Origin of the sequence: Flavobacterium sp. (genome assembly GCF_035299245.1) — a bacterium.
Taxonomy (GTDB): Bacteria; Bacteroidota; Bacteroidia; order Flavobacteriales; family Flavobacteriaceae; genus Flavobacterium.
In genome coordinates this window covers 115,343-173,013 of sequence record NZ_DATGWY010000019.1, presented here as the reverse complement: position 1 = coordinate 173,013, position 57,671 = coordinate 115,343, and the positions used below count along the sequence as shown (strand labels likewise).

Genomic DNA, 57,671 nt, shown 5'->3' with positions numbered 1-57,671 from the left:
AGGTTCATTATCCGATAAAATAGAAAAGATAGAAAACTCTTCGGTTTCGCGAAGCATTGGCATCTTTTTGTTTTTTCTGAATTGATCCACAATTAGATTGTGAGCAATTCGCATTACCCAAGGTAAAAATTTGCCTTCTTCGTTATAGGATTGTGATTTTAAAGTATTGATTACTTTAATGAATGTGTCTTGAAATACATCGTCTGCTAAATCTCTATCAGCAATTTTTGAATAAATAAAGCCGTAGATTTTAGACTGATGTCTGTTGATTAATACAGCCAAGGCGCTTTCGTCACCAGCCATATAATTCTTTACCAATAAAGCATCTGGGATTTGTAAAGTAGCCATAATATTACCTTTTAGTTTCGGGTTAAAAAAGTGAGATTTTCTCTAAAAAGTAATTTTTATTCTATAGGCGACTCTTAAATTTTGATTAAATTATACCCAAATGTAACATAATATTTTCTTAAAAAACAAATAAAAGCAAAAACTTTAACATTTCTGATGCAATAAATTTGAAAATTACAATCAAAAATTGCTCAAAAACAATTGATTTTAGATGTTATTAAAAACTATAAAAGTGCGTTTACCTTACAATTAATTTTTCTATTCTTTTGGAATCGCCCGAGTAAATAGCTAAAAGATAAATTCCGCTTGATAAACTTCTTACATCAACTGAATTGGTTTCTTCTATTGCGGTCAAGACTAGATTTCCAACTATATCATACAATTCAACTTTATCTATGGTAACCGTTGATGAAAGAGTTAGATAATCGTCTACTGGATTCAAGAATGAGACTTGATTCAACTCGGTTGGGTTGGTTAGTTCTAAAGCACAATTGGATCCAACTACATAAGAAAAATAATTGGTAACCGAAAAACCTCCAGCGTAGGCAAACTTTGTAGCATAATAAATAGTTTGACCAATGGTTTGACCCGTAATCGTATAAGTGAAAATATTACCTGACACATTAGTCATTTGGTATTCGGCAAACGGACTTTGTCTCCACAAAAAAGCCACTACACCTACTTTGTCAGTATCCAACATTTCAAATGTGATTTTGACATTATTTCCGATCGTTTCAAAAGCATAATTGTATCCTATAGAAAATGGTGAGCCTAGCTGTGATGCTGTATTAGTTCCTGAACAACCTGTAACTCCTGTGGTGGTAGCATTAAGTACTATTGGATTAGAGACATAACTGTTCCCTGCTAAATCGCTAGCCGAAACCGAGAAACTATAGTTGGTGTTTGGAGATAAATTCGGAATCACAACCGACTTTTGAACACCCGAAGGGTTGGCTACGTTAATGGTTCCTCCACTGTAAGTGATAGTATAAGAAATGTTACCCGAATTATCGTTGGCATTCAACAACAATTCAATAGAAGAACTAGTAATAGCTCCAACAGCAGCAACAAAATTTGTGGGAGCTTGCGTATCAACTGTAGTATTCTGATAGACTCTAACGTAATCAATTTCCATTGAAGCTTGAGTAAAACTGGAAGGTATTGTTCCTGCAACTCCACCCATAGCAATATTTAGCAATAAGTATTGCTCGGCATTGAAAGGCCAATTACTTGGAGTTTTTACAGCAGGATTATAAGTGTAATACGCTACACCATCTAATAAAAAAGTAATTTGAAAGGGAGACCAATTCATTGAATACACATGATAATCGCTGCCTAGATTATTGGCTAAGGTCCCTCCAATATTAGTAGTATTTCCAAAAGAGGAAGGTGTATGAAGTGCACTTTGGACGTAATTTATGGGTTGGGATTGTGTTATACCGTGTTCCATTATGTCAATTTCTCCACAAGCTGGCCAATTGGTTGTTCCGAAAGCCGAATCAAAAAAACCTCCATCCTCATTAACGTTTTTACCCAACATCCATAAGGCAGGCCATGTTCCTTGATTGGTAGGAACTTTGGCACGAATGTCAACACGCCCGTACAAAAAGGCAAATTTAGAATTCAATCGAGCGGACGTATATTGTTTGGTAATTCCTTGAGAAGTGTACGGCTCTTTTTTGGCTACTATATTTAAGAATCCAGCATTTACAAACGAATTGGTTAGCTGATCAGTGTAATGTTGCACTTCGCCATTGAACCAACTTCCACCTGCGGGCAATTGTGTTTGATGATGCCACTTAGTAGGATTTACTGCTCCATTAGTATCAAACTCGTCCGACCAAACTAAATTGGTATACACAACATCAACTTGAGAAAACCCGAGTTGCGTTGTTAGAATGAACATTAAAAAAATCTGAAATACTCTATTCTCTTTCATAATAAGTTTGATAATAATGGTCTTTACTGTAAGACCATTTTGTTTAAAATTTAAGTTTTTCGTTTTTATCCCACAATCCCCAAAAGGCACCTACATCGCCTTCTGCTCCTACTTTCCACGATTCATCAAAAGAGGAAAAATAGAAAATCTCAATATCGTTTTGAGTGGACCAATTTTGAGTTTCTATAAAATATTTCATAGCATTTTCGTTGGATGCTATTGCACCTTTGAGTGAACCTCCTTCGCTTGGCCAACCCGTTTCGGTAATGATAACACGCTTGCCTTGACCTGCATTTTTGGCCGATTCAAACATGCTTACCATGTGATGAAAAGAGTGTTCGATTGGACAACCTTCCCAATACGGATAACAATTGGTTAAGATGACATCACAAACTTCTGTGATATTGGGTCGATGAGAAAATTCGTAATACGCATCAACATAGCCAACAGGAATATTGGGCAATGCTTCTTTAACACGATTAATATAGTGTATCAATTGTTCTTCCGACAAATCATTTCGGTACATCACTTCATTGCCTACTGCAGCGATATCTACACAACCTTCTTTGGCTAGAGTAATCAGACCTTCAATTTCTCTTTCATTCAATTCTAAATCACTACTTAACCAAGCGCCAACCAGTGTTTTCATGCCGTTTTCGTGTGCAATTCTCGGAATGTGTTCATTTCCTTCAATGCACGAAAATGAGCGAACCCAACCCGAGTAGGGCTTTAGAATTTGTATGCGTCGGTTTACTTGCTCGGCTGTGATGATGTCGCCGGGTTTTTGTCCGTCTTCGTACAAACTGAAACAAATTCCGTGCATTCCATTTTCTAAAGTATCTCTCCACAAATCCGTTAAATCTTTTTTAGTTATTTCAGAAAAATCGATGTTATGATGTACATATTCTTGCGATTTTTGATTTGAATTTTGATTGGGAGAATAATAATGACCTTCTCTATACGACATAACTATTGGTATTAAATTTCAACTTTTCATTTTTGTCCCAAATGCCCCAAGCACTTCCTACTTCGCCTTCTTGGCTTATTTTCCAAGGTTCATCAAAAGAAGAAAAATAGAACACGTCAACAGCATTGTTTTTTGCCCATTCTTGCACGGAAATAAAATACTTCATGGCATTTTCATTGGATGGTTTTGCCTGTTCCACTTGATTGCCCGAACTAGGCCAACCCGTTTCGGTAATGATTACTTTTTTTCCTAGAGCCACTTTTTGAGTTAACTCGACCATTGAATTTAGATAGTTCAATGCAAATTGATTTTCAGAGCCTTCCCAAAAAGGATAACAATTGGCTAAAATTACATCGCACGCATCTACTAAACTAGGGCGATTTAAGAATTGATAATACGCATCAACATAACCAACCGGAATTGAATTAGGCAATGCGTCTTTTACTCTTTTGATGTATTCCAACAATTCAACTTCGGAAAGCTCTTGACGATGCAACACTTCGTTTCCGATGGCTGCAATATCAACTACTCCTTGATTTGACAGATAAATTAATGATTGAATTTCTTTTTCATTTCGCTCTCTATCATTACTAATCCAAACTCCAACAATGGTTTTTAAGCCTTTATTCTTAGCAATTTTAGGAATGGATTCATTTCCTTCTGTACATGAAAAAGATCGAATCCATTGGGTGTGAGAAGCAACAATATCTAATCTACGGTGAATTTGGCTTTCTGTAACTGTATCACCAATTGTTTGACCAACGGTATAAGGACTGAAACACAAACCGTGGATTCCGTTATTGAGAATTTCTGAAAATTGTCCTCTTATTTCATCTTCTGTTTTAGAGCTGAAATCATTTCCCAAAGAGACATTTATGGTGTTTTTGTCTTTAACCAAAGAAAGTAATTTTCCAGAAAGATATGCAGATGATTGGCTTTTGGATTTTCCTTTTCGCCTATCTAAAATATCTCTCACTTCTCTGGCTTTGGCTTCGTCTATATCATAATTTCTCATTACCCAAATGGCACTCAATGTACCAAGAATTGGAACTCCTACAAAGAAAATTCGCAGCCAAAACATAGTTTCATCGGTTTGTGTAGCAGCATTGGACTGAAATGCGACCAAAGAAAGAATTAATCCACTCAATAAACCTGCAACTGCGGTTCCGAATTTTACCATCCACCAATAAATGGCACCTAAACTTCCTTCTCTTCTTTTTCCTGTGTTGAGTTCATCAATATCAATAACATCGGAAGTCATCGACATCATTAAGGTAAACAAACTCCCAATTCCGAAGGAGAAAAATGGTAATGCAAACAAAAATAGGTGCGGTTTTCCGGGAACAAATAATACAAAGAGTAAGATGTAACCTATTACAGAAATTCCTTGAGATAATAAGAAAGCTTTCTTTTTCCCCATTGTTTTTGACATTCTAGCCACGACAGGAATAACCGCAACGGTAGTGATAATTGCACCTACACTTCCAAATAAAGTAGGCCATAATCCGAAACCGTCTTCATTTCCTTTAAATAAATAGTACTTGATGATAAAATATGAAAATGCTGCTGTGGTTTGAAAAGCGTTGAAAATTAAAAACGTAGCAATACAAATTTTTCGAAATGGTTTAATTTCTATTGAAGCTTTCAAACCTTCTTTAATTTCACCAAAACTTCCGAGAATACCTTTTAAATCAATTGGGCTGTAATTTTCGTTAAGCGTAGATTTACTTGGAATAAAAAAAGCAGGAATTGCGGCTAAAATTGCACAACCAATGGCAACATACACAGCCAAAGTTCGGACTGCAACTTCACTGGATGGAAATAAGGTTTGATCTCCCATAATTACCCAAAACCAAGGCGCAACTACCCATGCTAACTGACCAATAAGTTGTGCAGTTGCCATAATATTGGTTCGTTCGTGGAAATCATCACTCATTTCGTAACCCATCGCTACATAAGGAATACTAAAAATGGTCAATCCGGAATAAAAAATCAATGAAACCACTAAAAAATACCAAAAATTGTAGGTAACGCCGTTTTCAACGTACAATTGCCACATTAATGCAAAAGAAATTCCTAAAATAATGGCACCAGCCAATATATATTGTTTTCTTCTACCCCATTTTGATTTGGTATTATCACTCACATAACCCATTATCAAATCAAACAAAGCATCATAAAACTTTGGAATAAAATAAGTTAATCCCAATAAAAATCCGCTAAACCCCAGTTTTTCTACCAAAACAACAGTGAAAATTCCTAAAGCTGCTGGAAACATTTGGTTGGCTAACATTCCTAATCCGAAAGCAATTTTTTGTCCGATAGGAACTTTATTTTGTGGTGATGTTGAACTAGTTTTTGACATAATTAGGAGGTTATTAAATTATTGGTTTAGTTTAGTTTAGTTTAGTTTGTTTTGATTACTATGGTTTGCAATGCTTTTGCATCAATAGAAATAATTGTATTCTTATTATCCAACCGGATTTCGAGTGTTTGTTTAGAATCGGTTGGGTTAAAAACGGCTACTGCAATTGAACCATCAGGGTTTTTAACCGCAGTTGACATAATCTCTTTATGATTAATGGCACACCCAATCTTTATTGCACCTGGACGCATGAATTTACTAAAATGTGCCATCGTATAATACAACGGTGTAAAATACACCTCATCCTTTTCAACATCAACAATTACTGGCGCAGTACACCAATTTTTAAACCAATTGGGTCCGCCTTGACGGTCCAACACCATATTCCAATCGATCCAACCATCCACCCAATTATTCAGACAACCAATGATATCAGTTGCATAACGATTCACCGGAGCGTATTTTGGATGCAGGTGTTTGTCTTTTTCGCTGGCCCAATCCCAACCCCAATCGGTGGCTTCTTTTTTCCAGTACCAAGCATCATCATTCCAATGCGGTACTTCGGCATCAATACAACCTTCAGTTTCAATTAGGTATTTATTGGGTGCTTTTTTGTGTGCGTATTGCAAAGCATCTGGAAAATAATCATAGGTGCTTTCATACCAATGAATGGCAGTTCCAGCAAAATATTTCGATGTAGCCTCGTTTTTGAACATGGCATCCACCCATTCGGGCAAACCCGCTCTATTTTGGTCGTAGCCTAATATTTTAATGTCTTTCCAACCGTCTTTTTCTAATTTTGGACCGAGGTGATTCTGTACGAACAAGGTCATTTCTTCGGGAGAAAAATGAGTGCTTTCCCAGTTGTTTCCGTTGCCATGTGGCTCGTTGATTACGGTAACTCCCCAAATAGTGATCCCTTCTTTTTTATAAGCATCTAAGTACTTGGAAAAGTATAAGGCAAATGCATCGTTGAATTCGGGGACTAATTTTCCACCAACAAATTGTTTATTGTCTTTCATCCAAGGCGGACACGACCAAGGTGATGCAATGATTTTAAAACCTTCTTTCGAAGTCGATTTGGCTTCTAGAATCATTGGAATCAAATCGGAACGATCATCCTCTATTGAGAAATGCTCCATTTGTAAATCATTTTCAACTTTGGCGTACGTATAATTGCTTAATGAAAAATCACAAGAAGCAATATGAGTACGAGTCAGTGAATAATTGGCGCCATTTTCACTAAAATAAGCGTCTAAAATTTTCTTGCGGTTTTCTTTGCTTAGTTTGTTCAGTAAATGTGCCGATGCTTCAGTAAAAGAACCTCCAAAACCCGTTATGGTTTGAAATTGTTCATTTGGATTTAAAGTAATCACGATTGGATTTTCGTTTTCAGAAAATGCAGTAATTTTCTTCAATGCGTTGCCTTGAGCCGAAGTTTCATATACTTCAACATTGAGTTTTTCGGTTACTTTACAACTGTTCAATGAAAATGTCATGATAAAAATTAGTATCAAAAAGGTAAAACGAGTTTGTATGTACTTCAATTGAATCATTGCAATTAATTCTTTAAAATTGCAGTTGGAACTTTCACATCCATCCACAATGACTTTTCGTCTCCTTTATAGGTTTTGGTAATGGGCTTTCCATCACGTGTTAAACCATTGAAAATTCCGTTATCAACCTCTTTCCAAAGCGCAAACTTGGCTTGTGCCTGTAAATTGAAAAGTCCGAAATGATTCTCAGAACCCATCGGATTACCACTGTCTTTCCAATTTTCATCAAAAGCTTCAAAATAGAAACACGCAATATTTTGACTGTTTGACCATTGTCGCATGAGATGGTAAAACTGCGCCGATTTGTATTCGTCGGTAGCTTTTGAACCTTCATTACCATAGTGCTCATTTGACACAGTTGCCCAACCGGTTTCTCCAATATGAACAGGTTTATTAACACCGATTGACTTCATATATTTTACTACACTATTGTATTGTGAAATGGAATAATCGCGAGCTCTGAGCATGGCGGCATCCACTTTTTCTTTTTCTGCTAGTTGCGATTCGCTTTCTTTTATTCCCCAAAAAACTGGATTATAATGTGTATCGTGCATTGGGTAAGTATGCATCGAAATATAATCTACGGCTTTAATTAGTTGATTTAAATCGTCTACATGATATTCACTTCCGCCTCCACCCCAAGAAGCAAAATTGTCCGAACTGGTAATCCAAACATCACTAGGTAACTTGCCATTCTTCTTTAAATTCTGCAGGTGATTCACCCATTTCAAAATGATATTGGGCGTTACATAATAACTGGTTGCCCATTTTACCATCGCTTCGTTTCCTACAGCAATGATTTTTATGATATCAGGATATTGATTGGTCAATCGAACCGCTTCTTCTATTTCAATGGCATTACGTTGGCTTTCTTCATTGTGAATGGGCGGTAATTCGGTCCACGCATTTTTACAATCTATCCATGCGCCCAACATCAGGTACATTTCAAAATTAGCATCCTCTTTTTTTAATTCGGTTATCGCCTTTAAAATTGTGGCTACTTCAGCATAGTGAACATTATAGGTTCGAATGACTTTAATATTCATTGCAAACAGCAGCTTTAAATCGTCTTTTACTTCTGCAATGGTGGGTTGTTTTTCCCTGGTATTGGTTCGATATCCACCATAACAAATGGCTTGATAATTTACATTTCCTAATATTTTTTCGGCGGTCATTGGGTTTGAAACTATAGTTCTTGTACTTTTTGGGTTACATGATATAAAAACTGCAAATATGATGTAAGCGATCCTTTTCATTATCTTAGGTTGTCTTCTGATAAAAACACTTCCACTAGTGCAATTTCACCTGTTCTGTGGAATATTTTTTTACTCTGATTTTCATTCAATTCAAGTGATTCAACCGTTTCATTTGCTCCATTTGTATAGTACAATTCTATTGCATTATGTTGTGCAATTTTATAGATGATTGGCACCTGACAAACCGTAAAAGCCAAACTGTCTTTCTCGAGAGTGATTGTTTTTTTTGATCCATCAACTAAAACAAAATCAGCTATAGTAGTTTCAGACAAAAATTCTTTTTTCAGTAAGAAAGTCGGTTGAAATTGTAATTTTCCGTTCTTCATTTTCACGCCTAATTCGCCAACACGAGTTAGAATGTCTTCTTTAACTTGACCTGTCATTCCGGGTTGTTGAGCGCCTTTGTTGGATGGTGTGTGCGAATACGGATCGGTTGGAAAAGCACCGTATACTTCGGGAGATTTGTGAACACCGATTCCAGCGCCGATGGCATCAAAATGATTGATTAACGCATCAATAACCTCTTGACTTTCATTGGATTTTGTTGCACGATTAATGACTTCTAAAACGGCGACATGCAATTTAGAAACCATGTGCCAATAAATAGAACCTAAACCTTCATAACCGTAAAAAGTACCTGATCTACCGGTGAATGCTTTGTGATTGAATACTTCTTCAAAAATTCCCAATACTAATTCAGTTTCATCGGAAACCAATTGCTTGTATGCTGGGTCATTGCTTATTTCTTTTAAAGCATTTTTTAAAGAATCTGCATTATTAAAATTACCATTGAAATGATAGTTCCCTTTTATATCTTGATTGATTATGAATTGATTGTTGTAATCGACTAATTTTTTCAACAAGTTCGATTTTTCAACATGGCTTTTTGAAATGGTATTTTTTTCTAAAAACTTTGGAAGTTCTTTGTTGGGATATAAAATATAACTGTTTTGATCGACTCTGTACAAACTACTGTTTCGCAAAGCGTCTAAAACTTCGAGCGATTCTTTTCCGCTGAGAAACCCTGAACTTAAAATGGCCACTTGACCTTCGAGCATTTCTGATAAATACGAAACCGAAACACCATCGTTCTCAACCGACATTAAATTATAAGCATGATACAATTTGTCTTCGCGTTGGTTGGCTTTGATGGAATGGTCGATAAAGTCGATACTCACTTCCACAAATTTCTTCAAACCTGCCATTGAATGTGTACGTTTTTTACCCCAAAAACCACTGTTGTAAACCTGATGACGGTATTCAGAAGCCGCTTGACCCAAAGCATCAAGAATTTTCTTTCGATCTTGATTGTTGATGGATTGCGAAAGCAACGGTTGAAAAGCAAGAAGATTTTCTCTAATTGCATGATAAAATTCGACCATTTCGTTAGAAATTTTTATAGTTTCTTGGTCGGAATTATCTAATAATTGTTGAAAGAACTTAAGGAATCGTCTCAAGTAACATAACGTAACCATTGAAACTCCATTTCCTACAAGTGCATTATTGGCATCGTTCCATTCTGGGCGTTGCGTGTTCATCCAAATTCCGGCTTCGGGAATAAAATTGGACATTTTTGCCAATACTGTCGCCAGTATTTTTTCGATAAAGTTTACATGGTAAATTTCGTCGTTGTTGTCGCGTAACAATGCGCCATCAGCTCCATTCTCAAGCCTTCTTTTATTGATTTTGGCATCCCATTCGTGATCAAACAAAATGGTATCTTTTGGATTTTGAAGAATATCTTGGTACGATTTGATGGTATATGGAACCGCCGCGTATACAAAATACTCTTTATCAAAGTACGAATTCAATTTACCCGGTTGGTAATTTTCTATGAATTCTAAAAATTTTAGTAAGTAGATGATTTGGTGATCGCCCCAATAGCCGATGTACGACCACGGATTATCGGGTTCGATGGTTTCCCAATCGAAGCCATCTTTCGTAACACGATACGGATTGTATCCATCAAAAGTGGAAGCGTTGAGAAATTTATGAATCATTCCGTCTATAAATTCGGGATAAGCGTTGGCAAGCGATTCCCAATTCTGGAAAATATCGCGCCAGTTTCCCTGGTAATCAAGGATTTTTGAACCGTCAATTTCGCTTCGGGTGTTGATGGAAAACTTGTTCCATGGGCGACTAGGATCGCCGTGTCTTCTACTGAATTTTAGCGGTAAATATTCGATACTTAATCGAATCAAATCGGCATCATCAATTGTAGCAATTAGTTGATGTAAATTGAAATAATCAAAAGTTGATGGCAGATTGTTTAAAAAAGAAGCGTTGGCTTCGAAAACCGTTTTATTTGCTTTTGAAATGTAATTGGTGAAATCGGCTTTTTCAATTTGATAATTGTGATCAAAGATTCCACCTCGCATGATATTGAAAAGCACATTTGCAAAATGGCGTGTATCTTTTCGTTTGTCGGCGGTAAATTGCAAGCCATCGGCAGTGGCATTGAGAGCAATGAGATTTTGCATGCCCAATTCAATATCCGAAATCACTTTGTTTTCTAAAGTTTCATCATTGCTAATAGCATCAGCCAACTGGATAATTTGTGCTTGATTTTGATTTACGTTGGCAATTATTTTCCAACTTTTAGAAGAATTCTTAGATAATTTCAAATTGGATGAAATAAAGTAAGCTCCTTTTTCTCCTTTAACATCGTTTTCTGGCTTAATTTCAAGTCCTTTTCTGAATGTTGGAACTTGTAATGACGACACCAAATAAATTGGATTATCCAATCCCAAAGACCAAGCAATATTCGCCTTTAGCGCTTCGCTCGGTTCTGCTTTATCTACAATTATTGCGCTGAGTGCAAAAATTCCTAAACCACTTTCTTGGTGTAGTTCGCTTCTTTTGTATGCATCAACTAAATTGCTAGTAGTCGCTTGCAAATCACTGCTTACTCCAAAAGGCAAGATATTCTGAATACCATCTAAAAAAGTAACTGAGTAATCTGAACTTGAATCATTTATAAGTTCGGATGTCTTTACAAAACCAAACAAATTGGAACTGCTCCATTGGTATCGGAATGTCAACTGAAAATCGTGGAGAATTTCCTCAAAAATGATGGTATTTCCGTAGGTGTTTTTATAAAGATTTCTTGAAATAGTGTATGTATCATTGAAACGCTCTGAGAAAGGTTCCCAAAGAAAAGCCTCATTATTAGAATGAACTTTAAAGATTGATTTGCTTCCCGTTATATCGGCAAATTCGGTTATTTTATCATCTGTATAATAGGGAAAAAGAGCGTATTCTGCATTTTTCCTTCCTGCTGTTAAACCTCCGTTGCTGGAGATGAACAACCAATGATTAGAATCACTAACGATACTCATGAAAAAAGGTCTCATTTGATCGTGATTGACGATTTTATAAAACAGTTCTCCATTGATAAAAACAGTATCCATTGCTACGGTTTTGCTTGACATTGAATCTAATATTGTAGGGTTTTGGCTCATAAATTAGGTGTTCGTATTTTTGATATAAATAACTTAACAGACTCTTTTTCAAAAGTCTATTAAGTTATTTTGAATTCATTATGTTAGGGATTTATTTATTGGTAAATTCTAACGTAATCTACTAGCATTGTTTGAGGGAAAGTAGTGTCGCCATTTGGAGAACCAGGTAAATTTCCACCAACGGCCATATTAAGAATGATGTAAAATGGTTTATTGAATACCCATTCACCAGGAACATCTTCAGGTGTTATTTGATTGTAAAGCACATCGTCTATGTAATAATTGATGTAGTTTTCATCCCATTCGATTCCAAAAACATGAAAATCGGTATCAAATCTGCTGTTTGGTAAAGTATAACTTTTGCTGATGGATGCACCTCCTGAATATCCTGGTCCGTGAACCGTTCCAAAAGCAGTTGTTGGATTATTACCTAGGTATTCCATGATGTCAATTTCACCACATTGAGGCCAAATTACAGTATCTGAATCAGCACCCAACATCCAAAATGCTGGCCAAATACCTTTACCCCAAGGCAATTTGATGCGCGCTTCTATTCTACCGTATTTTTGCTCTAATTTCCCTTTGGTGGTAATTCGTGCAGAAGTATACGATGAACCTAAATACAGTTCGTTTAGAGCTGTTATTTTTAGCATTCCATCTTCCACTTTAATATTTTGAGAACGATCGGTGTAGTACTGAAGTTCATTATTTCCCCAACCGTTATTACCTGTTCCAATATTAAAATTCCATTTGCCAGAATCAGGAGCACCTGTTGCATCAAATTCGTCACTCCAGACCAACTGTGTTTTTGTTACAACTGTTTGCTTTTCATCTGTTGAGCATCCTAAAGCTAGAGATAACGCACCAATAAGTACAACGTTTCTAATTATATTTTTTTTCATTTTAAGTTTCTTTATAAGTGTTATAAAAGTGTCTTAATTAGTTATAGAAATAGACATTGTCTACATGAATTACTGAATTATCTCCACCTTCTAAAATAATTTGTGCTAAATGTGATCTACTGGCAAGGTTAGGCATTGCCGAAAAAGGAATATCAATTGAAATCCAGTTTTGTGATACTAAAAAAGGAGCCGTAAATGTGGTTGAATGTCTTGTATCATCACCGCCACTAAATACTCCGTTTGCGCCAAAATCAACTACAATAACTCTAAGTTGTCTTCCGGGTGCAATTGGACCTGGAATGAAAGCATCCATATGGAAATGTGTCATTGCAGTAGCGTTGATTGTAGGATTACTGAATTCCATACCCACAAAATTAAAAATCGAGTAACTTAAAATATTATCTCCTTGAACTGTAAAATCATTGGAAACGGTAGTTTGATAGGGTTGCCAATATCCGTTGTAATAATTCACAGGAACGTTGTTGTAAGCATCTGAGAAAATGGAAATTACATTAGCTTGACTGCGTGTTGGTGTTGGAGCGTGAACAAAAGTACCTGCGCAGTTTATGGTAAGACTACCCGCAGCAGTAGTTCCGTTGAATGTAGCCGTAATCACTGTTGTTCCTGCACTTAATGAAGTTACTAATCCTGTTGGGCTTACAGTTGCCACACTAGGATTGGAAGAAGTGAATGTCATGTACGCCGGACTAACTGCTACTGATTGATTGGTACCATTAGGCATATTGAATGTAACTTTAGCATTTTCAATACTCGAATTTACTCCAACAAAAGTGGTTTCTTGCACATTGCTTCCGTTCATAATTGAAGCTTGACCGTGGGCGATGGTTCCTAATTTTTCAAATTTAATTTCATCAATCCAAAAAGTGTAACCAAATCCGTTGGTACCTTGAGTTCCCGCTGCATAACGAAACATTCCGCGTTCTTGAGTCAATTTTGAAGCATCAGGAATTGGGATGATGATTTTGGTCCAATTAGTACCTAAACTTACGTTGGTGATTGTGGCCATGTATTTGTTTTCGATAAAATCTTCACCAAAACCAAATTCACCGATGTTTACTCCTTGCGACGCTTTGGCCCAAAAAGTCAATGCATCGTAGCCTGATAAATCGCGTCCAGCACCATCAACTCTGAAAATAGCTCCTGCATAAGCTCCTTCTGGATCTACAGCATTGGGAACATCAATTCTGATGGAAGCATTACTATTGTATCCTTCTTCTTCATCTACAGAGAATGCTGTAAATTTTGAATCACCATAAGGAAGATAAAAATTACTTCCCATAGCAATTGGAGTATCTAAAAAGACTTCTGCCGTTTTAGGAAAAGTTGATAATGAAGCGTCATCCGACAATTCTCTTTCACAACTAATATTGGCAATCAAAACCAACCCTAGGAAAAGAGTGTTTCTTAAATAATTAAATGTTCTATTTTTCATCTTTAATTTTTTTTAAATTATTTTCCAATATTTATATGAATGTAAGTTCTTATTTCCCATTCTGATCCTTTACCGAATCCTACTGGAGATAGAATTGGTTCTGTTGCAAATTCTGTTGCTGTTTGGTTTGGAGAATATCTTGGAGAATACTGGTCAAGCGAGCGCCAAATTCCCATAATTCCGATTCGTGTATCAGGTAAAATAAACCAGCTTGGTTTTCCAACCGAAGTTGAAATATCAAGTGACGATTGAAGTGGATAGGTTAAGTTGAAATCTCTATGGTAATCAAATGGTCCCCAATCGTTTAATTTTAACGAAGATACTACTTTTACTTTTCTGTAAATCATTCTTAAATCACCACCCATTCTATTGATGGTTCTTTGTGAATCACCATTCGCTTGACCGTTACCAAAATAAATATTAGCAATCATACCAAAATTAGGATTCAATTTTGAAACAATTCTAGTATTGGATTCCCACAAATCTTGAGCTGGTGCCGATGATGCAAAAGCAAAAGCAGTACGATTACTTAAAAATCCGATGGCAGCATCTTGAGTGGTTGGTAAGTTACGATATACAAAACCTGTACTGAATGCGAATTTGGCATCTTCTACCATATCGTTGTTCCATTCGTACATCCAAGTTCCTGGAGTTGGATCGTAGGTTAAAAGTAATTCACCTCCAATCGTCTCTCTATTACCTCTTACTACAAAAGGATCGTCTTGGATATTACGCAATCTTCCTGGCGCTGCTACACCATTTGGCATTGCTTCAACGAGAGGTTTTTGCCACAAGAAGTTAGGAGCAATTTGTAGGTTAGTAGAAACATTATAAGTAAAACCAGCCAAGAAGTTCATTTGATTTCCACTTCCAGTGTCTTTCAATCTCCAACCTGTAAAAGTTTGCACGTTATCTGCACCGCCATTGGCAACTAATCCCATAATAGCACCTTGAGTATACACATTGAATTTACCTTTGGTAAAGGTTAATTTAGCTTTTCCACCCCAATTATCCTCCGATTTTACTTTATCATCGTATACAGTATAATTGTCTGGAGTAGTTTCTACAGCATATTGGAAAACTCTACCGTTTAAAGGTTGTCCTCCCCAAATACCACCAAACTCAACGCCTAGGTTTCCTACTTTTGTTTTAAAGTGGATGGTAGCTCTACGTGTTTTTGGAAGTGGAATTGCAATAGATGTTAAAGCTGCTGAAGCGTTTGCGATGTCTTCGTGGTATACTGCAGTTGCATCAAAAGCACCAATTTTTCTAGAATATTTAAGTAAATAAGCTGGGTTTGCTCCCCACCATAATTGTGGTCCGAAAGCTGCTTTTAAACCGTTCAAACTTCTTTTACCATCTACTTCAAAACCAAGAGTTTCTCCGTTGTAAATATCTAAATTAGGACCGTAATTGGCTTCTGGATATAATGCGAAGAAATCGCCTTCGTAACCCCAATGATAATGACCTGTTCTGTAGAAACCTCGTACTTCAAAATCTTTGGCAGTCCAAGAATAAGAAGCATTGTACACTTGAACTCTATTTATATCGTTCATTAAAACGGTTCCATCATTGGTAACTACTGTTTGTGCTCTACCTCTATTTTCGTAAAAAATTTCATTGATTGGATTTTCGGCAACACGACCTAATATGTTTACATTAACATTGGCTTTCATGTTAGATGTTGGATTTCCCTCAACACCAACGTAGTAGGATTCCATGTGATCAAAACCTAATTTGTTTGGATACGCATTTGTGCTTGGATCATCAACCGAAGGAGTTGTGATTAAAGTTCCGCCCGTATTGAATGTAGTAAACTCAGCTCTTAAATTGCTTATTTTTAAAATTCCGCCATCATTACTTTCAAGAGCGGCTTTATCTGCTCTAGCGCGTAATGACGCATCCATTATTTGTGTTTTGTCAAAATGATTGGCTACAGAAGCTAAAGTTGTTCCTTCTGCATACGGATTGAACTGATGTAAATCTTTCAACACATAATAAGCTGCACGTGGGTACAATTGGTAAAATCCTTTTGGATTAGTTGGCCCCTTGGCACAAATTCCGAACCACTCTTCATTCATGTTGTTTTCGCCTTCAGTAAAATCTTTTTGATATCCACCGTTAGACCACGAAGCATTACTATCGTGTACTTCTAAATTTTTGGTTTGACCGAATTTCCACCATCCATCACTGAATTGAAACGTAAAACCTCCTAAAGAGTTTCCAGCTTTGCCAAGACCTGCAGCATTTTCATAAATTTCTTTCCAATTTCCTTTTAAGTAAAAAGCTTGTGAATTTTGATCTTCTTGGTTGGTAAGAACACTAAAAGCATCCGAACCAAACTCAGACAATAGTACTGGTTTGCCGTATTCTTTTTTTACACGATCGTATAAATCGCCAAACGAAACACCACGGTAAACATTAGAAGCAAAAATATCGACGTCTTTACATTCTTTAGCAATGATGTCTAAGAAAAGTAAATCACCATTACAAATGGCTATTGGATGTGAAGAATCAATTCCTTTCATGGCAACAACAGCTTCGTTGAATAGTTTGTACATTGAGCGAGCTCTTGCTGTCGATTTTCTATCTTCCATTGGAATGTTTTCTGTTTCAGCACCATCCCAAAAAAGTCCGTAATTATTTTCGTTACCCAAAAGGAATAATAATAAACCTTTGGTATCTTTATAATCGGTTGCCATCTGCTTTACTTCTTTAAGTAGAAGTTCTTGTGTTTTGGCATTGGAATACTCTGTATTTGGAGTCCAAACTCCATCTAAGGTTAAGCCATATCGACCAAAAGAATGATTTAACATGGTATAGATTCCGTAGTTATTATATACGTACTCAATCCATTGTTTTGGCATACCAGCATATACTCTTATGGTATTAACACCCATATTTTTTAACAATCCCATTTCTTCATCTAAAGCTTGTTTGATGAACGCATCGGATTGAGTCCATAGACTATAGGAATAATTAGTTCCAATCGGATAATAATCCCAATTCATTCCGTTGATCATAAAGTCTTTTCCGTTGACTTTAAGTTTCATTTGAGAATTATTGTTTTCAACGACCACTTTATCAGCTTGCGAAAAAACAAGATGGGAATGACACCAAAAAATTAGCAAAAGAAAAATTTTTTTAATTGACATATTCAAGATTTAAAGATTAGTTAAAATTGAGGCAACATAATTACCTCATTTATGATTTCATAAAAATAGACACTAAAAATTATATTATTATCAAAAAGAACCTCAACAAAAAACATACATCTCATCATTTTTGCATTTTTTACAATAACATGATGGTAAAAACAAAAAAAATAGTTGTAAAAACAATCAATTAGTAACGATTTAATCTAAATTTTTACAGCAATTGATGTAGTGATGTATAGGTAAATTACTTCAAAAAATCAGTCAATTACAACGAAAGTATGTACTCAACAAGACCTGTTTCGTGAGGTAAATCCATTTTCTTACGCAAGCGGTAGCGTTTTATTTCTACACTCCGTACTGAAATATTCAAAAGTGGCGCAATTTCCTTAGAAGATAAATTCAAACGCAGATAAGCACAAAGTCGGAGATCATTAGGCGTTAAAGATGGATGAGCCTGTTTTACTTTCTTTAAAAAATCTTTATCAGCAGTATCAAAAGCCTCTTTGAATACATTCCACGAATTATCATCTGAGATGCTCTTATTGATGTTGGTTATAACTGAGAGAATACTTCTTGAACTTGGCTCTTCAGAAGTTTTCTTCAAATCTTCTTTAATTAATGAGAGTAGCTCGTCTTTCTTAATTAAACTCATAGTAGAGACTGCCAGTTCTCTACTCTTGGCATCTACATCTTGAGAAAGTTGTTCGTTCCTCAATTTCATCAGTTGCTGTTCGTTTTCTAATTCTTTAATTTCAAGCAATAAATTGTTCTCTTCAATTAGTTTTTGTTTTTGTTTAAAATAATATTTTTCGTAGGCTTTGTTGATGTAATAAGCTAAAAGACAAATCAGTAAAAAATAAAAGATGAGAGCAAAATTGGTTAAATACCAAGGTTTCTTAATTGTAAACGAATAAACCGCGGCATTTTCTGGTTGCGAATTGGCTACTTTTGACCGCACTTTGAACGTATAATTTCCTGGAGGTAGATTTTTAAAATTGATGGTCGATTTCGAACTCCATTCACTCCATTCCTCTTGAAATCCTTCCAAAAGGTATTGGTATTCGGCATTGATGTATTTGTTGAATTCCGGAACAGTATAGCTGAAGGTAACATTGTTTTCATCGTACTTGAATTCGCCTGGTTCAAGAATTGAAAAACTGGTCAACTTCTCATTGTGCTTATTGATACTGATGTTGGTAATGGAAACGCTGTGATTTCTGAAACCTAAATCGTTGATATTGATCGTGTAATAACCATCGGTAGTACCAATAAGATAAACCGAATTTGAAAGTTGAGTAATATTTTCGTATCCTAACATCGAATTGGTAAGCGATGAAGGAATGGAAATGGCATTTTTCTTTAAATCAGAACTCAGTTTATTCAGTGTAAAATAATTGATGTAACTCTTTGAAAAAAGCCATAATTTATTGGAGTTATCCAGAATAAGCTTACCTGAAGTATATTCTTCATTTTCAAAAATAGTGCTCAACGAAGCGTCTTTTTGAAATTGGTTGGTCTTGGCATTGAGTTTAAAGATTCCATCTTTTGAAGCATAGTAAATGGAATTATTGAATTTAGTTATACTGGCATTTTTCCCTTTTTTTGGTTGAGAATAGGCAAATAAATTAACACCTTTGGTTAATTTAGAATCCAATTGAAAACGAAAAATTCCTTTGTACTCATGACTCACAAAAACCTGATTATTTGAGGTAATTTCAAAATATTTTGAAGAATAATCAAAACCGTCGATTTTATTTTTAAAAATCCATTGATTATTCACTTTCTCTAATACTGAAATCCCGTAATAATTACCTTGAAGTATTGCGTTTTTGTTATTGGGTACTTGTTCAAACTTCCAAGTTCCTGATTTGGAATAAATAAGTTTTGAAGTATCGTTTTCAACCACATAAGTACCCGAATCATGTCCGCAAAATAGAGTTCCATCGTACGAGAAAAGCGACCAAACCTGTCCTTTTGTTCCATTGATGAATTTAAATTCTCCGCCATTTGGATATTCTTTATAAAACAATCCTTGATTGGTTCCTATGAACAATTTACCTTTATGCAAAATTGAGGCATAAACCGTTCCTAACATTCCAGTATCATCCGAATAACTTTTTATTGGGGATTGCAAATTGATGCAATTGATACCATTATCTAAACCAATCCATAAGTTTTTATCAAAATCTTCTTCAAGAGATAATGCTGTATTGTTGCTCAAACCTTTGCTTTGGGTAATGTGGTATTTCACTTTTCCTTCTTTAGTTAAAATGAATACACCATTAGAAATTGTTCCAACAGCAAAGCTACCATCACTCATCATTTGACTACTGTAGACACTACTCGCCGCAATATCGCTATCGGCTTCGGTACTTAACTTAAGTAAATTTCCGTTGGACAACTTATAAAAACCATTGAACTGAGTGTGAATTATCAAGCCTTCATCACTAGCGAAAACATTTACTATTTTTTTATCCTTTAATAATGAATTACTCACAAGGAGTTTGTTTTTACCATTTTCAATTTCGAATAATCCGTAATTAACCGTTTGATAATAAATAGAATTAGACGTTTTGAACGATTTAAAAATATTGCTTTCAGGAACAATGATTTTGAATTTATTTGACTTAGTGTCGTAAATATAAATCCTGTTGAGTGATTGAAAAATAACCCATTGATCATAATTGATGATGTTCCAAAATTGCTCATCAACTAATATTTTTGTTTTGATTTTATTACTTAATGATGTGTATTTGAGAGTGCCGTCATTTTGTCTGGACCAATATCCAAATTCCATGTAACAACCTGTATATATTCTATTCCCAATAACTTTTACAGAGCGTACAATTGTTTCATTGGGTGACTTATAAAGGTTCCAAGAAGAGCCATTAAATTCTAATAATCCTTCATTGTTGGCAAAATAGATGTAGTGATTCTTGTCTTGAGAAATCATCCAGTTTTGATTCCCAGCATTATAGACGGAAGAGTTGTACTTTACAATAGGTGGCAACTCTTGTGAATAGGAATTAAAAAAATATAGAACCGATACAAAAAATAGTATTTTATTCTTCAAAGTAGTATATTAGTTAAAGTTGACTGAATACTGTAAAAATATATAAAAAAAGGGATTTAACTTAAAAAGTTGTCCATTAATTTTAATTGCTATGTGGGTAAAAAAAAGCATCAATAACAAACTGATTTTTAATCTCTATTATTAATTTTAAAACAAAAACGCTTCAAACTTAGAGAAACGTTTTTGCTTTTTAATGAACTGGAATTGTTTTATTTAACAATCATTTTTTTAGTTATAATCTCTTGATTACCTGAAACCAGACTAAACAAAAACATTCCTTGTCCTATTTCACTAGCCTGAACTATTATTTGTCCTTTTTGGTTAACCAAATTTATTTCTTTAATTAATTTTCCTGTCATATCAAAAATAGCCAAGCTGGCTTGAGTATTTCTTGGTAAAGTATAATTGATTGCTGTTTGGTTCTCAAATGGATTGGGTACGTTTTGCTCTAATGAAAATTTGGTTTCATCATCGGCCGAATTAGTTCCTTTATCAGAAGACTTGTTATTTCTTAATTCTTCAACCGTTTGTTCAAGTGAAGCCACTTTTTGGTTTAATTCTTTAATTCCAGTGGTTAATAATGATATTATTCCCAAATAGTTTACTGTTTTGTAATCATAATAATCTATAACTTCTCCTTCTTTATTAAAGGTTGGAGATTTAACTGGGATAATCAATTGAGGGAAAACTTTTTCAATATTTTGAGCCAAAAATCCGTGTTGCAATCCTTCTGGTAGATTAATTTTATCATTAGGTGCAAAATTGTAATTAACTGGGTCTAGTTGCATTAATTTTTCTAAAATTTGTTCTTCTTTTTTGATGTCTTTTTTCAGTTTTTCATCTGATGGATTTGAAAATGAACCATTAACCACAACTTTTCCATCAAATAAACCCGCATGCCAATTGGTATTAGTTGTGGGTGAGATACCATAAATTGCAGCACCAAAACTTCCCGCATTACTAATTGTGCCTCGAACAGCGACATTGTTAGAAGCATCTTTTGCTGTAGAATTAATTCCTGTTGAAGAAGAAGATCCCGATACAGTGGTAGAAATTCCTTGACTATTGACTGCGCCTGATAAATTCATATTAATACCAAAGTTGGCATACGAACTTCCAGTATAATCTATGTTTATAGCTTCTTTAATATAAGTATTGGTATTGAACTGCATTTTAATTCCGGTTATTGTGTTGCTAGAACTGTAGGTAGTTCGTAGAAACAACCCTGTATTAGTTTTGTAATCAATACCTACTTTGGTTCCTGTAAATAAGGCATCTCCAAAGTACGTATTCCCATCATTCGTCATGGTTGCGACCAAAGTAGAAAGAGTTGATGTAAAACTGTTAGCAGCTCTAAACTCAAAATTACCCAAACCTGTACCAGAACCTATCCATTGAAGTCTCGGGTTCAAATCGGCTAAATCCTGATAGCCTAAAGTCAGCGCTTTATTGGGTAATTGAAAACGCATACCATAAACAGTTTGAGTTCCTGTGTTGAGTCGGCCAAAAGAAAACCAACGACTTGATGTAAAATCAAATGCAGTACCATTGTCTAACTGAGTAACTAGTCCTGGATTGAATCGAAAAATCTCTCCGCCACTAAATTGTTGTCCAATTGGAGTTGTGATGGAAGATTGAACTGCTGAAAAAGATTGGTTTTGTGCAAAACCAAAAGAAGCAACTAGTAGTGCTAAAACAGTTGTAATTTTTTTCATTTTAAAAAGATTTTTATTGTTAATATTATCTAAATGTGCATTTTTAAAATACTAACAATAAGACACTTAACTTATATTTATTATTTGTTTAACCTCAAATTTTGTTTTTACTAATTCAATATTCCGACACAGTCCAATAGAATGAGTGATAAAGTATTCTTTTATATTAATCACTTTTAGTAAGATTCAACAAACTATAATTACAACAATGATTTACAATTAATTACAGTCCTTGGAATTTATTTTTAATTTTTATCAAGCTAGAATTATTTATCGAGAAAAAATGAAATAAAAAAGGCTGCCCAAAAGACAGCCTTTAGTATCACAAATCAAATTACTCTTTGATGAATTTTGTAGAAGAAATTACTCCGTTGATATTTGTTTTAACAACGTATATTCCTGTTTGAAGACTTGCAACATCCAAGGTAACTAATTCATTACTTGGACTTACAGAAATTACTTCTTGACCTAATAAATTGAATACAGATACTTTTTCAATCGCTTCTTCTGCATCAATTGTTAACAAGGTTGATGCTGGATTAGGGTACATTTTAATGTTTGAAGCTTCAAAACTAGAATTACCTAAAGATATAGTATTTTTATGCAAATACAAATTATCGTAATAAACTGTTCCTAAATCTGAAGTAATTACAAATTGCACCAAGTCATTTCTACCTGCACCATTTATTGGAAGAAAACTAGATAGAGGTAAATCAATTGATATCCAAGTTCCTGGATTTGTACTTGGTAGAATATTTGAATTATTAGCTGAATATTCTATAGCATTAACTTCGCCTCCTGTACCATTCCAGTTTGAAAACTTGAAATTAAAACTTTTATCTTGTGTAGCCGTTGCAGTCCATATATCCAAATGGAAATGAGTAAAAGCTGTAGCATCAAATCTTCCATTTAAAAATGTAACTCCTTCACATCCTAAACCTGTAACTAAATTAGTATCATTTCCAGCTATAGAAACCAATGTTGTGTTTCCAGGACACCATGAATTATTAAAAGTATTATCTTCTCCTGTATAACCCATCGCTGTGATTGGAGTATAGGCATTACTGAAAATAGATTTAACATCATCAACAGGTCTTGCTGGCGGAGTTGGAGCAGCTGTAGCTGGCTCTGGAATAACAGGAGGAGTACCTAATGGACCTCTAATATTATCTACATAAAAAGTACGTTCTGGTGTTGGGATAGTTGGATTAAAAAAGCCTACAGCACCTGGAGCCCAGTAGGTATGAATTACAAATCCGCTATAAGTACCATTGGCTGGAGCTGCTTGTCCATCTAATGCAGTATTAAATGTAAATGAAACCGTTTCCCAAGTACTTCCACCCGGATGTGAAGCCGATGCAGCAACTACGTTTGGACCACCAACACCGCCAGTAACTTTAACCAAAAATGTTATTGGCTCTGCAGAAAAAACATCCATTGTCATTGTTTTGGTATCCGTCAAATCTACTAAATCAGTCAAATTCAGATTAATTCCTTGCCATGGCTCACCTGTAGGATTTCCAACTATTTTTAATACTTGTGAAGTATTTGAACCTGTACCAGCCTCTAATACTGGTGCAGGTCCGTTTCCGAAAGGACCACCGTTTACACCTCCAGTTTCTGATGTCTCAAAACCTAAAAGTAAGTCTAATTGTGGAGGTGTAGTTGGAACTAGTTCCAAGGTTACATTATCGATAAAAAGATCAACATTACTTAAACCACCTTCAAAACCGAGTTTCATTGCACCAAAAGTTTGACCTACTACAAAAGTTGCTTCATAGTTTGTCATAGTAGAAGTTAAGTTAAAGTCTTGTTGATGGATTGCAACAAATCCACCACCATCTTCACCAAAATACAATTTCAACTGACGAGCACTTGCTCCTCTAGCATCAAAAGTAATTTTATAGGTCTGCCCAGCAGTAAGTGCTGCAATTTGAGTAGATGTTAATACTTGATTAAGCTGCACATGCCAAGTTGCACCACCAGCACCCACAATACTTACAACATTTGCTTCATTATTTGTTGCGTTAATTGTAGCACTTACTCCAGCAAAATCGGCCAGATATGTAGTCCAAGAGCTTAAACCACCACTAAAGTCTCCGTTTGAAACAATATTCTGCGAAAAGGATACTGAACAAAACAGGATTGATAAAAAGAAAGTAATTTTTTTCATAATTTGTAGATTATTAATTTTTAGTAAAGTTAACTTTAATGTAATCTAATACAATTTTTGTGCGACTATATAAAAACTATACAACAGAATTTTAAGCAAAAAAACTCTAAACACGAGACTTTATGGGGCTTTGGAGTCTAATAGAAGTAAAATAAAAGTAAACAAAATCACTATATCGTTGTAGTAATGTATAGGTAAAATTATAATAATACAAAGATTTATAGTTCAAAAAGAATGAAAAAAACAATTGAAATGGACTTTATTTTTTATATTCTTAAAAAAAGATTCTTATTTTAAGAATATAAAATTTATGTTTTCAGTAACAATAAGTGTATACTATAATTAATAGCTTAAGCTAATTGCAATTTTATTACAGTAATTTTAAAGTAGTCAACTTTTAAGCTTCTTCTTATATAGAATTGGCTAGTTTATTTTGGTGTAATAAAAGAATATTTTAATTTTTCAGTACTTAATGTCCAGTTATCAGTCCTAAATGGAACAACTGGAAATCCTTCATTATTAAAAAGATTGCATGCTGACGCATCTCCAATCCACCCAAATCGAACCGCAACTGGGTTTGCAACCTCATCAGAAGAGACAACTACTCTACCATTTACAATTTTGGCTTTGGCTTTATAAAAAACCTGATCATCTCCAGCAATTTCAAAGCCTAAAACTGAATTGGCATTGTCGTTAGTCTTTAACCCAGAACCTAAATTTTCAAATGTGATTACTGCTTTTTCATTCTCTGTTTTAAATGATGAAAATGTTGGACCTGTACAAATCTGTTTTTTGTTGTATAAATTATTTAGAGCGTTGGCTGCCAATCGGTTTCCGACCTCTTTTTTATTTCTTGGATGAATATCGTTTGGATTTCCCACATCAGTAGTAACAACCATTGCGGTATTTTTGAGCGACAAGGTTTTTGCTTGTGCTTCGCGAAGTTCGGCCCAATCACAACCTTCGTTGCTATTTCCATTGGTTTTGAATGTAGCCAATTGAACAAAATAAAACGGAAAATCAGTTGCCCACTTAGTTCTCCAATCATTGATTAATAATGGAAATGCTTTTTGGTATTGATACGCTCTTGAAGCATTGCTTTCGCCTTGATACCAAAGAACTCCATTGAATGCAAACGGAATCAAAGGATGAATCATGGCGTTGTAACAAAGCGAAGGAAACTCATTTTCATTGACACTATTTCTAATACTTTCTACTTGGAATTTCCATGTACCGCTTAATGAAATTTCGCTTATTCCAATACGTAATTTTAGCGCATCGGAGTTGCCATAAATTCCACCTCCGCCACCAGTATCAACAATTCTGATGGCAATTACATTATCGCCTTCTTTCAGAATTGAATTTGGAACAGAATAATTTCTTTTTACATCCCAACCGTCGGTTTTACCGACCTGCGTCCCATTCACGTAAGTAATATCATTATCGTCAATTGCTGGGATTTCAATAAAAATTGTATTATTGAGTTGTTCTTTGCTGATTGAAAAATGCTTGCGAATCCACACAATTCCGTCAAAATTACCCAAACTCTGTTCTTCCCAAGCTTTCGGTTGGTAAAGTTCTGGCCAATGGGAATCATCAAAACTCATTTCTTTAAAAAAGGACACTTTTTCTGCAGAAAATGGTGATTTTTGAATGGTTTCAATTCGGCTTTGAGCGATTTCCATTTTGATTTTTAAGAGCGCATCCAAATCTATTTTTGACATTTCACTGATCATTTCTTTAAACTCGTCACTACTTTCAAAACCTTCACGACTGATCCACGTTTCGATGTTGGTTCCGCCCCAAGAGGCATTAATTATTCCTATGGGAACATTCACTTCATTTTGTAATTTTTGTGCAAAGAAATAGCCAATACCTGTAAAATTAGCAACTGTTTTGGGCGAACAAATTTCCCAGCCTTTTGATAGGAAATTAGCATTGGGATAGGAATTGATTTGACGGTCAATTTTGATGTGTCGAATGGCTGGATAATTGGCTTTTGGAATTTCAATTTCGGGATTGTCCGACTGACCGACTGACCATTCCATATTGGATTGTCCGCTGCAAATCCAAACTTCACCAACTAAAACATTATTGATTTGAATGGTATTTTTTCCTGTAATTTTTAATGTGAATGGACCGCCAGCATTTTCATTCTGTAATCGAACCATCCATTTTCCGTTTTTGTCAGCTTTGGTAGTTTGAGTTTGATTGTGGAATTGCACCGTGATTTTTTCATTGGCATCGGCCGAACCCCAGACAGGAATTTGTACGTTGCGTTGCAGCACCATATTATCAGAAAAAATGGATGCAATGGTGACTTTTGCTTCTATAGAAAAGCATTTTAGAACAACTACCAAAAGAAAAAAGTTGGCTTTCCTCATTTATTTTATCAGTTCAAATTGACTTTGCAAACGAATATCCGAAGAGGATGAGCCTATCATTAAGCCAAATTCTCCTGGTTCTGCTGTCCATTTTAAATCACTATTATAAAACGACAATTTTTCTTTATCAATAATAAATGTAATAGTTTTAGACTCGCCTGCTTCCAGTTTAATCTTTTGAAAATCTTTAAGTTCTTTTACCGGTCGAACCACCGACGCGTATCGGTCATGAAGGTACAATTGAACTACTTCTTCACCAGCAATTTTTCCTGTATTTGTAAGTTTTAATGAAATTTCGATGGTTTCAGACGACTTCATTTTGGTTTTTGACAATTTCAAATCCGAATAACCAAATGTAGTATAACTCAAACCGTGTCCGAATGAAAATTGCGGTGTGTTTGGCAAATCAATGTAAGACGACTTGTACATTTTATCTTCATTTATCGAAGGTCGCCCTGTATTAAAATAATTGTAATAGATTGGTATTTGTCCTTCATCTCTTGGGAAAGTCATGGGCAATTTACCCGACGGATTGTAATCGCCAAAAAGCACATCTGCAATAGCATTTCCAGCTTCAGTTCCGAGCCACCACGTATAGAGAATTGTTGGCATGTTATCGGCAGTCCAATTGAAGACTAAAGGTCTTCCTGCGTTCATTAAAATAACAATGGGTTTGCCTGTTTTTTGAAGTTCTTTAACCAATTCTTCTTGAACACCAGGTAAGTGAATGTTGCTTCTACTTTTGGCTTCACCGCTCATATTGTGACGCTCGCCAATGCTTAAAATCACCACATCCGATTGATTAGCAACGTCAATGGCTTCTTGAAAACCTGCTTTACTTTCGTCTAAAACACCACAACCTTTGGCATAAAGAAGTTTGGTGTTTTTACCCACTTTATTTTGTAAACCTTCCCATTGCGAAACGATATAAGTAGAATCAATTTCTTTTAAATCGATGGACCAAAACCCGTGATTGTCTCTTTTGGATTTCACCATTGGACCAATAAAAGCGATTGTTTTGGTCTCTTTTGAAAGAGGTAAGACATTTTTCTCATTCTTTAATAGAACGATACTTTTTGCTGCCACTTCTCTGGCAATTTTGCTGTGCTCGGGATTAGAAAGCGCTTCATTTTGCCGTTCTTGATTGGAATAACGATACGGATCATCAAACAACCCTAATTCAAATTTCTTGCGAAGAATTCGTCGAACAGCATCGTCAATAGTTGTCATTGGAACTCTATTATCTTTTACCAATTGTGCCAAATTGTTGCGGTAGGCGTTACTTTCCATATCCATATCACTTCCAGCTGTAATGGCAGCATAAGCAGCTTCTTTATCGTCTTTAGAATAGCCGTGCGTAACCATTTCGCCAATCGAACCCCAATCGGAAACTACAAAGCCTTTGAAGTTCCATTTCCCTTTTAAAATGTCACGTTGGATGTATTTATTTCCCGTTGCCGGAATTCCGTTGATGTCGTTGAAGGAATTCATAAAAGTAGCGGCACCAGCATCAACTGCGGCTTTGAATGGAGGCAAATAGGTTTCCCACAACATTCGATTACTCATATCAACTGAGTTGTATTCTCTTCCGCCTACAGCGGCGCCATAAGCCGCAAAATGCTTAGCACACGCCATTACCGAATTCAAATCGCCTAACTTTTTACCTTGAAATCCTTTTACACGAGCAAAAGCAATTTTAGAACCTAAATACGTATCTTCTCCTGCGCCTTCCATTACTCTTCCCCAACGCGGGTCGCGACCGATGTCAACCATAGGAGCGAAAGTCCAATGAATACCACTAGCGGAAGCTTCAACGGCTGCAATTCGAGCGCTCAATTCGATGGCTTGCAAATCCCAACTTGCGGCTTCTGCGAGCGGAATTGGAAATGTAGTTTTGTAACCGTGAATCACGTCCAAACCAAAAAGCAGTGGAATTTTCAATCGGGATTGCATGGCTAATTCTTGGTACTTGCGCGTTCTTTCGGCGCCATTTACATTGAGCATTGAACCCAACAAACCACTTTTGATTTCGTTTTGCTTATTCGGGTTTACCACTAAAGGTCCAGTTGGATTCGCATCATTTGTGTATTGATTGAGCTGACCAATTTTTTCTTCTAAAGTCATTTTCTTCAATAATTCTTCTACTTTTTGATCGATGGTCTTTTGCTGTGAAAATCCGATGAAAAATGAGAGAAGAAATAAGAATAAGGTAGTTTTTTTCAACATAAAGACATTATTTGGTTTGACTTTTAAATTCGAAATAGTTAAGATTAAAATCGCCTTCTACAAAGTAAATTCTAATTTTTTGAATTCCTTTTTGAAGTTGAACATTTTTTAAAGTGACCGTTTTCCATTCATTTCCTGAACCTGAAAAAGGAAGTGCAATTGGTTCAGAAATTGGGTTTCCTTTTTCGTCTGCCAAATAGAGTTTTCCAGTTGCCTTTTCGTTAGAGTATCGAATCGCAACTTCATACTTATTTGATTTTACAACTTCAACCGTATATTGTAGCCATTCGTCTTTTTCGATAAAACCAACAGCAAATCCGTTAGTTTTATTGTCATTACACTGAATGATATCGACCGCATCATTGCGCATTTGATGGCCTTTATTCCATTCGGTTGATTTTCCTGATGATACCCAATAATTGGCTGTGTCATTGTCTGAATAAGCAAATCCGTGAGTTCCTAAATCAAAATGAGTTGCGAAAACAATTCCGGGTAAACTCACTTTTTTGAAAGGATTAGTTTCTGTTGATTGAATTTGTCTGAACATAGCGTCAATCACATCTCTTTTAACAATTACATTTTCCATTTTGTAATTTTCAGCCATTTTCATCAAGATTGTAAAGGCTTCTTCTGAAGATGGTTTTTCAGTTCCTTTCTCCCAATAATTCAATAATTTATCATAACCTGATGTTTTTACCACCGATGTTACACCTGCGATATTGTCAATTTTTTTCATTGGCCAAAAAGCCCAACCGATATTATTTTTTTCAATCAAACTGATGACATCTCTAAACCAAACATTAGAATTTTCGCCACTTTCGCCCAACCAAATAGGCACATTGTGTTCTTTTCTATAATCGAGCATTTGCTGAATACTGCCTTGATCGTTATAGTTCCAATACTTGTGAAAACTCAGTGCCATATTTTCATCCCAAAGAGGAAAAATACCTTTGTAATTATTTCCCCAGCAATTTCCTTCGATAATGATGAGATGCTTTTGATCGACTTCGCGAATGGCTTTGGTGATTTCCATTTGCAATGTACGAAGTGGTGCATTTAAAGTCTCATCGCAACCATTTTTATTGGTTCCTGAGAAATTCCAATTGGGTTCGTTGATGATGTCATAACCGCCAATCCAAGGCTCATTTTTGTATCGTAAAGCTATTTTCTTCCAAAAAGCAATCATTTTATCCTGATTGGCTTTATTTTCCCAAAGCGATGGTTTTGTTTCGTCGTAATCAGAAATATTGGCATCTTTTCCTTGTCCGCCCGGTGCCGCATGTAAATCGAGAATGAGGTACATTTTATTCGCTGCACACCAATTCAGAAGCGAATCCGTCATGGAAAAACCTTCTTCCAACCATGTATTTTCTCCTGCAACTCTTTCTTGCTCGATTGGTAACGTATACAAATTATAGTGCATGGGCAGTCGAACGGAATTGAATCCCCATGCCGCAAGCGAATCAATGTCTCTTTTCGTTATTCCGTTAGTTTTGTATGCTTTGTAGAATTTGGCCGTATTTTCTTCACCAATTAATTCTGTTATTTTTTTGCGAATGACGTGTTGTGGTCCGGCAAAATCACCTGTCTTGAGCATGTATCCTTCTTGAACCATCCATCCACCAAGACCTAAGCCACGCAATAAAACGGGATTTCCATTAGCATCTACAATGTTCTGTCCGTCTCTATGAAGAAATTCTTGTGCCGACAAAATACTTGACCAACACAAAAAAAACAGTAGTACGGCAGTTCCGAAGAATGCTTTCTTAGAAAATACTTTCATAAATTATTTGTCTGAGTATTAGTAAATCAACGTTTGAATGGAATGTGGTAAAATAGTAATTTCGGTTGCATTTGTTCCGATGCATAAGTTGTACATGATTTTTTGATTACTTTGATTCAAAACTACGGTTACGACTTTACCATCCGGATTTAAAAATGAGGTTGTTAACAACTGACTTCTGCTGGAAACACTGCTGATTCTTTTGGCTCCTTTGTTAATGAATTTCGAGAAATGTCCGATAACATAATACGATGGTGTATAAATTAATTCACCTGTATTAGTATCTCCGTGAATGGGTGAAAAACAAAAATTTTGCTGATGATTGGGACCGCCGTTTTGATCTAAAAGAATGTTCCAATCGGTCCAAGCTACTGTTCCGTTATTGAAATCATTAATCATGGATTTACCGTAACGTTCTCCATTTGCCCACAATTGATACTTTTTGGAGTCGAATTTTTCGATGCACCCTTCTGTAAAAATGAGATTTTTAGATGGATACATTTCGTTTACCGAACCGATGTTTTCAAACATTTGGTTACTCCCATTCCAAGTTTCGTACCAATGAAAACCGATTCCCCAAACGTATTTACTCGCGGCAGGATCGGATAAAATGGTGTTAACACGTTGCGCAATCAAGTCGCGATTGTGATCCCAAACCGTAATTTTTTTATCTCCTAAACCTGCTTTTACCAGAGTTGGTCCGAGGTAATTCTTAAGGAAATCCCTTTCTTCTTCTGCTGTGTAGATACACGATTCCCAACGCTGTCTCGCCATGGGTTCATTTTGAACCGTCAAACCCCAAACAGGTAAACCTTCTTTTTGTAGCGCATTGATGTATTTTACATAGTAATTGGCCCACGACTGATAAAATTCGGGCAATAATTTACCGCCCAAAAGCATGTTATTATTGTCTTTCATAAAAGCGGGTGGCGACCATGGACTGATGTAAAAATTGGCGTTCTTACCGATGGTTTCCATTGCTTTTTTGATCAGTGGAATCTTGTATTTTTTATCTACTTCAATTGAAAATGTTTTTAAGGCTTTGTCGCCTTCTTCAACGTAAGTGTAACTTCCTGAACTAAAATCACAACTGTTCATATTGGTTCGAACCACATTGTATCCAATGCCTTTGTCTTTACTGAAATAAGCCTCAATAAATTCTTTCTGCTTTTCGGCAGATAATTTCGCGTAGATTTCGGCACTCGCATCGGTTATAGCTCCGCCTATCCCCAGAAATGTTTGAAATTTTTTATCGGGATTAACAAAAACACAAACTTGAGTTTCTAAAGGTTGCTTCATTTCTGAAAACGATAAAAGACCTTCTGATTTTGATAATTTTAGATTAGTGCTATCGGCAGTAGTGTAAATAGTTACTGATTTATTTTTGGCAGAATAAGCAACTGGTGTTGAAGTTTTCTTTTGAGAGAAAGCAACTATAGTTGAACATAGAAATAGGCTTAAAACTATTCTTCTCATAAATTAATTTTTAAACATTAAAAAACAAAAGTTGCTACAGAACCTCCGTCAAGATTAGTGGTAAACCATTTACCATTGTATTTTACATTGAATATTTCAGATGATGCACCGTCATTTTCGACAATCAGAACAATTTTACCTGCTGGTGTTTTAAAGGCAACATTATTCAAATTTCCAGCCTGATTGGAAGCGATTCGAACCGAACCAGCAGGAACAAATTTTGAAGCATGAGCAATGATGTAATAGGCAACATTCCGTTCGAAGTTTTCACTACTCACCACAGTCAAAGCACCTTTACACATGGTACAACCTCCGGGTGTGTGTGGCCCAAAAGAAGCATTGTTGGCCAAATTCCACTCTAAAGCATTTTTACTCCAATTGCGCATTGAACCAATGATAACATTTTTAAGATGCCATTTTAAATCACCTCCAAAGTCTCCGGTTGAGGAAGTCCATTGCTCAGTGAAATAGACATTTTTGTTTGGATAAGCGCTATGAACTGATGATAAAGCAGAAATATCACCTGCATACAAATGGAAAGCAGAACCATCAACAAACGGGTTGGCACCGGCATCAGATAAAACCGTAATTGGATATTGAGGTTGATCGCAATTGTGGTCGTAAGCGACTATTTTGGTCGTTATTCCGTTGCTTTGAAACGCTGGTCCCAAATGATTTTTGATGAAATCAGCTTGTTCTAAAGCGCTCATGTACATGCTTGGATTATTTCCAGGATGTAAAGGTTCGTTTTGAGGTGTAATGGCGTCAATAGCAATTCCTTGCGCATTCATTTGCTGAATGTATTTTACAAAATACTGTGCATAAACGCTGTAATATTGAGGTAATAAACTACCACCTATTGAACTTCCGTTGGTTTTCATCCAAGTGGGTGGCGACCATGGAGTTGCCATAATTTTGATGTTTGGATTGATCAATAAAATCTCTTTCAGAAGAAGAATCAATTGGTTGTCTGGAGCTAAACTGAAATTGGTCAGATTGACATCGGTTTGTCCGGCTGGAAGATCGTTGTAGGAGAAAACGGTTCCGTTCAAATCGGATGCACCAATACTGATTCTAAGGTAGTTAACCGAAATTGAAGTTACAGAGGATCCAAAAAGTTCTTGAAGTAATTGTTGCTTTTTGGTCGGAATCAACTGATTAATTACTTCGGCGCTTCCGCCCGTTAAAGTGTAACCAAAACCATCAATGGATTGATAGGTTTGAGTTGCGTTCACCTCAATATTAGCATACATATTGTAATTGGTATTGAATGCAAGTATAGTATTTTGCTTTTCTAATTTCACGCTTCCGTCGGCTTTGGTCAACCAAAAATCAACTTCATTGATAGTGGGTTGAGGCGAAGGTTGTGGACTCGATGATGAATCCGAAGAATTAGAGCAACTCAGCAATCCTCCTAATAAGGAAGCGAGCATGTATATTTTAAAACTTATTTTGTGTGTCATTTTGTAAAAGATATTTCAACGAAAACAGGAAAATGGTCGGAAGGATATTTTAAATCAATTGAATCGCTTAATGTGGCGTATTTCATGACTTTAATACTGCCGTTTTTTGATATAAAAATATAATCAATCCGTTTTGTTACTGGTTCGTTGTGTTTGAAACCATTAAAAGTACCTATCGGACCAAATGGCTTTTGTTGAGAAACATCTCGACTATCGAGCATCTCTTTTTTTAAATTGATAATGCGTTGATCTGTTGGCTCTGAGTTAAAATCGCCCATAAAAACAACAGGGAAATTTTTAGTATTCAGTACTTTTATTTTGGTAAGAATCAATTCGATTCCTTTATTTCTGGCTACTTCACCCATGTGATCTAGATGAGTATTGAATACCCAAAACTGTTTTTTTGATTTTTTGTCTTTAAATAAAGCGTAAGTGCACACTCTGTGACAAGCTGCATCCCAACCCATCGAAATGGTATCTGGAGTTTCAGAGAGCCAAAAAGTGCTTTCTTGTAGTACATCAAATTGTTCTTTTTTGAAATAGATTGTCGATGCTTCACCTTTTCCAACTCCTTCTCGTCCGATTCCAACAGAGTTGTAGGCTATAAGTGAATTAGAAATATCAGTGACTTGATTAGGTTTTGCTTCTTGTACACCAAAAATATCAGGGTTATAAAATTGAATTTGCGAGAGGAAGAAATCCTTTCGGTGTGTCCAATCGTTTTCACCATCGGATTCGATGTCCAGACGAATGTTATAAGACATTAATTTTAACGACTGAGCATTCATTTGAAGTCCCGAAAAAAACAGAATCAGTAGTAATAACAACTTTTTTTGTAGCATCTTTTTTTTTTTTAATTATTATCCATCAAAGCTTCTACTAACTCTTTAATAGAAGCAATCAATGGACAAACTAACTTAAACAAAAAATATTATTGATACACTCTTACATAATCTACTTCCATAGAAGCAGCAGTAAAATTAGGGTCAACGGCTCCACCAAAATTTCCTCCCATAGCACAATTGAATATGAAGAAGAAATTGCTATTGAATGGAACGCCACTGTTATTTCCAAAAGTGTAATACAATTGGTCGTCTACATAAAATCGTATTGTCTCAGCAGACCAATCAACAGAATACACATGAAATTGCGTTGTTACATTCGTAATTATTACAGTTCCCGAATCGGCATTACCGCCTGAATGTCCAGGATGGTGCAAAGTACCATGTATTTTGTTCAAATCGTTTCCGATGTGTTCCATGATGTCAATTTCACCACAAGCTGGCCATCCTACAGAAGAAATGTTATCACCAAGCATCCATAATGCAGGCCAAGTTCCGCCACCAGCTGGTAATTTCGCTCTGATATCAATTCTTCCGTATTTAAAAGAATATTTATCTTTAGTAATAATTCGGGCAGAAGTATAATTACTTCCGTTGTATACTTCTTTTTTGAGGTTTATTTTTAAAACTCCACCTTGAACAATAACATTTTCAGGTCGAGATGTGTAGTATTGTAATTCGTTATTTCCCCAACCGCCAGCGCCAGTTTCATATACCCATTTTGAGCTACTTGGCGCTCCATCGGTATTGAATTCGTCTGACCAAACCAGAGTTGGTGCTTTGTAAACCGTAATTGATTTATTGCCCGAAATGAATCGGGTTCCGTTGTATGCCGAAACATAAATTGTGTAGGAATTTGTTCCTAATTGATTGAAGGTATAACTAAAAACACCTGTTGTTGAGTTAATTGTTTGACCTTCGATCAAAATTCTATACGAAGTGGCATCGTTTGCAGAAACTACAAAATTTACTTCGCCAGAACCGTTCCCATTCACATTGACAGCATCAGCGCCAACAATTGTGTGATTGATAACTAAATTTGAAGGAGTTACTCCTTGAGATTCACCATCATCACTGCCACCACAAGCCGTTAATAATTGAACTATAAGTACAACTATTAAATTGTATTGAATCATCTTTTTCAAAGTAATTTTTGTTACGTTTTTCATATATTCTTTTTAAGAAAAGCACAGAGCAGCAATTACTCTGTGCTTTGTAATTATTTTTAAGGAGCTGGTTTTAATTTTAAGTACCAGAAATTTCCTTGGTTAACTCCTCTACTGCGTAAGTAAAGATAAGTTGGAGTACATTCAATTATTTCGTAAGTATTGCTGCATGAACCGTATCCAATGAAACCATCGTTACCATCAACAGTAATTTTGTAACCTGTTGTTGAAGCAATTTCAGATGGAAGTCCGGCTGGGAAAGAAGAAGCAGAATTACCAAAAGCAATATCTTTTGTTGGTTGCGTCCAAGGATGACACGCTTCACCAGCTCCAGAAACACCTAGATTGTTTTCCGCTGCATTTCTATTCATAAAAATACCATCCGGAGAACTAACAGCTAGGTTGTAAGTGTTTGATGGAGTTACTGTAAACGTATACGTAGCTGTATAAAAACAGTTACAACACGCTACTTTCTCATCAATAGCTGCACTCCACCATATTGTAGAAGGATCATCCCATGGTCCGATTCTTAAGTGAGCTGGAACGCTTTTATCAACAACCCATGCTTTTGAAGAGCCATTGGTAAGATTTTGAACAATGGTTGGATCCATATTGAAGTCACTTCTTACAGTGATATCCTTAGTAACAACTGTCGAAGTTCCTCCTGCTCCATAAGCAACAGCAGTAATTCTGTATGCAATTACACCCGGATCTTCAAAGCGTTTTGTAACACTTCCTGAAGGCAGAGAAGTTAATGTTGGAGAAGTATTATCTTCTACTTTGTTGTATCCGATTTTGTAGGCAATAGCATTATTAGCCGATAATGTAATTTTCACATCACCAGAACCATTCCCATTAGGATTAGCTGCATTTTGACCAACAATTTCGGTGGTAATTACTAAATTAGTTGGAGCATTCAAATCGCCCAACTCATACTTTTCTTCTTCACAACCCAATAAGAAAAAGGCTGATGCGGCAAGAAGAGCAAAAATATATTTTATATTTTTTTTCATAATTGATTTATTAATTTGATTGAGTTACATTATCAATATAAATTACTTCACCTGTTCCGGAAGCAACGTCATTATAACGGAATACTAATTGTCTGAATTCGGTTCCTGCAGGAATTCCAAAAACTCCGAAATCAAATACCAATTCTTCCCATTGGTTGGCAACTGTTGAAGCCACCTGAAGAACTTTATTGGAAACTCCATTAGTTCCTTGTTCGATTTCTACATTCAGTTTTTTACCTACTTCGGTAGAATAGACCATTACTTTAATTTTACTTCCATTATCAATGTTTATCGGAGTTCCGTTTGGAGTAGATAATGGTGTCCAAGTACCACTCCACACTTCTGCTCCGTTATTTTTAGTATACCTCCAAACAGTTGAACTTGTATTGATTCCGCCTGGGAATGGATTTGCCACTTTAGCAACATCAACTCCGCCAAATGTACCACCAATTGTATAATTTTGGTAGGGATCTTCGTAGGTGATTGGAAGTGAGTAAGGGTTGAAAACTACGACTTGTTGAGTGAGTTCAGATGTTGCTACACCGCCACTCAAAGCAACAACTTTTAAGTTGTAAGTGCCCGCAGAAGCATAAGTGTGAGCTGGTAACGTTTGTCCTACCGCCATTGGAGTACCAATCTCACCTGTAACGTCTCCAAAATACACCAAGAACGAATTAGCATAATCAGCAGTCGCCGAAACAGTAAGGTTGTAACCATTTAATGATTTGTTTATCGCTAAATTTTCAGGTGCTCTGTACGTTAATTGCAATGGATATTCATTGGATGTTTGATTTCCTGCAATATCTGTTGATACAATAGTAACCGTGTAAGAACCTTCTGGATAATTATGTGATGTGGATTGACCTGGTGCTAAAGTTACAGGACCAGTTGTACCGTGACCATAGGAAACTGTAAAACTAGTTACACCTTCTCCTATTGGAGTGATTTTTACTAATCCTGAGTTGTCGTCACTGATGTCAAAAATTCTATTAGTATTACTTGATGCAACACTATTCAAAGAATTTAAATCATCGTTTAAACTATCAGGAGTACTACAGCTAGCAACCACTAGAACCAATAGGCCGCTAAAAATTAATTTTATTTTTTTCATAATTTAATTATTAATTATAATTAGGATTTTGAACTAATAATGTGTTTTGGAGTTCAGTATAAGGTATTGGGAAAATTTCGTGTTTACCAGATACAAATCCTCTGCTAGCTAATTTTGATGCTGCATCGCCCCAACGAACTAAATCAAAGAAACGGTGTCCTTCACCAGCCAATTCTTTTCTTCTTTCCAATTTGATGGCATCCATTGAAACTGGAACGGGAGCTAATCCAACTCTTGCTCTTACCGCATCTAACAATGCTTGAGCTCTTGAACCTGTGCCTCCTAAAGCTTCTGCTTCTAAAAGGTAAGTATCAGCCAATCGGATAACATAAGTATCTTGTTTGTAATTTAAAACAGCATCTCCTTGACCAGTAGTAACATCCGATTGTTTAGGCAAGAATTTAGCTAAGAAATAACCCGTATCTTCATAACCCGCAATATAATCCGCTTGACCCGCTAATTTTAAGGCTCTTAAATCGAATATTGTTGAAGAGAAACGTGGATCACCATTCATTACGTTGTATAAATCTTGAGTAATTACGTTAAAACTCCATCCTGAAGGAAGATCTGGTGCTGACGAACCTGTTGGTCTTGAGTAACCTCTAGGTCCAACCATTACATTTACGGTATTTCCTTCATCTCTACCGCTACCCCAAATTCCCCAATACGAATTTCCTGCACTAGTATGAGCTACTTCAAGAATAGATTCTGAGTTGAATTTGTTTGCGGGAACCCAAAGATCACTAAAATTAGAAAGCAATTGATATCCGTATTGACTTGTACCGCCTGGAGTTCCATTAACATCAGCCAATTGAGCAGCTGCTAATGCATTTTTACCATCGTATAAATATACTTTGCCTAGTAGTGCTTTTGCAGCACCTTTTGTAAGACGTGCTAATTCAGAATTAGGTAATGTTGCTGGTAAATCATTTATCGAAGCTAATAAATCGGCTTCGATTTGAGCGTACACATCACTTGGATTTGCTTGTGGTTGAGAGTACATGTTTCCTGGTGTTAATTGTTCCAATATTAATGGAACATTTTTAAACATACGCACCAAGTTAAAATAGTATAATGCTCTCAACGTTTTAGCTTCAGCCATATATCTCAATTTCAAATTACCGTCCATTGGAACATCGGGCAATCTACTAATTAAAATATTAGCTCTGGTAATTCCTTGATAATGATCACTCCAAAAACTTGCTGGAATGGTTGTACCACTTTGAGTGTAATTAGAGAAACTTTGAATTCCAATTCCATCCGTTGCACCACCACCGCCAGCTACGTGATCATCAGATCCAGCATTCATCATGGTTATCATATTTTCAAAACCACCTGAATTTTTTCTCAAAATATCATATACGGCAATTAAACCAGCATAAGCTTCCTCTTGATTCGAATAATAATTCGCAGAAAGCACCTGACCTTCTGGAGTCAACTCCAAATAGTCTTTGTTGCACGATACAATTGTAGATACTACAATGCCTGCAAGTACTAAAAATTTAATTTTTACATTTTTCATAATCATTTTTTTAAAATTGTAAATTAGCTCCAAACATTAATGTACGTGCTTGAGGATAAAATCCTTTATCGATTCCCAATACAGTACCACCAATTTCAGGATCATAACCTGTATATTTTGTTAATGTTACTAAATTTTCTCCTGTAACATAAAGTCTCACTTTATTAGCTCCAATTTTATTTACCATCGTAGTTGGTAAAGAATATCCTAACTGAACTACTTTCAAACGAAGGTAATCTCCTTTTTCAAGATAGAAATCGGACATATTTCCGAAGTTACCATTAGTATCATTATTGGTAAGTCTAGGATAATCATTTGAAGTACCTTCACCATGCCAACGACCTAGCGCTTCGGTTTGGTAATTTGCATTTCCAACATCCAAACGACGTAAGCCTTGGAAAATTTTGTTACCCGCCGCACCTTGTGCAAATACCATAATATCAAAACCTTTGTAATCAGCATTAAGTGTTAAACCAAAAGTGTATTTTGGCAGTGGGCTTCCTAAAAATGTTTTGTCGTTGTTATTGATTGTACCATCACCATTAACATCTACCCAACGGAAGTCTCCAGGAACAGCATTAGGTTGAATTAAACCACCAGAAGCATTTGTATAAGCGTTAACTTCTGCTTGATTTTGGAAAATCCCTGCAGTTTGGAAACCATAAAATGAGTTATAAGCTTCTCCTACTTGAGTTCTTGTAATTCCACCCATTGATTGGAAACCGGCAGCGTCATCGGTTATAAAATCAACTCCTGCACCAATATCAGTTACTTCATTTTTAAGAGTTGAGAAAACTCCTGTAGCAGAGAAATTGACACCTCCTATTTTTTTACGGTATCCTAATTCAACTTCTAAACCAGAGTTTTCCATACTTGCTACGTTAGCAAATGGATTTTGATTCACCCCAACATATCCAGGAATTCTTAAACGCTGTATAATATCGGTTGTTTCTTTTTTATAATACTCCATGGTTAGAGTAACATCATTAAATAATTTAGCATCAAAACCAAAATTCGTTTGAGCTGTTTCCTCCCAGTGCAATTCTGGGTTATCAATTGTAACTGGCGCATACCCTGTTCCGATTTGATTAGCGGTACCAAAAGTATAATTGGAACCTCCATCAACAAGAGAAAGGTACATAAAATCAGACAATGGACCAACGTTACCGTTTACCCCATAACCTCCTCTAATTTTTAATGTATTGACAACAGAATTGTCTTTCCAGAAATCTTCTTTGGAAACTACCCAACCCAATGACATTGAAGGGAATGTACCGTATTTATTATCGGGTCCAAAACGAGAAGAACCGTCTCTTCTGATGATTCCTGTAAACAAGTATTTTTCTTTGAAGTCATAGTTAAGACGTGCAAAAATAGAAGTCAATCTGTGCTCAATCATATCAACAGAATAACCTGTTTTGTCGGCTGCAGGCACTTCATAATTAAATGATGCATCTTGATAATCATTGGTTGGTAAGTTAGCGTGAGTCACACCTGAGTAGTAACCATTAGATCCAAGTACGTTTACCTCTTGACCTAATAATACCGTAAAATTATGGTTTCCTATTTCTCTAGTGTAGGTCAACACATTATCAATAATCCAATCTAATGCTGTATTGGTGTTTCTTGTTATGCTACTTTTGTTTCCATTATTGAAAGAAGCGTTCAAGTAAAATTTAGGGGAGAAATATTCATTACCCCAAAACGATTTTTTTCCACCTGCTGAAGATTTAAATTTCAGGCCTTTCATTATGTTGGCTTCAATAAAAAAGTTTCCAACAAAATCATCCGACCATCCAAAGTTCCCTCTTTGAATTTTGGTAAAAGCAACAGGGTTTGCAATCTCTTGTCCAACAAAAGACGAAATTCCATAAGGATTTCCATTCTCATCTCTCACCACATAATAGGTTGAACTACTTGGATTATTAAAGTTATTATAAGGAGCAGAATTGGCAACAATCGGATCCGTTACAATCAAAGGAGTTGTTGGATCAAGCATAATAGCTGAAGATAATACTCCTCCAAACTCTGTGTTTAAACTTCCAATACCAATTTGTTTTTGATGTGTGTAACCAAACGATTGACCTATAGAGAAAACGTCAGAAATTTTGTGATTAGAATTAAGTCGGAAATTCTTCTTGTTGTAGTTTGAAACTTCAGTAGCTACAATACCTTCTTGATCTTGCATACCAAAAGAAACATAAAAATTAGAATTTTCACTTCCACCACTAAAACTCAACTCATGATTGTAGCGTTGAGCTCCAGAATTAAAAACTTCTTTTTGCCAATCGGTTCCAACACCTAATACTGATAAATCAGGGAAAATCAAATTACCGCCAGCAGCAACCGATTTTTCATTCATAATCGCACCATATTCTGTGGCATTTAAAACACTAAGTGTTTTTTCTGGAGAAGAAACTCCAGTAAAACCATTATAATTTACACTTATTTTACCTTTCTTACCTTTCTTAGTTGTAATCAAAACAACTCCAGAAGCTGCTCTTGTACCATAAATTGCTGCCGAAGCCGCATCTTTTAGCACTTCAATAGATTCAATATCCGATTGATTTAAATACCCTAAGGCTCCTGAATCTACTACAACTCCATCTATAACCCATAGCGGATTATTTGCTCCTCCAAAAGTTGTGATTCCACGTACTCTAATAGTAGACGAAGAACCTGGTGCTCCCGAATTGGATGCAATGGTAACTCCGGAAACTCTACCTTGTAGTGATTGTTCAACTCTTCCGTTGGGAACCTTTTCTAAATCTTTTGCAGATACTTTAGATATAGCTCCTGTTGTAACACTTTTCTTTTGGGTACCATAACCTACATTGATTACAACTTCTTCAAGAGTGTTACTCTCTTCACTAAGAGATACATTAATTGGTCCTTCCGTAATAGCAACCTCTTTTGTTGTATAACCTAAAAAGGAAACAACTAAAGTAGTCGCATTTGAAGAAACATTAAATGTGAATTTTCCATCAATATCGGTTGAAGTACCTGCAGAAGATCCTTTTTCTACCACATTAGCTCCTGGTAGAGGAAGACCATTCGAAGTTACTGTTCCCGACACTTTTTTCTGAGCTTGTGCAGATACAATAAAGATGAAAAACATTGAAATTAAGAACAGATTGTCCCTAAATCTTTTCGAAAATAGCTTTAAATTCATAAGCGATTAATATTTAGTTTGGTTAATTTTTTAAAAGGGAGCAAAAATTACTCTCTTAATAAGTTGTTAAATTATCAAATAAATAAAAATCAAATTCACAATCAACCTTAACAAAATATTTACATATCTAAATTTTAAGGTGTCTAAAATGAGAATATGGTAAAAGTGGCATAAATAACCAATTCTTTATATTTCACAAAGAAATTGATAGTATAAAAATAAGCTAACGAAAAGGTTTTTGTTAAGGTAATGCTAAGGTATTTTAGCCAATTTTGTAAAGTTAAACACTCAAAATATAATCAACCAAACCATCATTATGCATCAAATTGAGTTTTTTACGCAAACGATGTCGTTTAATCTCCATACTTCGTATCGAAATATTGAGCATCGGTGCAATCTCTTTTGAGGTTAAATTAAGACGTAAATAGGCACACAGTTTCAAATCACTCGGACTCAAATTAGGATGTTTGGCTTTAATTCTTTTCAAAAAGTCTTTGTCAACACTATCAAAAGCTTCTTTAAACACATTCCATGAGTCGTCTTCAGTAATGTTTTTATTGATTGTAGAAATCACTGATTTGATGCTTTTTGTACCGTTCTCATCAGACGATTTCTTCAAGTCATCTTTTATAATGGTCAATAACTCGTTCTTCTTGATCAAACTCATAGTAGAAACTGCCAATTCTCTGCTTTTGGCATCTACATCTTGAGAAAGCTGTTCGTTTCTTAATTTCATTAACTGTTGTTCATTCTCTAAAGCAGCTATTTCTAGTAATAAATTATTCTCTTCAATTAATTTTTCCTTTTGTTTGTTGTAATAATTCAGATAAGCTTTATTGATGTAATACGCCAATACTATAAAAAGGAGAAAATAAATAATTAGAGCTAAATTGGTAGAGTACCATGGTTTATTAATAGTAAAAGTATAAACCGCAACATTTTCCGAAATTGAATTGGCAATTTTCGCTCTTACCTTAAACGTATAATCTCCTGGCTCAAGCTTTTTAAAACTGACACTGGATTTTGAATTCCATTCGCTCCAATTATCGTGAACACCATCGAGTATGTATTGGTATTTTACATCTATAAAACGATTGTATTGCGGAATGGTATAATTGAACACTATATTATTTTCATCCGATTGTAATTCTCCTTCCGAATCAATTGGAATACTAAATGTAGGCTCGCTGAATTTATTCACACTAATATCGGTGATGATAACAGGCTGACTTTTTACCTTGAAAAAGGCAAGATTGATGATAAAATAGCCATCTGTTTTTCCTATTAAATATTCGTTGTCTGAAATTTTAGTGATATTTTCAAAACTCAACATAGCGTTAGTGATTGAAAACGGAATCGGAATTTTATGAATTTTCAACTCCGAATCGAAATTCCCTATCGTAAAATAATAAATGTAATTGCGTGTAAAAAGCCACATTTTATTGGATTCATCTACATTTAATTTTCCTGATATGTATTCATTATTATCAAAAAGCTTGCTTAAATTCGGGTCTTTTTCAAATACTTTGGTTTTTGAATTCAATTTATAGATGCCTTGTTTTCCTGCAAAGTAGATACTGTTGTTGTACTTCACTAAACTAAAGTGCTTTCCTTTGGTGGGCGATTTGAGAATACTGAACTTATTTGCAATCGTAAAATCATTATTCATGACAACTTTCAATATTCCTTTGTATTCATGTCCCACATAGATTTCGTTATCATCCGAAATTTCAAAATACCTAGAAGAAATATCAAATCCTTTTATTTTTCCTTTGAAAACCCATTCTCCTCCCACTTTTTCAAGAACCGATAGTCCGTTATAATTTCCTTGAATTATCTTAGAATTGTTTTTGGGCACTACATTGAACATCCATGTTCCAGATTGTTTGTAAAGTGATCGAGCTGTAGTTCCTTCTACTAAAAAAGTTCCCATATTATGGCCACAAAAAAGCTTACCGTCGTGTTTAAACAACTGCCAAACCTGACCTTTTGTTCCGTTGATGAACGTGTAGCGATTATTGGTTTTGGCATCTTTATAAAACAATCCTTGATTGGTTCCGAGATAAATCTTTCCATCAAACTTAACCGAAGCATAAACTGTTCCCAAATAGCCTTCATCATCTTTATAGCTTTTAATAGGTGATTGCAAATTGATGCAGTCAATTCCGTTATCCAATCCCAACCATAAATTGTGATTGGCGTCTTCGCTCATTGATAAAACGGTATTATTACTCAATCCACCATTGTTGTGGGTAATATGGTATCGTGTTTTACCGTTCTTATCCAATAAAAACAATCCGTTCGAAATGGTTCCTATAGCAAATCCACCATCTGATAATTGCAAGGCACAAAAAACCGAATTGGATTGTAAATCGGCATTCGACTCAAAAAAGAAAGGTGACAATTGTTTGGATGACAACTTGAAAACACCTGCTGTTTCCGTTTGTAGTAATAATCCGTCGTTATGTTTAAAAATCTCAACAATTCTATTGCCTTTGATTCGTTCATCGTTGCAAACCAAAACACTTTTACCGTTAACTATTTCAAACAAACCTTCGCCAATTGATTGATAAAAGATGGAGTTATTCACTCGATAGCACTTGAATATGTATTTCTTTACATCTGAAAATTGAAAGGTATTGTCTTTCAGATTGTAGATATAAATTCGATTGAACGATTGAAACAAAACCCAATGATCAAAAGCAATGATGTTCCAAAAATGCTCGTCTTCAATTAATTTATTTTTGATTTTCTGACTTAATGAAAAATACTGTAAAGCACCGTTTCGTTGCCGTTGCCAATACCCAAACTCCATGTAACATCCAGTATAAACTTTATCACCTAATACCTTTACAGAACGAATTATACTTTCGTTATTAGAAGGATACAACGACCAACTCGATCCATTGAATTCCAATAATCCCTCATTATTAGCAAAATAGGCAAACTGATTTTTATCGTGCGCAATCATCCAACTCTGATTTCCAGCATTATAAACGTCTGAACTGTATTTTACAATGGGAGGCAACTCTTGTGCTTGTGTTGCGAAAGAAAGAAAGTAAAACAGTAAAACGAATCGAAAAATAATGGATTGTGACATTACTTAAAAAGTGTGGTTTAGGTTGTAAAGGAAAGTTTAATCTTGTGCTAAATTAAGTAAACAAAAAATAGTATTCAAAAAAATCAGTAGTATAAATTAGGAAACTTTTATATTACTAACAGTATACTATTTCTCATTTCAGAAATCATTATCTTTGCGAAAATTTGCTTTTTGCTATGATTCCAAAAGACATTTCCGTACTCGAACCCAAAAAGAACATTCTCATCAAAGGCGCTCAGATTCACAACCTGAAAAACCTCGATGTTGCCATTCCACGAAACAAATTAGTTGTCATCACCGGACTTTCAGGTTCTGGAAAATCGTCGTTGGCGTTTGACACTTTGTACGCCGAAGGGCAACGTCGTTATGTAGAAAGTTTGTCGAGTTATGCACGCCAGTTTTTAGGCCGTTTGGATAAACCCAAAGTCGATTACATCAAAGGAATTGCTCCTGCGATTGCCATCGAACAAAAAGTAAACACCACAAACGCTCGTTCTACTGTAGGAACTTCAACTGAAATTTACGATTACCTCAAATTGCTTTTTGCCCGAATTGGAAAAACGTATTCGCCTGTTTCGGGAAAAGAAGTCAAAAAAGATACCGTTACCGATGTAATGTCTGATGTAAAAACATTTGAATTGGACAGCAAATGGTTGCTTCTTGCTCCGATTCATCTGGAAGAAGGCAGAAAGTTAGAAGACAAACTAAAAGTGCTTCTACAACAAGGTTTTGCTCGTATTTTGGTGAACGACGAAATGGTGCGTTTGGATACCATCGATCAGCATTCATTAGACAACAAAGACATCCTTCTGATCATCGATCGTATCGTGGTTAAAGAAGAGGAAGAATTCTACAATCGTTTGGCTGATGCGGTTCAAACTGCTTTCTTTGAAGGTAAAGGCGAATGTTATCTGCAAGAATTAGACACCAAAAAACGATACAGTTACAATACTAATTTTACTTTAGACGGAATCAATTTCCTCGAACCTAATGTACATTTATTCAGTTTTAACAATCCGTACGGTGCATGTCCGACTTGTGAAGGTTACGGAAACATCATCGGAATTGACGAAGAATTAGTGATTCCCAACACCGCGCTTTCCATATACGAAAATGCCATTTATCCTTGGCGTGGTGAAAGCATGAGTTGGTACAATGACCAATTAGTAAATAGCGCTTACAAATTCGACTTTCCTATTCACAAACCTTTTTACGAACTCACCGATGCTCAAAAGGATTTAGTTTGGAAAGGCAATCAGTATTTTACCGGTTTGAATGATTTCTTTAAAGAATTGGAAGAAAAAAACTATAAAATTCAAAATCGCGTAATGCTGTCGCGCTATCGTGGCAAAACAAAATGCACTACGTGTAAAGGAAAACGTCTTCGACAAGAAACGAATAATATCAAAGTAGGAGGAAAAACCATTTCTGAAATTGTTGATTTACCGATTAAAAACCTCATTACTTTTTTTAATGATTTGAAGTTATCGGAATACGATTTGAAAGTAGCGAAGCGCCTTTTAATTGAAATCAACAACCGATTGGCTTTTTTAAGCGATGTTGGTTTGGATTATCTGACATTGAACCGTAACTCGGCTTCACTTTCGGGCGGTGAATCACAACGCATTAATTTGGCCACCTCATTGGGAAGTAGTTTGGTAGGATCGATGTACATTTTAGACGAACCGAGTATTGGTTTGCATCCAAAAGATACCGAACGCTTAATTAAAGTACTGAAAGAACTGCGCGATTTGGGCAATACCGTAATTGTGGTTGAACATGATGAAGACATCATGAAATCCGCCGATATGATTATTGATATTGGTCCGGAAGCGGGAACTTTTGGCGGAAAATTAGTCGCGCAAGGCACGTTTGATGAAATCTTAAAAAGCGATTCACTAACTGCTAAGTATTTGAATGGCGAAATGGAAATTGCGGTTCCGAAAAAGCGTCGAGTTTCTAAGAACTATATCGAAGTGAAAGGCGCGCGTGAAAACAACTTAAAAAACATTGATGTGGCTTTTCCGTTGGAAAGTTTGACCGTAATTACTGGTGTTTCGGGAAGCGGAAAAAGTACGTTAGTCAAAAAGATATTATTTCCTGCTTTGCAAAAGAAAATTGAAGGAATTGGCGAAAAAGCAGGTCAGTTTTCTGAATTAGCCGGAAGTTATGCCCACATCAAACACATAGAATACGTCGACCAGAATCCGATTGGAAGAAGTTCGCGCTCGAATCCGGTTACGTACATCAAAGCCTACGACGATATTAGAGATTTGTTTGCTAAAGAAAAACTATCCAAAATTCGGGGTTATCAACCCAAACATTTTTCGTTTAATGTAGATGGCGGACGCTGCGAAACCTGTAAAGGTGATGGTTCAATAAACGTAGAAATGGTGTTCATGGCCGATGTTGAATTACCTTGTGAAACCTGTGGTGGCAAACGATTCAAAAAAGAAATTCTTGAAGTGCGTTTTGAAGAAAAAAACATCGATGATATTTTAACCATGACCATAGACGATGCTGTAGCGTTCTTTTCGAAGCACAAACAAACCAAAATCACTCAGAAATTACAACCGTTACAAGATGTAGGCTTGGGTTATGTTCAGTTGGGACAATCGTCATCAACCCTTTCGGGTGGAGAAGCGCAACGTATTAAATTGGCTTCCTTTTTAGTCAAAGGAACCACCAAAGACAAGGCGTTGTTTGTATTTGACGAACCCACAACAGGTTTGCATTTTCACGATATTAAAAAATTATTAGCCTCATTTGAAGCTTTGATTGAAAAAGGACATTCCATTATCGTAATTGAGCACAATTTGGATTTAATCAAATGTGCCGATTACATCATTGATTTGGGTCCGGAAGGCGGAGAAAACGGTGGACAATTACTCGCAGTGGGAACGCCAGAAGAAATTGTAAAAAACAAAAAATCTGTTACAGCGAAGTATTTGAAGGAGAAATTGTAAGGTTACAAAAATTCACGACACTCATTCTTTAGCCCCGATAGCAACGAAAATAAAAAAAGCGTTCCGAGTTTGAACGCTTTTTTTATTGTAGTGAATAGCGGGAACATGGATGGCAAGAAAGCCCAAGCCGTTTGCTTCTACTCAATCACCACTTTTTTAGAAACTTTTTTTCCATTGGTTTCTAAAATAGCCATGTAAATTCCTTTTGACAATTGACTCACGTTTACTGGTTCAAGCAAATTAGTGTTTTCAAAGCTTTGTGAAATCACTGTTTTTCCTTGAATATCAACTAAGGTAAAAGTATAATTGGCTTCGGTAATTACACCTTTATTAATGTATAATGTATCGTGCGCCGGATTGGGAAAGAAACTCACTTGCAAATCGGCATTGTAGTCAGCGTTATTCAATGTAGTACTTGCTACCGCAAAATGCATAGTCGCACCAATCGCAGCTTTAGCAACATTATAATTGTAAACTGGATCCATGTTAACTAACAAATCGGTCGCGGTGTGACGATGCGACGTTTCGTTGGTTTCAAAAAAACCAGTGATGATTTCGTTATTATCTTCAAAAGTCATGTAATCCGAAGCATACGCATACGATAAATAAGTATTTAATGGCGAATATAATTGAGTACACGTAATCAATTCTTGCGTTTTGGTATTGGAAGCCGCATTGTTCGAAGTTGGGGTTCCCAAATCTCGTTCGCAGGTAATGGTATCGTTGGTCAAACCGGCAACACCGCCCACTTCGTCTAAGTTAAAAACCAAACGAATATTCATTTTCGGATTGGTAGCATTGACAACACTATCTACGTAATGCTGACTTCCGCGCAAACCATCTTCTTCACCACTAAAATTAATGAACTTGATGGAATATTCAGTTGGAATGTCTTTCAATAAACGGGCAATTTCTAAAATTGCAGCTACTCCACTTCCATTATCGTTGGTTCCTGTACCCACAATCGAATCGTAATGTCCGCAAACAATTACATACGTATTGGGATAAGTAGTTCCTACTTTGGTAACCACTAAATTTTTACACGTAAATCCCGAATAGCTATAAGAATCTTCTACCATTTGAGAAGCCGTGTAACCATAACTTAGATATTCAGCTTTCAACCAGTTGAGAGTGTTTTGCAAAGCAGCTGTACCGCGACGCTTTACTCCTAGCGATTCAAATTGGGTTAAATTGGCAGTAATATTCTCTTGCGAACATTGGTCTACTACATCTTGGTAGGCTTGAATAAAAGTTTGACTGTAATTGACTGTACTGAACAATGAAAACAGTCCAATTATAAAAGTGTTTTTTACGAATTTCATAATGAAATAATTCAACGATTTGGATATTGACAACAAAAGTAACAAAATTTTACAGACTACAAACTTAATTTTTTCAATAGCAAACAATACCACAATCAAATTTAAATCATTACAATTCAGCTAGTTAAAAATCATTAACAAATCGTTGACAACTCATTTACGGTGCTTTGGCACACAACTTGAAATAGACTAAACATCAGAACAATTTTCTGATCGAAAAAGCTGAAAATCGAAAGAGTAAGCACAACTCCGAATCGTCGGATAAAACGAAAAGATTATGAAAAAAATTACCCTTTTAGTAGCAAGTGTTTTACTGGTAGTAAACGTTGCGAATGCACAAAGAAATGACCGATTTAGCTTTGATGAGCCAATCTCGTTTACAGAAAGAGGAATTGAATTCTTTGTTTTTCCAAATGGCGACTTTGATTTCAACACACGTCCAAGCGACAGTCACGGCGAGTTTTATTTTAGAGGAGCTGGAAAAAAAGGAGCAGATATTCAAAATAGAGGCGCAAGCTCAAGAGGTCCAATCAACTACGGTGTTTTAATTGAGCACGATAGTTTTGGTAGAGTTCGTAGAGTGGGAAATACTTTCATCAACTACGACTTCAACGATAGAGTAACCAGAATTGGTACAGTGTACATGAAATACAACCGTTTTGCTCTAGCTCAAGTAGGTGGATTACGCATCATCTACGACCGAAGAGGCGACATTGTAGACATGGTAGGTAGCGTAAAAGGACACAGAAATAACGGTTTTACAACTACGTATTACGGTCCAACAGTGTACCACAACAACGTGAACAACACGTATACGTACAACTCAGATGATTACTACTATTACAGAGCCGATGGAACTCGCGCTAAAATAGAAGATAAAGAAGATAAATAATTGGTTGGTTAGATTTGTTTGTTTGATGAATCCTGCAGAATCTGGGAAGAGGAAGCAGGATTTTTCTTTTGATTTAATTTGCCACAGATTCACAGATTAAAAAATTAATCTAAAAACATTTTGCGAAGATGGATGCAGTCCATCAGTAAGCTATTGTTTTATCACTGATTCGCTGATTATTTATAAATTAAGAAACAAATCTGTGAATCTGTGGCGGAATTTTATTTTTTAGTCATTCCAGCTTTGCGTATCTTTTCAATTATTGTTGTAACTACACTATTAAAATCCTCAGAAATGTTCAATTTGTAATTTACCCAAACGTACAAAGCAGTAATTAACGTCGATTTTAAAACAATATTTGTAATCGGGTGAAATGGAAAATCCCAGTAATAAAAAGCAAAAAAGAACACCGCAAAAACTACTAAAGAAGTGATGGTTTTCATCGTAAACGGAAATAACTTCATTTTGATTACCACAAACAACAATTTGGCTAAACTGTAAAACGTAATCGAAATCAAAGTGGCAATTGCCGCGCCATTGATACCGTATTTGGGAATGAGTAACATATTAAGTGTAATCGCCATAAAAGCCAATAACAATCCCAAAAACAACACCATTCTGTAGTATTTCGAGTTGAAAATAATGGCGTTGTTATTACCCAAAATCAAATCAAAATACTTTGAAAAACCAATTGTAAACACCACAAAAACGCCACCGCGATAATTTTCGGGCAGCAACAAATACAGCTGATTAATATTGAGTAAAATTCCGAGAAACACCAAACCACCAACAATTTGCAAGGTGATGGAAGTTTTTTTGTACAATTCGTTTAATTCATCGTGTTTGCCTTCGGTCATTAATTTGGCGGTTATTGGATACGTAATTTGGTGCATCGCTCGACTCGGAACCGAAATAACGGTTGCTATAAAAATCGCCACCGAATAATAGGCTATATTTTCAATTTTGATGTATTGTCCGATCATGTTTTTGTCAATATCCAACAGCATATTGGCAATACTACCTGAAAGAATAATGAATATCGAATAAGTAAAAACTTGTTTTGTATTACTCGGAAATTGGAATGAAAACGAGACTTTTTTGACTTTCATTGCATAGAAAAACATCACCAAAGTGGTAGCCAAATAAATTCCCATCAACGTATTGATAAAAGCCAAAGGCGACATCCAACCAAAATAAACGGCAAACAGAAAAATAGTGATGAAAACACGCAAAACAACTTCTTTGACAAAACTACCGAATACCGATTGCATGTGCACTTTCACCCAAGCATAGAAAATCTCAAAATAACCCATACACAAACCGATGACGGGAATTTGCCACACAAAATCGTGTATGATTGGGTTTTCTCTTGATAAAAAGCCAGCGATGTATTCGTAGGTTAACGTTCCTAAAAGCACCATCGGAATCAGAAACAAAAACGGCAATAAAAGCACGAACGACAAAAATTGTCCTTTTTCTTTTTCAGTTGGATAGTGTGAAAAGAATTTTACCAACGTATTGTGAACACCAAACGCCATCAACGGCATGATTACATTCGCCGAAGACAAAATATAACCCGTCAATCCGTAATAGGTTTCACCCAAAAAATGCGGATACATAAACAACGTATTCGCCGCACCAATCACAAAACCAATGTAAGTGATAACAGTATTTTTGATGGATTGGTTGATTACGATGCCCATTTTGAAGTTGGAAGTTAGAAGTTGGAAGTTAGAAGTCTGGCAAGTTGCTCTGTTAGTTTCTTTCTTGAATATTGCTGCAATCCAACTGGGAAAACGTTTAATTTTTTCTCCAAATACAACTCAAAATATGACATAATTGTTTTTTTCAATTTATCTTTTTCATCGTATGTAAAGAAAAACCCTGTATTAGTTGAAGTAATAATTTCGGCAAAATCAGAATCTTTGGGTCCGATGGCCAAAATGGGTCGTTCGGAAACTAAATATTCAAACACTTTTCCTGGAATGATGCTTTTGGTTTCGGGTGAGTTAATTTCAACCAATAATAAAACTTGTGATTTTCGCTGATGTTCCAGTGCTTCTTGATGCGAAACATACCCTAAATTAGCAACATAATCATTCAACTTAAAGTCGGCGATAGAATCCAAAATCTCCTGACTCACTTTTCCGATCAATTTCAGTTGAAAATGAGTTGCAAAATCAGCATTTTCAATGGTCAATTCACTCAAAACCTCCCACAACAACTTCGGATTTCGATCGGACAGAAACGAACCAATATGCGCTAAGGTAAACTTCGTATCTAAAGTTTGTTTGGCTACTGTTTCAACATCATAACCATTAGTAATCACTTCAATCGGTTTCGAAGTAATTAATTTGAATTCTTCTTTGGTCGTTTTGCTGGTAACAATGATGGTATCGGCAGAATTTAAAACTTGATGTTCTAATTTTTTGTGCTTTTTTTCAGCATAAGAAGACAACTTTAATGCTTTGTGATAGCCAATGGTGGTCCATGGATCTCGAAAATCGGCCAACCAAGTCACGTTGAGTTCTTTTTTCAATTTCAAGCCAATCAAATGCAAACTATGCGGTGGACCCGAAGTAACTATTGTATCTATTTGATGCTCTTGAATGTATTTTTTTAAGTAACGAACCGATGGTTTCACCCACAAAAAACGCGCATCGGGAATGAAAACATTTCCTCTAATCCAAAGTAAAAAACGTTGTAAAGTAGTTTGTTTTTTGACAGCTGGAATGATTCCGGAACTTATTTTTTGGGTCGAAGTTGCAGAAAAAAAAGAAGCCAATTGATACGGCTCGAAAATTTTATTTTTCAGAATAATCGCGTTGTCTGAAACGTCTTTTTGCAAACCTTCATCCATAATCGGATAGGTTGGATTTTCAGGAATATATACTATTGGCTGAAAACCGAAATCAGGCAAATACTTAACAAATTTGAGCCAACGTTGCACTCCTGGTCCGCCAGCTGGAGGCCAATAATAGGTGATAATAAGAAGTTTTTTTTTATCTTCAGACATTATCTTTAGGCTATTTGCTATCCTTAACTTTTGGCGATAACTGTTCTTGATCTTTTCTCAAAAAATAAGCTCCAGCACCAATTAAAACTAACATCAACAAGGAGCTAATTAATGCAATTGTACTTCCCGTTTTTACCACTTGAGGTTCGAATTTAAATTCGATATTGTGCTTACCTGCCGGAACTTCCAAACCACGTAAAGCATAATTTACACGAAGAATTTTAGCCTCTTTTCCGTCAATAGTTGCTTTCCAACCGTTTTTGTAATACATTTCAGAAAATACAGCAAAACCATTGTTTTTATTGTTTGAAACGTATTGCAAATGATTCGGTTTGTAACTTTTAAGTTGAATGGTAGCTGTACTGTCTACGGTAAACTTCTTGTCTGATTTAGGCATTGCTTTATAAATTCCATCAGTATTTGGAGAATAAACCGCTACATTTTTTGTATCTAATTTATCCAAAGCCTTCATTTCAGCATCAGCATTGGCAACAGGTTTTAATTCGCTGACGAACCATGCATTGCCATTAGCATCAGTATTTTTAACTGGAAATTCTTGTCCTTGTTCATCAACTTGAATAAGATATTTTACATTGAGCATGTTCAAGACACCAATATTGTTTTTTACAATTTGGTAATCAAACAATTCTTGCATTCGTTTAGGTCGTACTGCAGAATAACCGCCAATTGATTTGTGAAAATAAGAGGCTTTTCCGTTTAAATAGCCTTCAATATCCAAGACACGATAAACAGATTTATCACCCAAAATTTGTTGATCGGCTTGAGATGCTTCAAAAGGAATGTCTACTTGTCTGGCACTGACAAAATCGTCTTTGTTTACGTATTTTTTATCTACAAAAAACAAATCAGACACCATTAAAAGTCCGATTAAAATAACGGCGATATTGGCTTGTAATTTGTTTTTTACGTACATGAACATCAAACCAAACACAAGTACAACAAAAAACCCTGAGCGCAATAAATCGGCAGCATACAAACTTCTTCTGTCTTGCTTTAACGCTTCAATAAAATTCACTCCAAATGATTTATCTTCACTTTGGCTGAACATTTGCAGCAATTGTCCGTCCATTTGTCCTTCAAATTCAAACGAACTTCTGATTAAAAATAATCCGATTAAGATTCCAAAAACAGTAGCCGATGCTTTCCACAAACTTGACCATTGTTTTTCTTTATCAGTAGTAAAAAAAGAGTGTAATCCCATAATGGCGAGTACAGGAATACACAATTCCAATATCACCTGTATGGAAGAAACGGCTCTAAATTTATCGTACAACGGTACATAATCAATGAAGAAATCAGTTAATGTGTTGAAATTTTTTCCCCAAGACAATACTAAAGAAAGAATGGCTCCAGCTAAAAAAGCATATTTAATTTTTCGTTTGTCGTGGTACATTCCCAATACAAACAAAAAGAATACTACAATTCCGATGTATGCTGGCGCTGCTACAATGGGTTGTTGACCCCAATAAGTAATTCCGTAGCTTTGGGTAAATTGTAACGCCTCTTCTGGTGATGCTCCGTATTCCTGCATGTAGTTGTAAACACTTGAGTCTTCGTTTAAGGCCTCACTATTTCCACCACCAAAAAGTCGCGGTGCGATCAGGTTAAAACTTTCTCCAATACCATAACTGTACTCAGTAATGTATTCTCTATCTAGAGCAGAATCACTTGTTTTTTTGGTTCCATCGGAGTTAAACGTCAAATCGCTTTTACTTCGAATACTAAAATCGGTAAACTCTTTGGTAGCCAATAAACTAGTTGCATTGGCTCCGACTGCTAAAATTACTGCACCAACAAAAACTAATGCTATTCTTGAAATGGATTTAACATCGTTTTCTTTGATTAATTTATACCCATAATAGATTCCGATAAACAACAATAAAAACAACAGATAATACGTCATTTGAAAGTGATTAGCATTAATTTCTAACGCGGTAGCCACCATGGTAAGTAATCCTCCTACTATGTATCTTTTTTTGAAAACCAACAGCACTCCAGCAACCACCATTGGCATATAAGCAATGGCGTGTGCTTTGGCATTATGCCCCACTCCAAGAATAACAATCAAATAAGTGGACAACCCGAAAGCCAAAGCGCCAAAAAAGGCTTTGAGCGAATCTACTTTCAATACTAACAACAACAGATAAAATCCTAAAAAATATAAAAACAAATAATCTGCCGGACGAGGTAAAAAGCGTAACGCATCGTCTAAATGACCTATAAAATCATTTGGGTATTTGGCTCCGAGTTGGTACGTTGGCATTCCACCAAAAGCAGAATTTGTCCAATACGGTTCAGCATTTTCAGTTGCTCTAAAATCATTTTGTTCTTTGGCCATTGCCGTGTACTGAACGATATCGGATTGGAGTATTTTTTTTCCTTGAAGAACAGGATAAAAATAGATAATGGAACAAATTACGAAACCAAATACGGCTGCAAGATGAGGATAGAACTTATTGAGTTGCTTCATTTTTTTTGTTTGAATTTATACTGAAAATAGAAGTATCATTTAATCTACTTCTTCATAATCGATGTACTCACCAACGATTTTTTTCTCTTTTGGTTTTTCAGAAGTAGACGAATTGGGATTATCGCTATTGTCGAACTGATTTTGATGTTGCTGATTGAATTGCTCTTGTGCTTTTTCGACCATTTTTCGCATCATAACAGGAAGAAATAGACGAGCCAAAAACTTCAAAATATAATATATGGCGATGATCCATAAAATCGTTCTAACAAAACTAGGAAAAGATGCTTCTTGCATTATAAAACTATTTTCGTCAAAAATACTAAATTCTGATATTTAAAATTAGTTTCGCTTCTTAAATAAATAATAAAAAATAGTACATTTGGAAAACCAATCTAAAAAAGTCAAATTCGAGTTTATGAATTTCAAAAAAATAGCCTCAACAGCACTGTTTTTCTTATCCATTACTTGTTTAAGTCAACATACTGATGTAATCAATTCTAACAGACCCAGCGAATCGATGTCGGCTTTTGCTGTTGGTAAAAATGTGATCCAAATTGAATCGGGAGTGAATTACATCAACGACAAACACACCCTATTAGAATACCAGTCAAGTGGGATGTTCATGGATTTTACAGCTCGATATGGTTTGCTTTTTGAACAATTAGAAGCCATTGCTGAAATCAGCTATCAAATGGATAAATACCAATTGGAAGACAATGAAGCTTTTAAAAGAAGCGGAATGCGTTCAATGAATATGGGATTAAAATACCTTGTTTATGATCCCTACAAAAACCGAAAAGAAGAAATTAATCTATACAGTTGGAGAGCCAATCATAAGTTTAAGTGGAATCAGTTCATTCCAGCCGTTTCAGTTTATGGCGGACTCAATTTAAACTTTTCCAATCCGTTTTTATTACGGGATGAAAAACCATCTAACTTTAGTCCGAAAGCCATGATAATGACGCAGAATATTTTCGGAAATGGATTTGTTTTGATTACCAATGTTTTTATGGACAAAATCACCACCGAATACAGTCAGTTTGGGTATTTAATCACATTAACCAAGGGAATTAATGATAATTGGTCGGTATTTTTTGAAAACAAAGGAATCAAAAGTGATTATTATTCGGATGGAATTTTCTCAACTGGAGCAGCGTATTTATTGGGTAATAATTTACAAGTTGATTTTACTATGAGTAAAAACTTTAAAGACACGCCTTCCTTATTTTATGGCGGATTTGGAGTTTCGTGGCGTTCGGACATTAACTATAAAGAAGTTCGAATTAAAATTGAAAAAGACAAAAGTAAAATGGACAAGAAGGTGGAGAAAAAAGATAAAAAGAATAAAAAGAAACGTGTG

33 protein-coding genes (2 of these 33 running past the window's edge) are annotated in these 57,671 nt (G+C 35.6%); 3 read left to right on the top strand and 30 right to left on the bottom strand.

Annotated features, from left to right (window positions below):
* The 25 genes from VK161_RS13340 to VK161_RS13220 all read right to left on the bottom strand — a co-directional run.
* Positions 1-348, bottom strand: the 5' portion of a protein-coding gene (locus VK161_RS13340; RefSeq protein ID WP_324215284.1) for an RNA polymerase sigma factor. It extends 237 nt beyond the left edge of the window; the window shows 348 of its 585 coding nt (coding positions 1-348); its start codon is at positions 346-348; its stop codon lies beyond the left edge, outside the window.
* A 238-nt stretch (positions 349-586) separates the two neighbouring features.
* Positions 587-2,287 carry a family 16 glycosylhydrolase gene (locus VK161_RS13335; protein ID WP_324215283.1) on the bottom strand — a complete coding sequence of 567 codons (1,701 nt, stop codon included), beginning with the start codon at positions 2,285-2,287 and terminating at the stop codon, positions 587-589.
* A 43-nt stretch (positions 2,288-2,330) separates the two neighbouring features.
* Positions 2,331-3,254: a glycosyl hydrolase family 17 protein gene (locus VK161_RS13330; RefSeq protein WP_324215282.1), complete on the bottom strand. Its 924-nt coding sequence runs from the start codon at positions 3,252-3,254 to the stop codon at positions 2,331-2,333.
* On the bottom strand, positions 3,244-5,619 hold the full coding sequence (locus VK161_RS13325; RefSeq protein ID WP_324215281.1) for an MFS transporter: 2,376 nt from the start codon (positions 5,617-5,619) through the stop codon (positions 3,244-3,246). The genes VK161_RS13330 and VK161_RS13325 overlap by 11 nt, the downstream gene beginning before the upstream one ends.
* 41 nt (positions 5,620-5,660) lie before the next feature.
* Entirely contained in the window at positions 5,661-7,118 is a 1,458-nt protein-coding gene (locus tag VK161_RS13320; RefSeq protein WP_324215280.1) for a glycoside hydrolase family 30 protein, read from the bottom strand.
* Between the two features lie 62 nt (positions 7,119-7,180).
* Complete coding sequence (locus VK161_RS13315; protein WP_414655430.1) at positions 7,181-8,431, bottom strand: glycosyl hydrolase family 17; 1,251 nt, start codon at positions 8,429-8,431, stop codon at positions 7,181-7,183.
* Complete coding sequence (locus tag VK161_RS13310; protein WP_324215278.1) at positions 8,431-11,862, bottom strand: hypothetical protein; 3,432 nt, start codon at positions 11,860-11,862, stop codon at positions 8,431-8,433. The genes VK161_RS13315 and VK161_RS13310 overlap by 1 nt, the downstream gene beginning before the upstream one ends.
* 125 nt (positions 11,863-11,987) lie before the next feature.
* Positions 11,988-12,794, bottom strand: coding sequence for a glycoside hydrolase family 16 protein (locus VK161_RS13305; protein WP_324215277.1), 807 nt, complete (start codon positions 12,792-12,794; stop codon positions 11,988-11,990).
* Between the two features lie 37 nt (positions 12,795-12,831).
* On the bottom strand, positions 12,832-14,247 hold the full coding sequence (locus tag VK161_RS13300) for an Ig-like domain-containing protein (RefSeq protein WP_324215276.1): 1,416 nt from the start codon (positions 14,245-14,247) through the stop codon (positions 12,832-12,834).
* Between the two features lie 17 nt (positions 14,248-14,264).
* A complete protein-coding gene (locus VK161_RS13295) occupies positions 14,265-17,402 on the bottom strand; it encodes a glycosidase (protein ID WP_414655429.1) in 3,138 nt (1,045 codons plus the stop codon).
* Positions 17,403-17,670: 268 nt separating this feature from the next.
* Positions 17,671-20,478 carry a helix-turn-helix and ligand-binding sensor domain-containing protein gene (locus VK161_RS13290; protein ID WP_324215274.1) on the bottom strand — a complete coding sequence of 936 codons (2,808 nt, stop codon included), beginning with the start codon at positions 20,476-20,478 and terminating at the stop codon, positions 17,671-17,673.
* A gap of 209 nt (positions 20,479-20,687) precedes the next feature.
* A complete protein-coding gene (locus VK161_RS13285) occupies positions 20,688-22,193 on the bottom strand; it encodes a tail fiber domain-containing protein (RefSeq protein ID WP_324215273.1) in 1,506 nt (501 codons plus the stop codon).
* Between the two features lie 334 nt (positions 22,194-22,527).
* On the bottom strand, positions 22,528-24,366 hold the full coding sequence (locus tag VK161_RS13280) for a carbohydrate binding domain-containing protein (RefSeq protein ID WP_324215272.1): 1,839 nt from the start codon (positions 24,364-24,366) through the stop codon (positions 22,528-22,530).
* Between the two features lie 428 nt (positions 24,367-24,794).
* Positions 24,795-26,750 carry a sialate O-acetylesterase gene (locus tag VK161_RS13275; RefSeq protein WP_324215271.1) on the bottom strand — a complete coding sequence of 652 codons (1,956 nt, stop codon included), beginning with the start codon at positions 26,748-26,750 and terminating at the stop codon, positions 24,795-24,797.
* Positions 26,751-28,976: a beta-glucosidase BglX gene (gene bglX / locus VK161_RS13270; RefSeq protein WP_324215270.1), complete on the bottom strand. Its 2,226-nt coding sequence runs from the start codon at positions 28,974-28,976 to the stop codon at positions 26,751-26,753.
* A 7-nt stretch (positions 28,977-28,983) separates the two neighbouring features.
* Entirely contained in the window at positions 28,984-30,759 is a 1,776-nt protein-coding gene (locus VK161_RS13265) for a cellulase family glycosylhydrolase (protein ID WP_324215269.1), read from the bottom strand.
* A gap of 18 nt (positions 30,760-30,777) precedes the next feature.
* Complete coding sequence (locus tag VK161_RS13260; protein WP_324215268.1) at positions 30,778-32,235, bottom strand: glycoside hydrolase family 30 protein; 1,458 nt, start codon at positions 32,233-32,235, stop codon at positions 30,778-30,780.
* Positions 32,236-32,252: 17 nt separating this feature from the next.
* On the bottom strand, positions 32,253-33,698 hold the full coding sequence (locus VK161_RS13255) for a glycoside hydrolase family 30 protein (RefSeq protein ID WP_324215267.1): 1,446 nt from the start codon (positions 33,696-33,698) through the stop codon (positions 32,253-32,255).
* Positions 33,695-34,540, bottom strand: coding sequence for an endonuclease/exonuclease/phosphatase family protein (locus VK161_RS13250; RefSeq protein ID WP_324215266.1), 846 nt, complete (start codon positions 34,538-34,540; stop codon positions 33,695-33,697). Before VK161_RS13250 ends, VK161_RS13255 begins: the two co-directional genes overlap by 4 nt.
* A gap of 89 nt (positions 34,541-34,629) precedes the next feature.
* Positions 34,630-35,709 carry a glycoside hydrolase family 16 protein gene (locus VK161_RS13245; RefSeq protein WP_324215265.1) on the bottom strand — a complete coding sequence of 360 codons (1,080 nt, stop codon included), beginning with the start codon at positions 35,707-35,709 and terminating at the stop codon, positions 34,630-34,632.
* Positions 35,710-35,765: 56 nt separating this feature from the next.
* Positions 35,766-36,719, bottom strand: a complete 954-nt coding sequence (locus VK161_RS13240; protein ID WP_324215264.1) for a hypothetical protein — start codon at positions 36,717-36,719, stop codon at positions 35,766-35,768.
* Between the two features lie 10 nt (positions 36,720-36,729).
* Positions 36,730-37,830, bottom strand: a complete 1,101-nt coding sequence (locus tag VK161_RS13235) for a hypothetical protein (protein WP_324215263.1) — start codon at positions 37,828-37,830, stop codon at positions 36,730-36,732.
* Between the two features lie 10 nt (positions 37,831-37,840).
* Positions 37,841-39,352, bottom strand: a complete 1,512-nt coding sequence (locus VK161_RS13230; protein ID WP_324215262.1) for a RagB/SusD family nutrient uptake outer membrane protein — start codon at positions 39,350-39,352, stop codon at positions 37,841-37,843.
* A 10-nt stretch (positions 39,353-39,362) separates the two neighbouring features.
* Positions 39,363-42,470, bottom strand: coding sequence for a TonB-dependent receptor (locus VK161_RS13225; RefSeq protein WP_324215261.1), 3,108 nt, complete (start codon positions 42,468-42,470; stop codon positions 39,363-39,365).
* A 334-nt stretch (positions 42,471-42,804) separates the two neighbouring features.
* Entirely contained in the window at positions 42,805-45,624 is a 2,820-nt protein-coding gene (locus VK161_RS13220; RefSeq protein WP_324215260.1) for a helix-turn-helix and ligand-binding sensor domain-containing protein, read from the bottom strand.
* 176 nt (positions 45,625-45,800) lie between these two features.
* On the opposite strand from VK161_RS13220, the gene uvrA reads away from it, so the two are divergent.
* On the top strand, positions 45,801-48,590 hold the full coding sequence (gene uvrA, locus VK161_RS13215) for an excinuclease ABC subunit UvrA (RefSeq protein WP_324215259.1): 2,790 nt from the start codon (positions 45,801-45,803) through the stop codon (positions 48,588-48,590).
* A 137-nt stretch (positions 48,591-48,727) separates the two neighbouring features.
* On the opposite strand, the gene VK161_RS13210 is transcribed toward uvrA, so the two are convergent.
* A complete protein-coding gene (locus tag VK161_RS13210) occupies positions 48,728-49,912 on the bottom strand; it encodes a M20/M25/M40 family metallo-hydrolase (RefSeq protein ID WP_324215258.1) in 1,185 nt (394 codons plus the stop codon).
* Positions 49,913-50,189: 277 nt separating this feature from the next.
* Here VK161_RS13210 and VK161_RS13205 point away from each other — a divergent pair, with 277 nt between their 5' ends.
* Complete coding sequence (locus VK161_RS13205; RefSeq protein WP_324215257.1) at positions 50,190-50,804, top strand: hypothetical protein; 615 nt, start codon at positions 50,190-50,192, stop codon at positions 50,802-50,804.
* A 221-nt stretch (positions 50,805-51,025) separates the two neighbouring features.
* Here VK161_RS13205 and VK161_RS13200 read toward each other — a convergent pair whose 3' ends face one another.
* The 4 genes from VK161_RS13200 to VK161_RS13185 are packed head-to-tail and all read right to left on the bottom strand — an operon-like array spanning position 51,026 to position 56,605.
* A complete protein-coding gene (locus VK161_RS13200; RefSeq protein WP_324215256.1) occupies positions 51,026-52,507 on the bottom strand; it encodes a lipopolysaccharide biosynthesis protein in 1,482 nt (493 codons plus the stop codon).
* 14 nt (positions 52,508-52,521) lie between these two features.
* Positions 52,522-53,820 (bottom strand): glycosyltransferase family 4 protein, encoded by a 1,299-nt coding sequence (locus VK161_RS13195; protein WP_324215255.1) that lies wholly within the window; start codon positions 53,818-53,820, stop codon positions 52,522-52,524.
* 10 nt (positions 53,821-53,830) lie between these two features.
* A complete protein-coding gene (locus VK161_RS13190) occupies positions 53,831-56,311 on the bottom strand; it encodes a YfhO family protein (RefSeq protein ID WP_324215254.1) in 2,481 nt (826 codons plus the stop codon).
* A gap of 39 nt (positions 56,312-56,350) precedes the next feature.
* The gene (locus VK161_RS13185) at positions 56,351-56,605 is read right to left on the bottom strand and encodes a DUF4834 domain-containing protein (RefSeq protein WP_324215253.1); all 255 of its coding nucleotides are present in this window, start codon (positions 56,603-56,605) and stop codon (positions 56,351-56,353) included.
* Positions 56,606-56,726: 121 nt separating this feature from the next.
* Between VK161_RS13185 and VK161_RS13180 the strand changes: the two genes are divergently transcribed.
* Positions 56,727-57,671 carry the 5' portion of a transporter gene (locus VK161_RS13180; protein WP_324215252.1) on the top strand. It continues 27 nt past the right edge of the window, so the window shows 945 of its 972 coding nt (coding positions 1-945); it begins with the start codon at positions 56,727-56,729; its stop codon lies off the right edge, out of view.

Bases quoted from the DNA above. Each gene is read 5' to 3' on its own strand.
- VK161_RS13305 (WP_324215277.1), bottom strand. From the start codon at position 12,794: ATGAAAAAAAATATAATTAGAAACGTTGTACTTATTGGTGCGTTATCT.
- VK161_RS13250 (WP_324215266.1), bottom strand. From the start codon at position 34,540: ATGCTACAAAAAAAGTTGTTATTACTACTGATTCTGTTTTTTTCGGGA.
- VK161_RS13210 (WP_324215258.1), bottom strand. From the start codon at position 49,912: ATGAAATTCGTAAAAAACACTTTTATAATTGGACTGTTTTCATTGTTC.
- VK161_RS13245 (WP_324215265.1), bottom strand. From the start codon at position 35,709: ATGAAAAACGTAACAAAAATTACTTTGAAAAAGATGATTCAATACAAT.
- VK161_RS13310 (WP_324215278.1), bottom strand. From the start codon at position 11,862: ATGTCAAGCAAAACCGTAGCAATGGATACTGTTTTTATCAATGGAGAA.
- VK161_RS13300 (WP_324215276.1), bottom strand. From the start codon at position 14,247: ATGAAAAATAGAACATTTAATTATTTAAGAAACACTCTTTTCCTAGGG.
- VK161_RS13335 (WP_324215283.1), bottom strand. From the start codon at position 2,287: ATGAAAGAGAATAGAGTATTTCAGATTTTTTTAATGTTCATTCTAACA.
- VK161_RS13225 (WP_324215261.1), bottom strand. From the start codon at position 42,470: ATGTTTTTCATCTTTATTGTATCTGCACAAGCTCAGAAAAAAGTGTCG.
- uvrA (WP_324215259.1), top strand. From the start codon at position 45,801: ATGATTCCAAAAGACATTTCCGTACTCGAACCCAAAAAGAACATTCTC.
- VK161_RS13255 (WP_324215267.1), bottom strand. From the start codon at position 33,698: ATGACACACAAAATAAGTTTTAAAATATACATGCTCGCTTCCTTATTA.
- bglX (WP_324215270.1), bottom strand. From the start codon at position 28,976: ATGTTGAAAAAAACTACCTTATTCTTATTTCTTCTCTCATTTTTCATC.
- VK161_RS13235 (WP_324215263.1), bottom strand. From the start codon at position 37,830: ATGAAAAAAATAAAATTAATTTTTAGCGGCCTATTGGTTCTAGTGGTT.
- VK161_RS13285 (WP_324215273.1), bottom strand. From the start codon at position 22,193: ATGAAAAAAATTACAACTGTTTTAGCACTACTAGTTGCTTCTTTTGGT.
- VK161_RS13315 (WP_414655430.1), bottom strand. From the start codon at position 8,431: ATGAAAAGGATCGCTTACATCATATTTGCAGTTTTTATATCATGTAAC.
- VK161_RS13275 (WP_324215271.1), bottom strand. From the start codon at position 26,750: ATGAGGAAAGCCAACTTTTTTCTTTTGGTAGTTGTTCTAAAATGCTTT.
- VK161_RS13280 (WP_324215272.1), bottom strand. From the start codon at position 24,366: ATGAAAAAAATTACTTTCTTTTTATCAATCCTGTTTTGTTCAGTATCC.
- VK161_RS13265 (WP_324215269.1), bottom strand. From the start codon at position 30,759: ATGAAAGTATTTTCTAAGAAAGCATTCTTCGGAACTGCCGTACTACTG.
- VK161_RS13325 (WP_324215281.1), bottom strand. From the start codon at position 5,619: ATGTCAAAAACTAGTTCAACATCACCACAAAATAAAGTTCCTATCGGA.
- VK161_RS13200 (WP_324215256.1), bottom strand. From the start codon at position 52,507: ATGGGCATCGTAATCAACCAATCCATCAAAAATACTGTTATCACTTAC.
- VK161_RS13230 (WP_324215262.1), bottom strand. From the start codon at position 39,352: ATGAAAAATGTAAAAATTAAATTTTTAGTACTTGCAGGCATTGTAGTA.
- VK161_RS13260 (WP_324215268.1), bottom strand. From the start codon at position 32,235: ATGAGAAGAATAGTTTTAAGCCTATTTCTATGTTCAACTATAGTTGCT.
- VK161_RS13190 (WP_324215254.1), bottom strand. From the start codon at position 56,311: ATGAAGCAACTCAATAAGTTCTATCCTCATCTTGCAGCCGTATTTGGT.
- VK161_RS13205 (WP_324215257.1), top strand. From the start codon at position 50,190: ATGAAAAAAATTACCCTTTTAGTAGCAAGTGTTTTACTGGTAGTAAAC.
- VK161_RS13330 (WP_324215282.1), bottom strand. From the start codon at position 3,254: ATGTCGTATAGAGAAGGTCATTATTATTCTCCCAATCAAAATTCAAAT.
- VK161_RS13185 (WP_324215253.1), bottom strand. From the start codon at position 56,605: ATGCAAGAAGCATCTTTTCCTAGTTTTGTTAGAACGATTTTATGGATC.
- VK161_RS13240 (WP_324215264.1), bottom strand. From the start codon at position 36,719: ATGAAAAAAAATATAAAATATATTTTTGCTCTTCTTGCCGCATCAGCC.
- VK161_RS13320 (WP_324215280.1), bottom strand. From the start codon at position 7,118: ATGACATTTTCATTGAACAGTTGTAAAGTAACCGAAAAACTCAATGTT.
- VK161_RS13220 (WP_324215260.1), bottom strand. From the start codon at position 45,624: ATGTCACAATCCATTATTTTTCGATTCGTTTTACTGTTTTACTTTCTT.
- VK161_RS13195 (WP_324215255.1), bottom strand. From the start codon at position 53,820: ATGTCTGAAGATAAAAAAAAACTTCTTATTATCACCTATTATTGGCCT.
- VK161_RS13295 (WP_414655429.1), bottom strand. From the start codon at position 17,402: ATGTCAATTAAAAAAATTTTTCTTTTGCTAATTTTTTGGTGTCATTCC.